This window comes from Streptosporangium sp. NPDC003464 (genome assembly GCF_053588315.1).
The window spans coordinates 1-55,806 of the sequence record NZ_JBSFPS010000015.1 but is presented as its reverse complement, the minus strand read 5'-3'; the positions used below and the strand labels follow the sequence as shown (position 1 = coordinate 55,806).

The following is a 55,806-nucleotide window of genomic DNA, read 5'->3' as shown; positions in this document are numbered from 1 at the left end:
AGTTGGCCGGCTGGGCGACCAGGCACGGGACCGGGCCGTCGAAGGCGACCTGCCCCTTGCCATCAGTGATCTTGAAGGTGGGCGCGTAGCCGTGGTCGATCAGGTAGGTCTGCGTGCCGTTGACCTCCAGCGGCTCGTTGACCTTCAGGACGTAGTCGCGCTCGGGCGCTCCGGGGGCGTCGGTGACCTTGAGCGCGGCCTCGAAGTCCAGGGGCTGCCCGCGCCGCTCGCCCGCGGCGATGTAGCTGGCCTGGAAGTCGTCGACGGTGAAGGAGAACGGCTCCAGCGACTCGGCGTTCACCTGCTGGCCGGGCATGTAGCGGTCGTAGGCCGCGACCGTGTTGGCGAACCCGTCCCCCTCCACGACCAGCACGTTGCCGCGGTAGCCGTACAGCGCGCCCACCCCCACGGCGACCAGCAGGCCGAGCAGCGCGACGTGGAAGAGGAGGTTGCCGGTCTCGCGCAGGTAGCCCTTCTCGGCCGAGACCCAGCCGGGGCCCGTGGTCACCCGGAACCGCCTGGCCCGCAGCCGCGCGGCCGCCTCCTCCACGGTCAGGTCGCCGTCGAAGGAGGCGTACTGGGGCAGCCGGCCCAGGTTGCGCGGTGGCGTGGGCGGCTTCTTGCGCAGCTCGCGCAGGTGGGCCGTGGTGCGCGGGAGCACGCAGCCGATCAGCGACAGGAACAGCAGCAGGTAGATCGCCGCGAACCACGGCGCCCTGAACACGTCGAACAGCCAGAACCGGTCCAGCCACTCGGCGAGCGTCGGGCTGTCGGTGAAGTATTGGGAGACCTTGGCGTCGGAGACGCCGCGCTGCGGCCAGATCGACCCGGGGATCGAGGCCAGGGCGAACAGGAACAGCAGGATCAGCGCGGTCTTCATCGAGGTGAGCGTGCGCCAGAACCAGCGCGCCCACCCCACGGGGCCGAGCCCCACCGGCCGTACGTCGGGTCTGTCCTCGGTCAGAGTCGTGTTCACGCTCGCACTCGCTCGGCTGCTCGTTGGCTCGGGACTTGTTGCGCTCGCCGCCCGCTGCGCCGCGGTCCGCTCGACTTCCTCCATCAGATCACCGGCTCGAATCCGCCGATCCACCCCTGCATCGTCACGATGAGCTGGCCCCAGAGCCCGGTGACGAGCAGCAGGCCGACCGCGACCAGCATGACCCCGCCCACCCGGGTGATCAGCTGCGAGTGGCGGCGGACCGCCTTGAAGGTGTGCAGGGCCTTGCGGTAGGCCAGCCCGGCCGCCAGGAACGGCAGGCCGAGACCGAGGGCGTAGGCGAAGGCCAGCAGCGCGCCGCGGCCGGCGCTGCCCTCGGTGAGGCCGAGGGTGAGCACGACCCCGAGGGTGGGCCCGATGCAGGGGGTCCAGCCGAGGCCGAACACCACGCCGAGCAGCGGCGCCCCGGCGAGGCCGGCGGCCGGGAGCCGGTGGATGCGGAAGTCGCGCTGCAGGCCCGGGACGACCCCCATGAAGGCCAGGCCCAGCACGACGGTGAGCGCGCCCAGCACCCGCGTGATGACGTCGGCGTTGCCGAGCAGCACCGCGCCGAGCCCGCCGAAGAGCGCCCCGCCCGCCACGAACACCGCGGCGAAGCCGAGGATGAACAGCGCGATCCCCGCGACCATGCGTCCCCGCTTGGGGTCGGCGCTCATCCCGGTCACGTAGGACAGGTAGCCGGGCACCAGCGGCAGCACGCAGGGCGACAGGAAGGAGACCAGGCCGGCCGCCACCGCGATCGGCAGCGCGAGGGCGAGCGATCCGCTCGCCACCGTGTTCACCAGATCAGCGCCCATCGGGGGTCCACCGCCGCTCCGCGGTCACTTCTCATCGCCGATCTTGGTGACGGCGCTGAGCAGGTCGTTGTATTTGACCGCGCCGAGCGCCCGGGCGGCGATCCGGCCCTGACGGTCGATGATCAGCGTCGAGGGGATCGCCGCCGGGGGGACCGTGCCCTGGAAGGAGAGCGCGACCTTGCCGGGCTGGTCGAAGATGCTGGGATAGCCGGACTGCTGGCTGCGCTCGAAGGCGAGCGCGTCGGCCTTGCGGTCCTTGAAGTCGATGCCGAGGAACTCCACGCCGGTGGCCTTGGTCTTGGCGGCGATGTCCTTGAGCACCGGGGCCTCGGCCCGGCAGGGCGCGCACCAGGAGGCCCAGAAGTTCAGCACCACGACCTTGCCCTTGTGCGTGGCCAGGTTCACCGAGCCCCCGTCGAGGGTCTCCCCCTCGACGGCGGGGGCGGCCTTGCGGTCGGCGGCCTCGAACAGGGTGATCTTGCCGTCGCCGGCGACGAAACGGGTGTCCCCGGTCTGCGGCTGCGTTCCCTGGTTACCGGCGCATCCGGCCACGGTCAGCAGCAGCACGGCAGCGGCGAAGGATTGTGCGCGCATCAGAGGAAGGGTCTCCCTGTACTACAACCGGTAGAGCAGTCACTCTACCGGCGAGGTCACGCGCCCGGCACAGTGGGGCGCTTGGCGAGCGCGCCCGCGGGTTCGCTGTAGCCGACGCTGATCAGCCGGTCTCCCTCGAAGGAGAAACTGGTGAGGCTGGCCAGGCCGCACTGCCGGCGGCGGGGGTCGTGCGGCAGCCGCCTGCGCTCGGCCGCGAGCCGGATCATCCAGATCGGGAGCTGGTGGCTGACCATGATCGCCTCATGGCCGCGCGCCGCCTCGCGGGCGGTGTCGATCGCGCCCTTCATCCGCCGGACCACGTCGGTGTAGCGCTCCCCCCAGGAGGGGCGGAGCGGGTTCCACAGGTAGCGGTAGTGACGCGGGCTGCGGAAGACGCCGTCGCCGTTGCCGACCGAGATGCCCTCGAAGATGTTCTCGGCCTCGATGAGCCGGTCGTCGGTCGCGACCTCCAGGTGGAAGGCCGCGGCGAGCGGGGCCGCGGTCTCCTGCGCCCGCTCCAGCGGAGAGGAGAACAGGGCGACGACGTCGCGCCCGGCGACCGACTTGGCGACCGTCTCGGCCATCTGCCTGCCGGTCTCCGACAGGTGGTAGCCGGGCAGCCTGCCGTACAGGACGTTAGCGGGGTTGTGCACCTCACCGTGGCGCAGGAGGTGAACGACGGTGGTCTCAGCCATGGTGTCGCAAGCCTACCGACTGGTAGTGGTGGATAGCGCGTATGGAGGGGCGGTTCTGGCCGTGCCATGAGGGGCGGTTAGGGTCGTAGACGATCGGATCCGGGGCCCGTGCTCGAAAGGACGCCTTTGAGCCTGTTCGCGCTGGTCCTCGTCCTGTCCTCGGCCGTGGCCCACGCGAGCTGGAACCTGCTGAGCAAGCAGGCGGCCGGGGCCGACTCGATCGTCTTCATCTGGCTGGTGGCCGCCGCCTCCACGGTGCTCTGGAGCCCGGTCGCGCTCGGCTATCTGGCCTTCACCGGCGACCGCCTCTCCTGGGCGGGCGCCGGGGTGGTCGCCGTGAGCACCGCGCTGCACCTGGGCTACTTCCTGCTGCTCCAGCGCGGTTACCGCCACGGCGACCTGTCGGTGGTCTACCCGATCGCACGCGGCACCGGACCGCTGCTGGCCAGCCTCGTCGCCGTGCTGCTGCTGGGCGAGCAGCCGGGCCCGAGCGGAATCGCGGGGATCCTGCTGATCGGCGTGGGCGTCCTGCTGCTCGGCACGGTCCGCAGGCCCAGCCGCGAGGATCTGGCCGGGATCGGGTTCGGGCTGGTCACCGGGGTGTTCATCGCGGCCTACACCGTCTGGGACAAGCAGGTCGTCAGCGCCTTCGCGGTCGCGCCGATCCTGCTCAACTACGGCGGCGAGCTCGGCCGGGCCCTCGTCCTGGCCCCATCGGCGCTGGCCGCCCGCCGCCGGGGCCTGATCCCGCCGGTCTGGCGCGAGCACCGGACGCGCGTGCTGGGCGCGGCCGTGCTGGTGCCGCTCTCCTACCTGCTGGTGCTGGTCGCGTTCACGTTCTCACCGGTCAGCGTGGTCGCCCCGGTGCGGGAGATCGGGGTGCTCGTCGCGGTGGTGCTCGGTGGCAGGCTGCTGGCCGAGGGCGACCTGCCCCGCCGGCTGCTCGCCGCCGCCGTCATCGTCGGCGGCGTGGTGACGATCGCCCTCAGCCAGCGCTGACGGTCGTCCTCAGCCGACGGTGACATCGCCCCAGCCGGCGGTGACGGTCGCCCTCAGCCGGCGGCCCGCCCGTCGACCGGCTCGACCGGCTCGACCGGCTCAGCCGGCTGGTGAGGCAGGGAGGCGATCCTGAGCGCCTCGACCGCGGCCCGGATCGCCGGGCGCCGGGCCGCGTCGCTCCGCCAGAGCGTGTAGATCTTGCGGACCGGGCGCGGCAGGATCGGGACGACCCGCACCCCGGCGGGGACGGAGTCGCGGCCCAGCCGGGGGATGATGGCGCACCCCTGCTCGGCCGCGACCAGGGCGAGCTGGGTCGGATACTCGTCCGCCATGCAGGCGATGTCCGGCTCCAGGCCGGCCGAGCGCAGCGTGTGGACCAGCCAGTCGTGGCAGACCGTGCCGGGCGAGGAGCTGATCCACCGCTCCCCCGACAGCTCGGCCAGCTCGATCTCGGAGCGGCCGGCCAGCGGATGGGCCTCGGGCAGCATCACGTCGGCGATGTCGTCGAAGAGCGTCGCGCGCGACAGCCCCTCAGGGACGGCCATCGGCCGGTTCGTCCAGTCCTGGACCACCGCGAGGTCGAGCTCGCCCCTGGCCACCTCGCGGATCTGCCGCTCGGGCTCCCGTTCGATGAGCTGGAGCCGGAGGTCGGGATGGCGCTCCCGCAGGTGGACCAGGGCCGCGGGCACCAGCCCCCGGGCCGCCGTGGGGAAGGCCCCGATGCTCAGCCGCCCCACGACCTCCCCGCGCAGCGCCTCGAAGTCGGCTTCGGCGGTCTCCACCAGCGCGAGGATGCGCTCGGCGTGGTCGGCCAGGAGCCCGGCCGCGTCGGTCAGCCGCACCCCGCGGCCGTTGCGCTCCAGCAGTGTCGCGCCGGTCTCCCGCTCCAGTTTGGCGAGCTGCTGCGACACCGCGGACGGGGTCACCATGAGCGCGTCGGCCGCCGCCCCGACCGATCCGTAGACGGACACGGCGTGCAGGGCCTTGAGACGGTTGAGATCCAACATGTAAGCGATTCTAAACGACTGAGATAAGAAAGTCTCGCTTGTGCTGAATTATCGTTATAAATAAGGATGAGTGGATGCGAACCAGGCATCTCTTCCTGGCCATCGGCCTCGCCGCCGTGTGGGGCTTCAACTTCGTGGTCATGGAGGCGGGGCTCCGGCACTTCCCGCCGCTGCTGTACGTGGCGCTGCGCTTCACCCTGGCCGCCTTCCCCGCGCTGCTGTTCGTCGGCGGCCCGCGGGTGCCCTGGCGGTGGGTCCTCATCGCCGGGGCCACACTCGGCGTCACGCAGTACGGCCTGCTCCTGCTGGGCATGCGGGCGGGCATGCCCGCCGGCCTCACCTCGCTCGTCGTCCAGGTGCAGGCGGTCTTCACCGTGGTCCTCGCCGTGGCCCTGCTCAAGGAGCGGATCACCGCCCGCCGCGTCACCGGCATGTGCGTCGCGTTCGCGGGACTGGCCCTGATCGCCCTGGACCTGGGCGGTGGCGGCCCGGTCGGCGCGTTCGTCCTGGTCGTCGGTGCCGCGCTGGGCTGGGGCGCGGGCAACATCGCGGTCAGGAAGGCGTCCCCTCCGGACTCGCTCCGCTTCATGGTCTGGCTGAGCGCGGTGGCGGCCGTCCCCATGCTGGGGCTGTCCCTGCTGGTGGAGGGGGTCCCCCACCTGGAGTTCTCGATGGAGGGCACCCTGTCGGTGCTCTACGTGGCACTGATCTCCACCCTCGGCGGCTTCGGCGTCTGGGGCTACCTGCTCAAGCGCTACGACGCCTCCGTGGTCGCCCCCTACAGCCTGCTCGTCCCCGTCTTCGGCATGTCCTCGGCGTTCCTGGTCACCGGCGAGTCGATCTCCCCGGCGGAGCTCGCCGCCGCGGCCCTCATCATCTCCGGCGTCCTGTACGCCGGCAGCCGCCCCCGCGGCACGTCCCGCGCCGTCCCCTCCCACTCCGGAACGGCCGCGCGTCCCCACGATCACGACGGGCCGCAGGCCCCGCCGGACCGCCCCAGGACGGACGCGGCGGCCCGCTGACCGCACACGTTCCCGGCCGGGCGCGCCCGTCCGGCATCGGGACCCGTACGGTCCCGGCCCGGGCCGCGCCACGGGGCCGGCCCGAAGTGGTCACCCGCTTTCCCCGGAAAGTGGCCGTATGGCGGCAGGCCACCTGTCCCTAGGCTGTGGCGCCTGAACGCGTCACAGCCGGCCGGCAGGACGCTCCCACCACGCCGGGGAGCGAGCCGGCCTCGCGGACCTCCGGGCCGCGCGATCCAGGGGGAGACCACATGATCGACGTCCGCAGGCTCCTGCCCTCCGACAGGGCCGTCTGGGAAGACCTGTTCCGCGCCTACATCGACTTCTACCAGCGGGTCGAGCCGGCGGAGATGTACGACCGGGCGTGGCGGGAGTTCCAGGCGGACACGCGCCTGCACGCCCTCGGGGCGACGCTGGACGGCGAGCTCGTCGGCATCACGCATTTCCTCGTCCATGCCAGCACCTCGGCCCCCGACACCGACGTCTGCTACCTGCAGGACCTGTTCACCGATCCGGCCGCGCGCGGCAGGGGTGTGGCCCGCGCACTGATCGCGGCCGTGACCGACCGGGCCCGGATCCGCGGCTGCAGCCGCGTCTACTGGAACACCCACGAGTCGAACAGCACGGCGCGGCGCCTGTACGACAAGGTCGCCGAGAACCGCGGCTTCATCAGATACCAGATCGAGCTGCCGCGCTGAGGCCCGCCCCGCCGGCCGCGGAGCGGGGGCGCTACCGGTCCGTCTCGGCGGCCACCCGGCCGGCCAGCCGTTCGTAGCGCTGCCTGGCGGCCTGGGAGGTGCCCAGGCCGAGACCGAAGGCGATCTCCTGCCAGGTGAGGCCACGGCCCCGCGCCATCAGCAGGAGCCCGGCCTCCAACTGGTCCATCTCCGCGCGCGCCAGCGGGATGAGGGTCAGGGCGGCGGTGATGTCGGCGCCGTCCACCTCCGGCTCGGACTCCTCCCGCACCGCGCTGCCCCCCGCGAGGAAGGACACGAGCCTGATGGCCTCGTGCGGGCCGAGGACGTCGGGATGGACCTGCCGGGAGCGCTGCGCCTCGGTGGCCGCGTGCCGCTCGGCGATGCGCATCAGGGAGGCGTACACCCGATGCGCCCGCGCCTGAGCGGGGTCGGGCCGGGTGAAGGGGTCGGATGTCTGATCGGATTCGGCGTTCATACGCCCAGCATGATTGCCCAATATTGTGTTGTCAACAACTTGAAGCAAACAGAATGTTCAAGTGCAGATCGCGACTCACCCCTTGAGAAGAGGGCACACCCCTGCCGTCGGCGGCGGAAGCAGGAGAGAATGAACTGAGGGCAACGGAGATGATCTGAATGAACACACCCGGTGACGGAGACGATGTCACGGTGACCGACGTGAGTAGCGCTCTTGACTACTGGCCGTCCCCACCCCCGTGGGGATGGACCGCCGACGACCTCGACCGCCTCCCGGCAGAGGGGCCGAACGGCGAGCCCGACTTCTTCAAGCACGTCGAACTGATCGATGGAGCTCTCGTCTTCATGTCCCCCCAGAAGCGCTTCCACCAGCGCATGATCCGCCGGCTCACCGAGGCGCTCGACATCCAGACGCCGGAGCGACTGTCAGCGGTTGATCAGATGGACGTCAAGCTCGGCCACCGGATGCGGCCCTGTCCTGACGTCGTCATCGTCGACACGGCGGCGGCCGACGACGACGACCGGACCTTCTACACCCCTGACGAGGTCCACCTCGTCGTCGAGGTGGTCTCCCCCGAGTCCGAGGACCGGGACCGCAAGACCAAGCCGTTCCGCTACGCCGAGGCCGGGATCGCGCACTTCTGGCGGGTCGAGAACAACGACGGCAGCCCCGTCGTCTACGTCTACGAGCTCGACCCCGCCACCGGCGCCTACGGCCTGACCGGCATCCACCACGGACGGCTGACCGTCCCGGTCCCCTTCCCCCTCGACATCGACCTGGACAAGCTGCCCCGCTAGGAGGCCTGGGCGGCGGCCTTGGCGGCGAGCGGGAGTGCCTCGGCGATGCGGGACAGTGCCTCGTCGTCGTGGGCGGCCGACAGGAACCACGCCTCGTAGGCCGACGGGGGCAGGTAGACGCCCTGGTCGAGCATGGCGTGGAAGAACGCCCGGTAGGCGGCGGTGTTCTGCCTCTGGGCTCCGGCGAAGTCGGTGACCTGCTCGTCGGTGAAGAAGACGGAGAACAGGCTGCCGGCGCGCTGCAGGCGGTGCGGCACCCCGGCGGCGGCCAGGGCGTCGGCGGCGGCGCGGCCGATGACCAGGGCGGCGGCGTCGACCCGGTCGTAGACCTCGTCGTCGCAGGCGCGCAGCGTGGCCAGGCCCGCGGCGCAGGCCAGCGGGTTACCGGACAGGGTGCCGGCCTGGTAGACCGGGCCCTCGGGGGCGAGGTTGGCCATCACGTCGGCGCGGCCGCCGAACGCGGCGGCGGGCAGACCGCCGCCCATGACCTTGCCGAAGGTCATCAGGTCGGCGTCCACCGGGTCCAGCCCGTACCATCCGGCCTCCGACACCCGGAAACCGGTGAGCACCTCGTCGATGATCAGCAGGGCACCGTGCGCGGTGCAGAGCTCGCGGAGCTTGGCGTTGAACCCGTCGAGCGGCGGGACGACGCCCATGTTGGCCGGGCACGCCTCGGTGATCACACACGCGATCTCGGCGCCGAAGGTCTGGAACGCCTCCGTCACCGCCTCGATCGAGTTGTAGGGCAGCACCACCGTGTCGGCGGCCGAGGCGCCGGTCACGCCGGGGGTGTCGGGCAGGCCGAAGGTGACCAGGCCGGACCCCGCCGAGGCGAGCAGGGCGTCGACGTGGCCGTGGTAGCAGCCGGCGAACTTGACGACCTTGGACCGGCCGGTGAAGCCGCGGGCCAGCCGTACCGCGGACATGGTGGCCTCGGTGCCCGAGCTGACCAGGCGGACCTTCTCCACCGGCTCCACCCGGGCGACGATCTCCTCGGCCAGCTCGACCTCGCCGGGCGTCGCCGTGCCGAACGAGGTGCCCGCCGCGAGGGCCTCCTGCAACGCCTCGACCACGGCCGGGTGGCGGTGCCCGAGGATCATCGGCCCCCAGGAGCAGACCAGGTCCACGTAACGGTTGCCGTCGACGTCGGTGATGTAGGGGCCCTGGCCGGAGGCCATGAAGCGGGGTGTGCCGCCGACGGCTCCGAAGGCGCGGACCGGGGAGTTGACACCTCCCGGGACGATCTCACGGGCGCGGGCGAACAGTTCCTCGGAGTTCTCAGTACGGCTCACGCCCTCCAGGGTAGCCACCGGGGGGAGAGCCCCCGCCAGGGCCGGTGAGCCGGCCGGCGGGCACGGGCCGGCGACGTCGGGACATCTGCCCCGGGACAGCGGGACATGGGGTGCGGGATCCTTCGGTCATGGCAGTGACGACACCCCCTGCCCGGCGCCCGGCCAACCGGCCGCCCGGCGTCCACGTGATACTCAACCGCGTCCTGGTCTACGGCGCGCTGGCGGCGGTCACCGGCGGGATCTACTCCGGGCTGACCTGGCTGGCCGGCACGCTGTCCGGCGGCCGGGACCCGGTGGCCGGGCTGGTCGCGGCGCTGGCCGCGGGCGCGGTCTTCCACCCGGCGCGGCTGCGCCTGCAGCGGGCGGTGGACCGGCTGTTCCGGGTCGAGCGCGACCCCTACCGGGTCGCCGACCGGCTGAGCCGCACCCTTCAGGAGACCGTCGACCCCGCCCAGGGGCTGGCCACCGCCGCGGCACTGGTCCGCCGGGCGCTCCACGCCGACGGCGTCGCCGTCGAGGTCCACGGCGGGCACGCCGCGACCGTCCACGACGGCGAGCTGGGCGAGCGGCCGGTTGAGACCCCGCTGGTCTGGCACGGGGAGCCGGTGGGGCGGCTGCTCAGCAGCGGTCCCGACACCGCGCCGGACCTGCTGGAGGTGCTGGCCCGGCACCTGGCCGAGCTGGCGCACGCCGTACGGCTCACCGCCGACCTGCGGCGCTCCAGGGAGCGCATCCTCACCACCCGGGAAGAGGAGCGGCGCAGGCTCCGCCGCGACCTGCACGACGGGCTGGGGCCGACGCTGGCCAGCCTGGCGATGACCGTGGACGAGGCCAGACTCCGGCTGGATCGGGATCCCGAGGCCGTGGAGCGGCTGCTGATCCGGGTGCGCGACCAGCTCGGCATCGCGATCATCGATGTCAGGGACCTGGTGTACGGCCTGCGCCCGCCCGCGCTGGACGACCTCGGGTTGACCGGCTCGCTGCGCTCGCTGGCCGACGCGCCGGGGCCACGGGTGGACGTCGCGGTGACCGGCCCGCTGGGCGAGCTGCCCCCGGCGGTGGAGACGGCCGCCTACCGGATCGCCCAGGAGGCGCTCACCAACGTCCGCCGCCACGCCCAGGCCACCACCGCCCTGGTACGGGCCGAGCTGCTCCCGGCCGGGGCGGAGCACGCCGGGGGGGCCGAGGCCGGGGACGGGGCGGAGGACAAGGGGCCACGCCTGCCAAGGGAGCTGCGCCTGTCGGTCGCCGACGACGGCATCGGACTGCCCGGACGGATCCGCGGCGGCGTGGGCCTGGCGTCCATGCGCGAGCGGGCGGCGGAGGCGGGCGGATCGTGCACGGTCAGGCCACGTCCCGGCGGCGGCACAGAGGTCGTCGTCCGCCTCCCCCTCGGAACGGAGACGCCATGACCTCCCCCTCGGACGCGGACACGGCGGTCTCCCCCGGAGGCGTGGGGATCGCGGGTGGGGGGCGGCGGACGGCGCTGGCCGTCCTCGTCTGGACCGGCGCGGTGCTGGCGCCGGTGGGCAACCTCCTGGCGGTCCGGATGGTGGAGCTGAGCGCCTCGACCTGGACCGACCGCTTCGTCACCATGGATCCGACCGTCATCCTCTTCCCCGCCGCCGGCGCGTTCCTCATCACGCGCCGGCCCCGGCTGCCCGTCCCGTGGATGCTGTGGGCCAGCGGGATCGTCGGCAGCCTCTACTACCTGGCCTACAGCGGCGCCCACTGGCGCTACCTCACCGACCCCGGGGGGATCACCCCCTACCTCATGTGGCTGGGCCTGTGGCTGTGGCTGTGGTACGTGCCGGTGTACATCTCGCTGCTGCCGCTGCTGTTCCCCGACGGCCGGCTGCCCTCCCGGCGCTGGCGGCCGGTCCTGTACGCCAACCTGATCCTCATGGCCGGGCACTCCCTGTTCCTGGGACTGGCCCCGGACCCGGGGTTCGAGAGCCAGCTCCCGATCGCGAACCCGTTCGGCGTCGAGGCGCTGCGTGACATCTCACCGGCGGTGGAGGCGTGGATCGGCGGCCCGATGATGGCGCTCACCGCGCTCGGCGTGCTGTCGCTGGCCTTCCGCTACCGGGCGGGCGACGCCGAGCTCCGGCGCCAGATCGGCTGGTACACCGGCGCGCTGGCGGTGGTCCTGGTCTCCTGGATCCTCCGGGTGGTGACCGGCTCCTGGCTGCTGGCCACCCTGGAGACCGTCTTCATCGCCGTGGTCCCCCTGTCGATCATCGCGGCGGTGCTGCGCTACCGCCTCTACGGCATCGACGTCGTGGCCAACCGGACGCTGGTCTACAGCTGCCTGGTCGCGATCACCGGAGGGGTCTACTTCGGGCTGATCTGGCTGGCCAACGCCCTGGCCAGCGACCTGGGCCCGGTCGCGGGGGCGGTCGCGGCACTGGCCGTGGGCGGCATCTTCCACCCTGCGCGGCTGCGCCTGCAGCGGGCGGTGGACCGGGTGTTCGCCGTCGAGCGCGACCCCTACCGGGTCGCCGACCTGCTGGGCCGTACCGGGCAGGGGGCGCGGGACCCGGCGGCGGCGCTCGGCGAGGCCGTGGCGGTGATCCGCGAGGCGCTGGGCGCGAGCGGGGTCCGCGTCGAGGTCCGCACCGGGCAGGGCGGGGCGGCGCGCGTGTTCACCGACGGGGAACTGCGGCCGCAGACCCAGGAGATGCCGCTGCTCTGGCACGCCGAGCGGGTGGGAACCCTGCTGGTGGCGGGGGTCCGGCCGGGCCGCGAGCCGATGGCGGTGCTGGCCCGGCACCTGGCCGAGCTGGCGCACGCCGTACGGCTCACCGCCGACCTGCACCGCTCCCGGGAGCGCATCCTCACCACCCGCGACGAGGAGCGCCGCAGGCTGGGCCGGGAGCTGCACGACGGACTCGGCCCGGCGCTGACCAGCGTCACGCTCACCATCGACGAGGCGCGCAGGCGGCTGGAGGCCGACCCGCGGGCCGTCGAGAAGCTGCTGGTCCGGGTCCGCGAGGAGATGACCGCGACGATCGCGTCGGTCCGCGAGCTGGTGTACGGCCTGCGCCCGCCCGCGCTGGACGACCTGGGCCTGGAGGGCGCGCTGCGGGCCTGCGCCGGGGAGGGCGCGGTGACGGTCGACGGCCCGCTGGACGACCTGCCCGCCGCCGTCGAGGTCGCCGCCTACCGCATCACCCAGGAGGCGCTCACCAACGCCCGCCGCCACGCCGGGCCGGCCACGATCCTCCTCCGGCTGCGCAGGCTCCCGGGCGAGCTGCGGGTGGAGGTGACCGACGACGGGATCGGCCTGCCCGAGAATCCGGCCGCGGGCGTCGGGCTGACCTCGATGCGCGAGCGGGCGGCCGAGGTGGGAGGCTGCTGCGTGATCGGCCGCAGGCCGGGCGGCGGCACGGAGGTGACCGCCAGACTGCCGACGGAGGGGGCCGGATGATCACCGTGCTGATCGTGGACGACCACCCGGTCTTCCGGCGGGGCCTGCGCGGTCTGCTGGCGGCCATGGACATCGAGGTCGTCGGGGAGGCCGGCGGCGGGCAGGAGGCGGTGGCGCTGGCCGCCGAGCTCCAGCCGGACGTGGTCGTGATGGACCTGCAGATGCCCGGCGGCAACGGCGTCGAGGCGACCCGGACGATCACCAGGACCAGTCCGCGGATCGGGGTGCTGGTGCTGACCATGTTCCGGGACGACGACTCGGTGTTCGCCGCCATGCGCGCCGGTGCGCGCGGTTACCTGCTCAAGGAGGCCGGCGCCGAGGAGATCGGCCGCGCCGTGCGCGCCGTCGCCGCGGGCGAGGCCATCTACGGCCCCGAGATCGCCCGCCGGGTCCTGGCCTACTTCACCGGCATGCCCGACCCGTCGCGCACCGCCTTCCCCGAGCTCACCGAGCGGGAGCGGGAGGTGCTCCAGTTGGTCGCCCAGGGCAGGGGGAACAGCGAGATCGCCGGGATCCTCTTCCTGTCCGGCAAGACCGTGCGCAACCACATCTCCAACATCTTCATGAAGCTGCAGGTGGCCGACCGCGCCCAGGCCATCGTCCGGGCCCGCGAGGCCGGCCTGGGCGGCTCCCCCCGGCCTGGCCCGTCAACGGGCGTGGGCGACGGGGCTCAGCAAGGCGGAACCCACTGAGGCGGGCTTCACCGGAGCAGGGCCGACCGGAGCAGGGCCGACCGGAGCGGGGCCGGCCGGGGCGGCGCTCACTCGCAGACGTCGGCGAGCGTGTCGAGGACGCGGAGCGGGTCGGGCAGCGGACGGCCGTCCGGAGGGCGCAGCCATGACGTCGCCCCGCCGGCCGGCAGGGTCGAGGGCGGGGCGAGGACGTAGCTGTCGCGGCAGTGCCAGCGCAGGCCGGGCATCTCGTCGATGGTCGCCGGGCCGAAGTCGAGGGGGCAGGACCACCATTCGTCCTCGTCCTCGGCGATGTTGCGGGTGGCCACATAGAAAAGGACCCGGTCGCCGTTGGCGGCGACCGGGCCCGTTGCGGATCCGGCGGAGTCCATGCTCGCGAGGGCGGTGAGCCCGGCGGCGGCCGGTACGTCGAACACGTCGAAGACACGGCCCGTGGGGAGGATCACGTTCGCCTCCGGGTCGCGCTGCCACCAGTGGCTGAGCAGGGCCGGGTCGGCCGTGGCCTGCATCTGCCAGGCCCGCGAGAGCGGGTGCGCGCCCGGGTCGGGACAGCCGACGCGGTCACAGGAGCAGGCGCGGGGACCGCCCTGCAGCGGCCGCGCGCCGGGACAGCTCGCCCAGCCCAGGGCGGCGTACTCCAGCACGGAGCCGATCATCTGCTTCGGATGAGCACGTCGCCTGCCACGACGAGTCAGCGGTACCCCCACCATTGTGTCCTCCGTCGTCCGCCCGCCCGGATGCCCTCGGATGCGATGGCGTAGCCACGTTCTGGTCAGCAAGGGAAGTCAGACAGCCAGGGCTCACACCACCTGGGACACATCCGCACCGGTATCCGCACTCTAACGCACAGACCACCCGAGCAAGCGGCAAACCCCCAGTTCTCGCTATGTGCCGCTGGTCTCAGTGGAGCTTCTTGGCCACCTCGGTCGCCCAGTAGGTGAGGATCATGTCGGCGCCGGCCCGGCGGATCGCGATCAGTGACTCCATGATCACCCGGTCCCGGTCGATCCAGCCGTTCGCCGCCGCGGCCTCGACCATGGCGTACTCCCCGCTGACCTGGTAGGCGGCCACCGGCACGTCGACCGCGTCGCGCACCTGGCGCAGGATGTCGAGGTAGGCCAGCGCGGGCTTGACCATCACGCCGTCGGCACCCTCGTCGAGGTCCAGCCGCACCTCGCGCAGCGCCTCGCCGACCGGCCCGGCCGCGTCCTGCTGGTAGGCGTTGCGGTCGCCGAACTGCGGCGCGCACTCGGCCGCCTCCCGGAACGGCCCGTAGAAGGCCGAGGCGTACTTCGCCGAGTAGGCCAGGATCGGGATCTGCTCGAAGCCGTCGCCGTCCAGCGCCGCGCGGATCGCGGCGACCTGGCCGTCCATCATCCCGCTGGGCGCGATGACCTGCGATCCGGCGCGGGCCTGGGAGACCGCGGCGGCGGCGTAGCGCTCCAGGGTGGCGTCGTTGTCGACCTCGCCGTCAGGCGTCAGGATGCCGCAGTGCCCGTGGTCGGTGAACTCGTCCAGGCAGGTGTCGGTCATCACGACCATCGCGTCGCCCACGTCGGCGACCAGGTCGGCGACGGCCTGCTGGACGATCCCGTCCGGGTCGTCGGCGGCCGACCCGCGGGCGTCCTTCACCGCGGGGACGCCGAACAGGATCAGCGCGCCGACCCCCGCCTCGGCCGCCTCGTGGGCGGCCTTGCGCAGTGAGTCACGGGTGTGCTGGAACACCCCGGGCATCGAGCCGATCGGGTTCGGCTCGTCGATGCCCTCCTTGACGAACATCGGCAGCACCAGCTCCGCCGGGTGCAGCCTGGTGCCGGCGACCATCCGGCGCATCGTCGCCGTACGGCGGAGCCTGCGCGGACGCGCTACGGGGAACTGGGCGGTCATGGTCTCTCCCTCTCCCCCGGCCATAGGGGATCAGGAACCGGGGGACCGTGTTCGGATGTGGCTCGCTGAGCTCACGGGAACCGTCACGGACGCCTCGTCCGGCGGGCGTCCGCGACGGTTCCAGATTACTTGGCGCGGCGCCGGGCTCCCCGCCGGGTCTGTGAGGGCCTGCGGGGGACGTCTCCGGCCGCGAGCGCGGCCTGCCGCTGCTTCGCACCATACTCGGCCAGCGCGGCCGCGAGGGCGGAAGCCGATGGCTTGTCGGCCATCACATCGACGCGGAGCCCGAACTCCTCGGCCGTCTTGGCGGTCTGCGGCCCGATCACCGCGATGACCGTGACGTTGTGCGGCTTGCCCGCGATGCCCACCAGGTTGCGCACGGTGCTCGACGAGGTGAACAGCACCGCGTCGAACCCGCCGCCCTTGATGGCCTCCCGGATCGGCGCCGGCGGCGGCGCCGCGCGGACGGTCCGGTAGGCGGTCACGTCGTCGCACTCCCAGCCGAGCTCGGTCAGCCCGGCGACCAGCGTCTCGGTCGCGATGTCGGCCCGGGGCAGCAGCACCCGGTTGATCGGGTCGAGCATCGAGTCGTAGGGCGGCCACTCGGCCAGCAGGCCCTCCGACGACTGCTCGCCCGAGGGCATCAGGTCCGGCTTGACGCCGAACTGCACCAGCGCGCGGGAGGTCGCCTCGCCCACGGCCGCGACCTTGAGCCCGGCGAACGCGCGGGCGTCCAGGCCGTACTCCTCGAACTTCTCGCGCACGGCCTTGACCGCGTTCGCGCTGGTGAAGGCCACCCATTCGTAGCGGCCGGTGACCAGGCCCTTGATCGCCCGGTCCATCTGCTGCGGGGTGCGCGGCGGCTCGACGGAGATCGTGGGGACCTCCTCCGGCACCGCGCCGTAGGAGTGCAGCTGCTCGACCAGCGCGGCCGACTGCTCCTTGGTCCGGGGCACGAGCACCCGCCAGCCGAACAGCGGCTTGGTCTCGAACCACGACAGCCGGTCGCGCATGGCGACGGCCTCGCCGACCACGATCAGCGCGGGCTCGGTCATCCCGGCGTGCTTGAGGTCGGGCGCCATCCGGCCGAGCGTGGTCACCACGGTGTACTGCTCGGTGGTGGTGCCCGCGCTGCTGATCGCGACCGGCGTCGAGTCGGGGCGGCCCGCGGCGATCAGCGCCTTGCCGATCGCGACCGCCGCCGAGACGCCGTTGTAGATCACCAGGGTGCCCGCACCCATGGCGTGGGCGGACCAGTCGTCGACCTGGGCCGCGTCCACGACCCGGAACTCCGGCACCGCCACCGCGGCGGGGATGCCCGCGTAGGTGAGCACCGCCGTCGCCGGGGGCACGCCCGGCACGATCTCGAAGTCCACCTCCGCCTTGGTGCAGGCCGCGACCTCCTCGGTGATCGAGGAGAAGAACATCGGATCGCCGGCGCAGAGCCGTACGACGCCGCGCCCGCCCTTGGCCTCCGCCACGGCCCTCAGCGAGACCGCGCCCTCCTCGGCCGCGTCGACGACTTCGACGTTCTCTCTGCAGTGGCGGAGCAACGCTCCGTACGCCTCCTGATCGAGCACGACGACATCGGCCTTCGACAGCAGGTCGGCGCCACGGAGTGTGAGCAGGCCCTCGTCACCGGGGCCCGCCCCCACGAAGGCGACGAACCCGGCCGGGCGCTCGAAGGTGGTACTTCCGGAGCTCAATGTGCTTGCTCCCCTATCAACGTGCCGGCCCCTTCAGCGATCATCTGGGCAGCGAGGTCGCGGCCCAGATCCAGCGGCGCCGAAAGGGTCCCGGCGGTGGACTTGCGCACCGCCTGCCTGCCGTCGACGGCGACGACAGCGGCGGTCAGAATCAGATTTTGCCCGTCATCGGCCGAATACGCACCCACGGGAGCGGCGCACCCCGCCTCCAGGGCGTTGAGCACCGCGCGTTCGGCGGTCACCGCGGCGCGGGTGCGGGCGTCGTCGAGCACGCTCAGGAACTCGACGAGGTCGGCCCGGTCGGCCCGGCACTCCACGGCCAGCGCGCCCTGGCCGGGGGCCGGGAGCATCTCCTCCACGTCGAAGACCTGGGAGATCTCGGCCTCGCGGCCCAGCCGTCCGAGCCCGGCGGCGGCCAGCACGACACCCTGCAGCTCACCGGAGGTGACCTTGCCGATCCGGGTGTCGGCGTTGCCGCGGATCGGGACGTAGTCGAGGTCGGGCCGGAGCAGCCTGAGCTGGGCGACCCGGCGCGGGGACCCCGTGCCGACCTTCGCGCCGGGCGGCAGGTCGGCCAGCTTGACCGCGGCGACCAGGGCGTCCCTGGGGTCGTCGCGCGGCGGGATCGCCGCGATGACCACGCGCGGGTCCTGCGTGGTGGGGAGGTCCTTCAGCGAGTGGACCGCGAAGTCGATCTCGCCCTCGATCAGCTTGTCGCGCAGCGCGCTGACGAAGACACCCGTCCCGCCGAGCTGGGTGAGGTTGGCCTTGGTGACGTCGCCGAAGGTGGTGACGCCGACGAGCTCGACGGCCCGGCCGGTCAGCTCGGTGAGCCGGTCGGCGACCAGCCCCGACTGGGTCGTCGCCATGAGGCTGCGCCTGGTGCCCAGCCTGAGCGGCGAGGAGACGTCGCTCACCTGCCCACCCCCTTCTTGGTCGTCCTGGTTGTCTCGGTGTCCGCCCTCTCGATGCTTCTCACCGCGCGCGGGACCTTCGGGTCCAGGTCGAACAGCTCACGCAACGCCTCCGCATAATGATCGCCTGCCGGAGACTCCGCGAGCTGTTTGACACGCACGGTGGGCTCATGGAGCAGTTTGTCGACCACGCGCCGGATCGTCTGCGTGACCTCGTCGCGGACCCGCCCGTCGAGCTCCGGGAGCCGCGCGGTGAGCCGTCCGAGCTCCGCCTCGACCACGTCCGCGGCCTTGGTCCGCAGCGCGACCACGGTCGGGGTCACCCGCGCGGCGCGCTCGGCCGACAGGTATGCCTCCACCTCGGCGGCGACGATCCGGCGCACGGCGGTGACCGCCTCGGCGCGCCCGCCGTCGTCGGTGTCCGCGTCGGCCGCGCCGTCCTGCATCGACTCCAGGTCGACGAGGGTGACGCCGGGCAGCCGCCGTACGGCGGGGTCCACGTCGTGGGGCAGCGCGAGGTCCAGCAGGAACATCTCCCGGGCCGCCACCATGTCGGCGGTGATGACCACGTCGGTGGCGCCGGTGCACGAGATGACGAGGTCGGCCTCGGCCAGCTCGCGGGTCAGGTCGCCGAACTCGGCGGCCCGGCCGCCCACCGTCTGGGCCAGCCGTACGGCGCGCTCGTGGGTCCGGTTGACCACCACGATGTCGGTGACGCCGGCCCGCTGCAGGGTCGCGGCCGACAGGGCGCTCATCGAGCCGGCGCCGACCACCAGGGCGCGCCTGCCCTGGATCGGGCCGAGTGTGCGCTCGGCGAGGGTGAGCCCCACGCCCACGAGGGAGGCGCCCGCCCGGTCGATCCCGGTCTCGGTGTGGGAACGCTTGCCCACCCGCAGCGCCTGCTGGACCAGCTCGTTGAGCGTCGGGCCCAGCGTGCCCTGTTCCTGGGCGAGCTTGAGGGCCGTGCGGACCTGGCCGAGGATCTGTCCCTCGCCCAGGACCATCGAGTCGAGGCCCGACCCCATCGAGAACAGGTGCTCGACGGCCCGGTCCTCGTAGTGCACGTAGAGGTGGGCCGAGAGCTGCTCCATGGGGACGCCCGAGTGGACGGACAGCAGCTCGGAGATCGCGGTCACCGCGGCGTGGAAGCGGTCCACGGTGGCGTAGACCTCGACCCGGTTGCAGGTCGAGACGACCATGGCCTCGGCCACGCAGGCATCCCGCTGGACGGCGTGGAGCAGCTTGACCAGTGCGTCACCGGAGACGGAGACCCGCTCCAGCAGGGCCACCGGAGCGGTCCGGTGGCTGAGGCCGACGACGAGAACGCTCATCGGCCTTCCCCGCCTCTCCCCGGACGCGGACGTGCCCGGTCTCCCGCGTCATTTCGAGAGACGCGGCGACCCTGGGCCCGCACCTCGTGCTCGCTCACAGGTCCACCGCCTCAGGCCACTCCTCGGCCATCGCAGGCCCCCCAGTCATCCGATCCGTTTTGCGCTGCTCGTGGAACGCAAGGATCTGCAATTCAATAGATAGGTCGACTTTACGGATATCGACGCCTTCTGGCACGGAAAGTACGACGGGGGCGAAGTTCAGGATGCTGGTGACCCCAGCGGCGATGACCCGGTCGGCCACCTGCTGGGCCGCCGCCGCCGGCGTCGCGAGCACCACGATCGACACTCCCCGCCGCTTTATCACGGCTTCCAGCTCGTCGATGTGCTCCACATTCAATCCGGCGATATGGTCGCCCACCACTTCGGGGTCGGCGTCGAGGAGAGCGGCGACCCGGAATCCACGCGAGACGAACCCGCCGTAGTTGGCAAGTGCACGACCGAGGTTACCCACTCCGACGATGGCAACGGCCCAGTCCTGGGTCAGACCCAGCTCGCGGGAGATCTGGTAGATGAGGTATTCGACGTCGTAGCCGACCCCGCGGGTGCCGTAGGAGCCCAGGTGGGACAGGTCCTTGCGGAGCTTGGCCGAGTTGACCCCGGCCGCCACGGCAAGATCCTCCGAGCTCACGGTCGCCAGACCCCGCTCGGCCATGCCGTTCAGCGCGCGCAGGTAGAGCGGCAGCCGGGCGACGGTCGCCTCGGGGATGCCACGTTCACGGGCTTGGGACAGACGGCGGATCACGTGCCGGAGCTCCAGGGGGACAGGCGGCCGGCGCGGCCCGGACGCGACGGATGACGAGGTGAGGCCACTGTCATTCAGGTTAGTCCCTTTGTGAACCGGTGCACAAAGTGGGGGCCGGCGGCGCCGCCGCGGCGCTGACGGTGCGTGTCCTCCCCGTCGCTCCTCCGACTACGGAGAGATCACTCTCCCGGTGCCAGCAGCGTAACTTGCCGCGCTCTCGATGGCTTTCTCCCTGATTGCGGAAGGGGAGATCGCCGGTACATGCCCGCGACTCGGCTACCGTGACGGGCATGGCACCGCAGGACCACCGCATCACATTGCTCGGCAAGCCCGGCTGTCACCTGTGCGACGACGCTCGGACGGTGATCGAGCGGGTCGCCACGGAGCTGGGCGTCCCCTGGGAGGAGCGCGACATCACCGCCTCCGAGGAGGACCAGGCCCGATACTGGGAGATGATCCCGGTCACCCTCGTCGACGGCGTCCAGCACGACTTCTGGCGCGTCGACGAGAACCGCCTGCGCGCCGCGCTCAGAGCCTGAAGGCCGTCGGGAGCGGCATCACCTTCGCGGCGTTCACGTTGAGCTCGATCACGTTGGTGGCCAGCACCATGTTCTGCCGCTCGCTGACGAAACGCTCCACGTGCGGCTGGCGCTGGTGGTCGGAGTAGGCGACCTCGTCGCGGTAGAGCTCGTAGATGATGCGCTGGAGCGGGGCCGACTTCACCGAGTGACACACGTAGATGAGCGTGTCGGGCTCGGAGTGGCGGACGGCCTCAAGCGTCTCCTCGGCCAGCCGGTCGAACCGCTCCCCGCTGCCGTCGATCAGGGTGAACACGGTCAGCAGGCCGAAGATGCTGGGGGACGGGCGGGAGGAGCCGCCCGGCTGCTCGGCCGCGGCGCCCGGATAGCCGGGCCCGGCCGCCTGCGGGCCGCCGCGCCCCAGGTCGGGGCCCTGGCCGTAACCGGGGGCGCCGCCGAGGCCGCGGTCCGGGGTCTGGCCGTAACCGGCCGTGCCGTGTCCGGGGGCGCCCTGACCGTATCCGGAGGATGTGCCGAACGCCTGGTCGGCGGGCATCGGCTGGAGGCTGCCGCCCTGCTGGGTGCCGTAGGCCGCGTCGGGTCTGGCGAACTCCCCGGTGCTGGGACCGGCGGCCCTGCCGGCTCCGCCCGGCCCGCCGGGGCCCGTGTGCCTGCCGTACTCGTTGGCCGGGATGTCGTACTCGCCGGTCGCCTGGCCGGCCGGCGCCATCCCGAACTGGCCGGTCACCGGGGGCGGCTGGGTGTATTCGCCGCCCCCGGGCCGGCCGGGGGACGGCATGCCGTACTCGCCGGCCATGAAGGTGCCGGTGGCGGGGCCACCGAACGGATCGCCCTGGGCGGGAGGCTGCTGCATGCGTGCCGCGTAGTCGACCTCCTGCTCACCCGCGCGGTATTCGGCCACCAGGTCGCCGAGGCCCGAGCGCCGGGACGGCTCCTCGGGCAGCGCCCGGCGGCGGCCGGCGACCTGCACGTCCCGGGGCGGATCGGTGGCCGCGCGGCGGCCGGCCGGCCGGCGCTCCTCCCAGCCGTCGTCCGGCTCGTCGTCCTCGTCGTCCTCGTCCTCGTAGGGCGCGAGCGGGCGGAGCACGACGTACCAGACCGCGGCGGCGGTGACGCACAGCAGGAGCGCGGTGAACATCCCCGGGACCGTGAAGCTCACGGCTCCGAGCAGGGCCAGGCCCGTCGGGCCGAGCGCCAGGAGCGCGTGCATGTTGTCGGCGTCGTAGTCGTCGCCCCCGCGCCAGCGCAGGACCGCGAACGCGATGCCGGCCAGCAGGACGAGCGCGACGGCCAGGTGGACGGCCCCGAGCAGGTAGGTCGGCGGCAACCCCCAGTAGTTCCTGCCGGGCAGCGTCTTGGAGAACGCCGTGTCCAGCCGGAGCGGGTCGACCATCATGATCACCGCGGCGACGACGGTGAACGCGGTCCCCAGCAGCCAGGAGGCGAACCTGGCGCTGGACTTGCGCGCCAGGAGCTGGACCACTCCGACGGCCAGCCAGAGCGGGGCGAGCAGTGAGCCGGTCAGCTGGTAAATCCGGAATGTGGCCGACCCAAATCCCACTAAATGACCGGTACCGATCACTCCGAGTGACAGGCAGAGCGCCGCCGTCGTAATGCTCCAGGCGATCAGCCAGCCTTTGGGCTCCTCGCGGAGACGGCCGACGAGGGCGACTGTGGCAATGGCGGCGAGCAGCGCACCGGCAAAGGCGATGACAGCGACGAGGACTTCCATGGTGTCTCCAATGCTGCCGGACATTACCCCCTAACCGGTAGCCGAACTGGTAGTCGGCTCCTCGGTCCGGCCAGAAACTACCGGCCCCACACCGTATCGACCGATTACCCCTAGTCACGACGTTACGAAGTGGATTGTGGAATTTCCTGTTCATTTCTAGAGTGAGCGAGCACGCCGCACCCCCTCCCCCACAGGGATACCGGATGCCAGACACGTGGCCATTCGCCGGGCCTGTCCCCACCGCTTCCGGGGCGGCCCAGCCTGTCCGCAGAAATGAGCTCGCCGCCCGCGAGGACGCCTCGGAGGATCTCCGGAGGCTCGTTCTGCGTGCCAAAACGGGAGACACGGACGCGTTTGGCACGCTCTACGACCGCTATCTCGACCTCGTCTACCGCTACATCTACTTCCGGGTCGGATCCCACCCGCTGGCCGAGGACCTCACGAGCGAGACCTTCCTGCGCGCGCTCCGCCGGATCGCCGACTTCACCTGGCAGGGACGCGACTTCGGGGCCTGGCTCGTGACGATCGCCAGGAACCTGATCACCGACCACTTCAAATCCGGCAGGTACCGGCTTGAGGTCTCGACGGCCGAGGTGATCGACACCCCGCTCGACGGCCCGCACATCCCGGAGAACGCCGTCGTCACCGCAATGATCAGCAATCGGGTGCTCAGCGCCGTCCGCGATCTCGGCCCCGAGCAGCAGGAGTGCGTGGTCCTGCGCTTCCTGCACGGCATGTCGCTGGCGGAGACCGCGCTCATCATGGGCAAGAAGAGCGGGGCGATCAAGGCACTGCAGTTCCGGGCGATCCGGGCGCTCGCCCGCGCACTCCCCTCGGACCTCAGCTGACCTTGGCCGCCATGCCGGATTCCGATGGCGACGTACCGCGTAACCTGGCGCGCCGAGCCCTCGTTAGGCAAGTGACAACGATGGATCGTGAGCTGGGGGCGGCAGGGAGCGTTCATGGGTAAGTGGCTGCCCGGGATCTCACGGAGATCGCAGGCGCGCATCCAGAACCGCGTGACGAGGCTCGGCTCCCGGATGGGAGGCGGTCCCCGTCCGGAGTTCCGCTCCGCGCTCCGCGACCGCCTCATGGACGCCTCCGGCCAGGACGGCCCGCCCGCCGAACGGCCCGCCCCGGCACGGCCGAGGCCGCGCCCGGGTCCGCTGGCCCGGTTCCTGAGCCTGGGCCTGGCGGCCACGATGGTCCTGGCGGGCCTGGCGACCTACCGGTCGATGCCGGGAGACACGCTCTACCCGCTCAAGCGCGCCGCCGAGAGCACGCTGTTCCACCTGAGCACCGACGACGCCGAACGGGCGGGCCGCTCCTTCGACTACGCCGAGACCCGCGCCCACGAGGTCGAGGAGCTCCTCGGCGCCACCCGGCGCCAGAGCGACCTCATCGAGGAGACCCTCCAGGCCATGGAGGACACCACCCGCTCCGCGGTCACCTCCCTGACCCGGGTGCGGCGCCGCGACGCGAAAAGCGACGCCAGGAGCACGGGCCGGCTCAAGCGCTTCGTCCAGAAGCAGCGCAACCAGATCGAGGGGATGCTCCCCAAGATGGACGTCGAGGAACGGCGCAGGGCCAACGGCTATCTCAACTACATCGAGGGCCTGGCCCCGCCCGGATGAAGACCCTCGCACATGCGAGACATCACCTTCCGCTAACGCGATGTACACCGATTTCACCCACCTGTGCCAGTTAAGCTGAGGTGCTATGAAGCGGCTGATACGACGGCGGGGCGGACCGGAGATAGCCGGAGAGGTGGCGGCCGCGGCAGCGGTCGCGATGCCGATGGCCGATCCCGACCCGACCGCCGCCGCTTTCTTCGACGTCGACAACACCATGATGCGCGGGGCCTCCATCTACCACTTCGCGCGGGGCCTGGCCTCGCGGGGGCTGTTCACCACCAAGGACCTGGTCAAGTTCGCGCTCGGCCAGGCGGTGTTCCGGGTCCGCGGCGACGAGAACCCCGAGCACATCGCCCAGGCCAGGGAGACCGCGCTGGCGTTCGTGGCGGGCAGCAGGGTCGAAGACATCGTCCGCCTGGGCGAGGAGATCTTCGACGAGGCCATGGCCGACCGGATCTGGCCGGGCACCCGCGCCCTCGCGCAGAGCCACCTGGACGCCGGTCAGCGCGTCTGGCTGGTCACCGCGACCCCGGTGGAGCTCGCCCGCGTGATCGCCCAGCGCCTCGGCCTGACCGGCGCGCTCGGCACCGTCTCCGAGACCGTCGATGGCGTCTACACCGGCCGCCTGGTCGGCGACCTGCTCCACGGCCCCGCCAAGGCCGAGGCGGTCCGGGCGCTGGCCCGCCGGGAGGGCCTCGATCTGTCACGCTGCTCGGCCTACAGCGACTCGGCCAACGACCTGCCGCTGCTCTCCCTGGTCGGCAACGCCGTCGCGATCAACCCCGACGGCGAGCTGCGTGACCACGCCCGGGAGAACAAGTGGGACATCAAGGACTTCCGCACCGGGCGTAAGGCCACCATGGTCGCCCTGCCCATCGCCGCGGGCGCCGGAGCCGTCGCCGGTGGCGTGGCCGCCGCCGTCGCCCTGCGCCGCCTCTACCGCGCCAAGTGAGCCCGGCGGCCACCGCCCGGCACTCCAGGTGAACCCGGCGGCCACCGCCCGACGGCTCCAGACGAGCCCGGCCACCGCCGCCCGAAACCCAAGTGCCCCCGGCCACCGCCGCCCGACGGCTCCAGACGAGCCCGGCGGCCACCGCCCGAGGGCTCCAGGCGAGCCCGGCCACCGCCGCCCCGCGGCCCTCCGGTTGACCGTCCAGCGTCCCGGGTGACCGCCCACGGCCCGGTTGACCGTCCAGCGTCCCGGGTGACCGCCCACGGCCCGGATGACCGTCCAGCGTCCCGGGTGGGCGCTCGGCGCCACAACAGACCGGCACCCCAGAACGGATGAGCGCCGCCCCTACCGCTCCGGGCGGGCCCCCGTACGGCGGGCGGCCCGGTCGAACAGATCCGCCAGGGCCTGGTTGACGGCCTCCGGCCGTTCGAGGCCGATCATGTGGCCGGCCCCGGGGAGCACGGCCAGCTCGGCGCCGGGGATCGCCTCGGCGATACGGCGGCTGTGGGCGGGCGGGATGAGCCGGTCACGGCCGCCGACCATGACCAGCGTCTCCACCGAGCCGAGCGCGGCCAGCGCCGCGTATTTGTCGTGGACGAGGAAGTCACGGAAGAAGCCGACCATCACCTCGGTGGGGGTGGCCGCGGCCATGTCGTTGACGAAGCGCACGTGCCCGCGTGGCGCCCGCGGACCGAAGGCGATGTAGCGGGTCACCGGCAGGTTGGTACGTGACTTGAGGGCGGCGCTGCGGTCGATGAGCGTGGCGCGGGTCAGCATGCGCTCGAACACGACGGGTGTGACGCGCGGGACGAGCCGCCCGATCGGGCCGGGGAGCCCGAACGTGCTGCCGGCCAGCAGGCCGGAGGAGGTGCTCAGCAGCGCCACCCCGGCCACGCGCGCGGCGAGGGCGCCGGGGTGGCGTCCGGCGAACGCCATGACCGTCATCCCGCCCATCGAGTGGCCGACGAGCACCACCGGCAACCCTCCGGGCACGGCCTGCTCGACCACGGCGGCCAGGTCGTCGCCGAGCCGGTCGACCGTGCACGCGTCGAGCGTCCCGGCCGAGGAGTCCCCGTGCCCGCGCTGGTCGTAGAAGACCAGCGTGGCCCTGCCCGCCAGTGCCTCCCGCTGGAAGTGCCAGCAGTGCCGGTTCATCACCCAGCCGTGCGCGAAGACCACGGCGAACTCGGGCGAATCGGCCTCCTCGACGTCCACCGCGAGCCGTACCCCGTCGTCGGTGGTGACGGTGACCTGCCTGCCGCGGTGCCCGCCGAGGGCCGTCTCCGCGTGCGCCCTGCGCCGCCGTGCGGCGATCCCCAGCGCCGCTCCCACAGCGAGCCCGGTGACGACGGCCCTTCTCCCGGTACGGCGTGCGCCCATGACCACTCCCGCGCGTTCGGAGGCTCGATGTCGAGGACACCATAGCCACCCGGGGCGCCCACTGTTAGACGCGGGGGCTAATAAAAAACCGGCGACCGGTCAGCGCGGTGAGCGTGCACGGCGGGCGGGGAACGGCGCCGGCGGTCAGAAGAGCCGGGGGCGGAAGAAGGACGGGGCCGGGGTCAGAAGAAGGGCGGGAAGGCGTGGCCGCGCTGGAGGCGGAGCTCGTTCAGCTGCTGCTGGATGACCTCGCGGACCTGGTCGGTGAGGTTGAAGACCAGCATGGGGTCGTCCGCCTCCGCGGGATCGAACTGGTCGGTGCGGATGGGCTCGCCGAAACCGATCAGCCACTTGGACGGCAGCGGCACCAGGCCGAGGGGCCCCAGCCAGGGGAACAGCGGGGTGACCGGCAGGTAGGGCAGGCCCAGGGCCCTGGCCAGGAAACGCAGGTCACCGATCTTGGGATAGATCTCCTCGGCGCCCACGATGGAGCAGGGGATGATCGGGACCCCGGCGCGGATGGCGGAGGCGACGAAGCCTCCGCGGCCGAAGCGCTGCAGCTTGTAACGCTCGGAGAACGGCTTGCCGACGCCCTTGAAGCCCTCGGGGAAGACGCCGACGAGCTCGCCCTTGCGCAGCAGGCGGTCGGCGTCGTCACGGCAGGCCAGGGTGTGGCCGGTCTTGCGGGACAGGTGGCCGAGCAGCGGGAGCTGGTAGACCAGGTCGGCGCCGAGGAGACGGACCGCGCGGCGCTCGGGATGGTCGTCGTGGAGCGCCACCTGGAGCATGAGCCCGTCCAGCGGGAGGGTGCCCGAGTGGTTGGCCACCACGAGGGCGCCGGAGTCGCCCGGCACGTTGTGCATGCCGACGGTCTCGACGCGGAACCAGTGGCGGTAGAGCGGGCGGATCAGCTCCAGCAGCACCTTGTCGGTGAGCTCGGGGTCGAAGCCGAACTCGTCGACCTCGTAGTCGCCCGTGACACGGCGGCGCAGGAAGGCGAACAGCTCGGCGAGGCCGCGGTCGTCGCCGTCGTCCGGCGGCGGCTCCTCCGTGCCGGACGGCGGGTCCCCCGCGCCGGACGACGGCCCGGGGCCGGCGGGCGGCGGCGCGTGCGTGGAGCGCCCCCGGGTGATGGGGATCACCTCGGCGTCATCTGTCTCAGCGGGTTCGCCTGCCATCCGAGTCACCCTGCCATCACCCGGGACAGCGCGTCCACCATGGCCGCGGGGAGCCCGCCGGCCAGATCCCGGGCGCGGACGAAGTCCTCGAAGGCGGCGGCGGTCGAGAACTTGGGCTTCCAGCCGAGGCGGGCGGCCAGCCGGGCGGTGTCGACCACGCGGCCGTGGCACATCAGGCGGAGTTGCTCGGGGGAGAAGTCGACCAGTCCCGCGCCGCGGGCGAGGTCGCCCAGGAGACGGAAGGCGGGAGAGGGCACGGGCAGCGCGAGCAGGCCCGCCCTGCGGGCGCACTGCGACAGCAGGAGCACGCCGTCCCCGGCCACGTTGAACGTGCCGGGGTGGTCCTCCATCGCCATCCGCCTGAGCACCTCGACCGCGTCGTCCTCGTGGACGAACTGCAGCCGGGGGTCGAAGCCGAACACGGTCGGCACCACGGACTGGGTGAAGTAACGGGTCAGCGGCGAATCGACGCCGGGCCCCATGAAGTTGGCGAACCTGAGCGTCGACACGGTCACGTCACGGCGCCGCCGGGCGAAGCCGCGGACGTAGCCCTCGACCTCCGCGGCGTCCTTGGCGTATCCGTGGGCCGGCGGCTCCCCCGGCTCCGCGTCCTCGGTGAAGACCGCGGGATCGCGGGGGGACGAGCCGTAGACCGCCGTGGTGGAGCGGACGACGACACGGCGGACCGTCGCGGACCGCTGACAGGCACCGAGCAGTTGCATGGTGCCGATGACGTTGTGCTCCTTCATGAGCATCCGGCCGCCACTCCGGGGAGGGGCGCTCACCAGGCTCATGTGGACCACTGTGTCGATGTCGGCGGCCGCGATCACCTGGGCGATGTCGGGGCTGCGCAGATCGACGCGGACGAACTCCGTCCGGCCGAGAGGTACGCCGCCATCACGTGAGAGCGAGGGCGGCGGCACCGTGTCTACTCCGATGACCCGGTCGATGTCCGGGTCAGCCGCGAGAACGCTCGCCACTCGGGCGCCGATGTGGCGCGAGACCCCGGTGACAAGCACGGTGTGGGTCATCGGCGCCTCGCAGATCCGCGTTACTACTTCTTGTTACGCCGCTGAATACGGGTCTTCTTGAGAAGCTTGCGGTGCTTCTTCTTCGCCATGCGCTTACGGCGCTTCTTGATCACAGAGCCCACGGGACCCCCAGGTAGCTGGTAGCCGAGATTGTCAATCCGGTGCGCGAACAACACACCGGCTCAACAGACTACCGGCGATCCATGGTAGATCGCCCCTGGGGGGATCCCGGGTACTGGAACTCACGGCGTGGCGATCACGCCGCTACCTCACTGAAGCATGGGTCCTCCGCCGCCGGTCCGGCCGGCCCGGCCGGGAGACTCCGGCCTGCTGGTCGCCCGCCGTTCCGCGCTGGCCACGCGGCCGGCCGGCTCCTCACCGGTCACCCCGCCCGTCGCCCGGGGCCCGCTCGCTTCAACCCGCCTCGATGTAGGCATCCCTGAGATAGTCGTGCACCGCCTGCTCCGGCACTCGGAAGGATCGACCGACCCGGATGGCCGGCAGCTCGCCCGAATGCACGAGTCGGTACACAGTCATCTTGGACACCCTCATGACCGTGGCCACTTCGGCCACCGTCAGGAACTTCACCTCGCTGAGAGGTCTTTCGCCTGCACCCATCGGACGCCTCTTCCGCACGTGTTTCCGGGTTATCCCCACTGGTGCCATTGCTCACGCACGTGTACTGCCGTCAGCGTAAGTCGGGACTCCGGGTGCGCAAACCCCCTACTTTCTCAGTCTCCGCAGCCCCATGTCAGCGAAATGGAGAAACTCGCTGGCCAGCAGCCGGACCGTGCCCCTCGCCTCGATCTTGGAACGGACCAACTGTCTCTTATTAGAGTCGCCCACAATCATCAAAAAGTTGGCAAACGGTCGGCGAGCACCACGGAATGCAGGCGCGAAAAGCCCGTATAGGGATGGCCCATTTTGCGCAACCCCCGTCTCAGAGGGCTCGCACGACCCTCTCGACCAGATGGCGTGTCAGCGGATCGTAATATCTTGGTAGCACGTTGTCATCGAGCGGGACGGTCACGGCGATCTTGCCTTCCGCCTCCCCGACGAAGAGCGCGGGGTCGTTGCTGTCGGCGAAGCCGACGGTGAGGACGCCCGCCTCGCCGGCCGCGCCGGCCCAGCCGTGGTCGGCGATCACCAGATCGGGGCGGTCGGCGCCGAGCTCGTCGAGCATGGCCCGCATCGGGGCCGCGTCGTGGGTGTGCACGAAGGCGCCCCGGTCGGCCAGCATGGCGACGTCGTCCATGTAGCGGATCTCACGCTTGCGGCCGAACCCGGCGCTCCAGTAGGACCAGCCCTCGGCCGGGCCCAGCAGGGTCGCGCCGTGCTCGCGCGCCAGCCTGGCCAGGGCCATGTGGATGGTGAGCAGGCCGGTGGGGTGGCCGGTGGCGAAGAGGATCCGGGGAGCGCCGGTCCGGAGCACGCCGGCGATCGTGTCGCCCATCGCCTCGATCGCGCCGATCGTGCGGTCCGGGTCGATGGTGTCCTGGCCCTCGTAGTGGTCCGGGTCGGCCACCACCCCGGCGGACTTGGCCATCAGCGCCAGCACGTCGCGGTAGGACCAGTGGCCCTCCGGCGTCAGCCCGAACATGTGGTGCGGGTCCCGGTTGGCCAGCGACCTGTAGTGATCGAGGTTGTTCTCCCGGCTCGTCGCCACGTCACCGGCGATCCGAGTGCGGATCAGGTGCTCGCGGAGGTCGTCTCGTGTCAGCGGCGACACCGTGCGTCGTGGTCCGGGCGCTGTCAAACTGTGACCTCCTCCGTCACTCGCTCCGCACTCTCCGTCCGGCCGGTGGGCGTGTCCGCCGGCGTCACGGGAGGGGATCCAGCCCGTGGAAGGGGAACACGGCCTTCCTGGTCGCCATGATGGCCCGGTCGATCGGGTCTGCTGGATCATAACCAGCGGAGAAATCACTAAATTCCGGATCTCTGCCATCGGTCAGCGACAGCGGCGGCGTCTGTCTGGTCCGCTCCCTGACCAGCCGCCGCCACGCCTGCGGGGTGGCGGTCGCCGGGGCGAGGGGGTGTCCGGAGACCTCGGCGATCAGATGGGTCCACGCCCGGGGCACCACCTGCACCAGCTCGTATCCCCCGCCGCCGGTCACGACCCACCGGCCGCCCGCCGTCTCGTGGGCCAGCGCGTGCAGCGCGGCGTAGGCGGTGCGCTGGCCGTCCAGGCTGAGCATCATGTGGGCCAGCGGGTCCAGCGCGTGGCTGTCGCAGCCGTGCTGGGTGACCAGGATCTCCGGGGCGAACTCCCGCAGCAGCGGCGGCACCACCGCGTGGAAGGCCCTCAGCCAGCCGCTGTCGCCGCAGCCGGCCGGCAGCGCCACGTTGACCGCGCTGCCCTCCGCCCCGGTCTCCTCGGGGAAGCCCGTGCCCGGGAAGAGGGTGCGGGGGCTCTCGTGCAGGCTGACGGTGAGGACCCTGGGGTCGTCGTGGAACAGCGCCTGGACGCCGTCCCCGTGATGGACGTCCACGTCCACGTAGGCGACCCTGGAGGCCCCCTGCGCCAGCAGCCAGCCGATCGCCACCGCGGGGTCGTTGTACACGCAGAACCCGCTCGCGGTGGCGGCCATGGCGTGGTGCAGCCCGCCCGCGATGTTCACCGCGTGCTCGGCCTCACCCGTCCACACCGCGCGGGCCGCGGCCAGGCTCGCGCCGGTGATCAGCGCGGAGGCCTCGTGCACCCCGGTGAAGGCGGGGTTGTCCTCGCTGCCGAGCCCGTGGGCCATGTCGGGCCGCCCGGTCGCGGAGACCCGCTTGACGGCCTCGATGTAGTCACGCTTGTGGACCAGCGCCAGCTCGTCGTCGGTGGCGGGGGCGCAGCCGGCCACCTCGACCGCGTCCAGCACGCCGAGCTCCCTGGCCAGTGCCATGGTCAGCTCGACCCGCACGGGCGCGAGCGGGTGGCCGGGGCCGAAGTCGTAGGAGGTGAGCGCGTCGTCCCAGACGACCCGAACGGACCGGCTCATGCGCCCTCCCTGTCTGATCGCGACGCTACGCGTCGCGGCGCGCTCGCTGGTCGATCTCCCACCCCGGCCGACGTTACCGCACCGATGAGCGGACGGGTTTACACGGCTGTCGCGGAGGAGAAGGCGGTTTTCATCTGAGCGAAATATCCAGTCTTATTCCGATTAATCACACGGCTTCACGGAGATCCGTCCCCTTCACGGAAGTACGGCTCCGCGGAAGTACGGCTCCGCGGAAGTACGGCGTGTTGTACCTCTCGCGGAAGTACGGCGTGCCGTACCTCCGGATGCCGGGCCGGTCAGGCCGGCACCACCCGGCGCAGCCCCCGGACCGCGGGCACCAGCAGCAGAGCGGTGCAGCCGGCGACCGCGACGGCCGCGGACACGATCAGCAGCTCCGGCGCCCCGACCACCCCCGCCACCGGCCCGGCGAGCACCTGGCCGATCGGGACGAAGAGGGTCGATCCGGCGACCTCGTAGGCGGTGACGCGGTTGAGCGCCTCCGGCGGCACCTGGGTCTGCACGCTCGTGGCCCACATGACCGACCAGAACGCCCAGCCCGCGCCGCCGATCACGTGCGCGGCCATCAGGACCGCCAGCGGCGCCCCGGCGGCGATGGACAGCGGCTCCAGCCCGAAGCCGAACAGGCCGATCGCCCCGGCCATCAGCGGCCGGACCGGGCGCATCCGCATCGCGATCAGGCCGCCGACGATGGTGCCCGCCCCGGAGGCGGACATGACCAGGCCGTAGGCGGCCTCGTCGAGCCGCCCGGTGATGAGCACCGAGCCCAGCGGGATCATCGGGCCGAACAGGGTGACGCCGAAGACCGCCCAGACCAGGATCACCGACCACATCCAGGTCCTGGAGCGGAACTCCCGCCAGCCGCCGCGCAGGTTGCGCCACATCGAGTCCTCGGCCGCGGTCGCCGCGACCGCCGGCAGGCGGAGCAGGAGCAGGCAGGTCGCGCTGATCGCGAACCCGGCCGCGTCGATCGCGAAGACGACCCCCACCCCGGAGAACCCGACGATGGCGCCCGCGACGCCCGGTCCGGCCAGCATCATGACCGACTCGGAGACGCGCAGGGTGGCGTTGGCCCGCTGCACGTCGGCGGCCACCCGCGGGACCGTGCTGGATACGCCGGGCTGGTACATCGCCGCGGCGACGCCGTTGACCGCGGAGACGGCCAGGATCTGCCAGAGCTGCGGCCGGTCGAAGATGAACAGCGCCGCGCCGGCCCCCTGGGTCATCACCCGGACGGTGTCGGCGCCGATCATCATGCGCCGCGGCGTGAACCGGTCGGCGAACACCCCGCCGAACAGGATGAGCACCGCGAAGGGCGCCATCCACGCGGCCAGCGCCAGCCCGACGCCGGTGGTGCCGTAGCCGAGCCCGCCCACGCCGACCGCCGTCGCGAACGGGATCATCGCGGCCCCGAGCATGGAGACGGACCGCGCGGTGAAGAACAGCGCGAAACTCCGTGACCAGACCGCAGGCCCCGCCTGTCCCCGCCGATCACCGGTCTGTACGGCCTGCGCCACGATCGCCTCATTCCCGCCGGAGTCCTGCGGGAATTATGCATTATTAAGGAAAGTTTCCTAAAAGACGGGTGATCAGCCGCCGGCGAGCTGGCGGCTCCGGTCCCTGGCGGCCTCGATGGCGGCCAGGAAGGCTGCGCGGACGCTGTGCCTCTCCAGCTCGGCGATGGCCGCGATGGTGGTGCCCCCCGGGGAGGTGACGGCCTCGCGCAGGATCACCGGGTGCTCCCCGGAGTCGCGGAGCATGATGGCCGCGCCGACGATCGACTGGGTGACCATGTCGAGGGCCGCGGTGCGGGGCATGCCGAGCAGGATGCCCGCGTCGACCATGGCCTCGACGAGATAGAAGAAGTAGGCCGGGCCGCTGCCGGACAGGGCGGTGGCGGCGTCCTGCTGCGTCTCGGGGATGCGCAGCACCTTGCCGACCGGCTTGAGCAGGTCCTCGGCCCGCCTGAGGTGCTCCTCCGAGGCGTGGGCGCCCGCCGAGATCACGCTCATCGCCTCGTCCACCAGGACCGGCGTGTTGGACATGACCCGGACCACCGGGATGTCGGCGCCGAGCCGCGACTCCACGAACGAGGTGGTGATGCCCGCCGCCGCCGAGATCACCAGCCGGTCGGCCGGGACGTGCGCCGCGATCTCGGCCAGCAGGGACCCCATGTCCTGCGGCTTGACCGCGAGGATGATCGTGTCGGCACCCTTGGCGGCCTCGGCGTTGGAGACCACCTGCACGCCGTAACGCTCCCTGAGGGCCGCGGCCCGCTCGGCACGCCGCGCGGTCGCCATCACGTCACCCGGCTTGAACCCGGCCCGGAGCAGCCCCGACAGCAGCGCCTCGCCCATCTTTCCGGTTCCCAGAATCGCGATCATGTCAGCGCACCTTGCCTGAGGAGAAGTGGTTGACCAGCCTATGGGATCCACCCACGCGGACCCCGGCAGCCGCCCATGGTGGCGGTCCGGAGGCCGAGCTGGAGGCCCTGTGCAGGTCCGTCCCAGTCCCCGAGGCCGCATGGCGCTGGGTGGAGAACGCCCAGTACAAGCTCACCGAGAAAGGGCAGCACCGTTCCGCCGGACCGATCGACCTGCTGCTGTGCGCGACGGCCGTGCACCACGGGTTGACCGTGCCGCACATCGACGACGACTCCGTCACCGTCTCGATGGTCATGACCGAGGTCCTGCAGCGCGACGTCCGGATGCACTGAACCAGGCCGGGGCCCGGTCCGTTGTAAGGGTATGCGTATGATCGCGACCTCTCTTCTGGCCGGAAGCCTGCTGCTGGCCGTGGGCTGCGGCGCCGAACACAGCGCCGGCGCCGTCACCGGTGCCGCGACCACCGGCGCGGCCCCTTCCAGGCCGGTGGCCCACACGGTGGCTCCCCGGGTCGAGCCCTCACAGGGCCCCCGGGCGACCAGGCCCCAGGGCCACACCGTCAACCCCCGCAAGGTGCGGTGGCTGACGGCGAAGCCGTCCAAGGACGGCCGGAGCCTGCGGATCACCTGGTGGTCCGGGGTGGAGCCGTGCACCGTGCTCGACCGCGTGAGCGTCAAGGAGACCTCCAAGCGGGTGACCGTCACCCTCTGGGAGGGCCCGAGCGCCAAGGCCCAGAACATGGCCTGCATCGCCATCGCCGTCCAGAAGGTGACGACCGTCAAGCTCAAGGCCCCCCTCGGCGACCGCAAGGTCGTCGACGGCGCCAGGTCCTGAGCGGCGCCGGGCCCCGGGCCCAGTGCGGCTCCCGCCGCGCGGCGGGAGCCGTGGCGGGGGTCAGCGGCAGGTGACGCCGGCCTTCATCCGGCAGCCCGAGGGAAGCTTGGGCCGCTCATCGGTCCAGCCCATCTTGTCGATGACCCTGTAGATCATCACGGTGCCCTTCGGGACCCCGCCTTCCGCGGCCGTCGTGACCATTCTCAGGGCCATGCCCTCACCGGTCCGAGGATCGAGGAGGATTTCCTGCTTGGTCGGCACCCCGCGGGTGCCCACTTGGGCACGGCTCGCGCCGAGGCCGACGGCGACGGCGGGGCGGCCCAGCGGATCGTTGTCCTCCCGTGCCGTCCCGGCCTCGGGCTCTTCCGCGTACAGGCGCAGCAACGCCGCCCGGAGTCCGGGAGGGGCCGGCATGACCGCCAGATCGAACATGGCCTGCTGGAGGAATGTCTCCCCGGGATGTGTGACGCCCCGCTTCTGCAAGTCCTTGCGGTAGCCCTCAAGGCGCTCCCGCAGCCGCACCGGGTCGGTCGGGAGGGCGTCCAGCTCGGCGACGGTGAGGCCGGCCATGCCGATGTCGGTGACCTTGTCCATGATCCGGTACTGACGGCGCGACGGCTTGTCGGTGAGGACGGGACAGCCGGGAGAGGAGTCCTCGCACGCGAACGGGTTCCAGCGCCTGGGCGAGCCCTGCTTCCGCCAGATCTTCTCGTCCTCCGGTGTGTCCGGCCCGGTGCCGGACGACTCCTTCGCCTCGACGTACAGGTCTCCCGGCTCCCGCGGGCTCCACTGGACCGTGTTCTTTCTGAACGCGATCCAGTAGCGCGCGGATTCCTTGCCGACCGGATAGCGGCTGACGTTGGTCCCCTGGACGCGCCAGTAGGCGCCGCTCCCGGGTGAGAGCTTCTCCACCCTGTCGGCGAGTTCCAGGAGCAGGTGCTCACCGGTCTTCGGCGTCCCCAGCGCCGGGGGTGACGCCGGGGCCATGAGGGTCGCGGCCAGCGCGACTGCGGTGATGACGGCGGTGGTGGCCATGGAGGCTCCAATGATCAGTGTCCAGGTGGGGTGACGGCGGCGCCGTACCTCGTGGGCGGTCAGGCGGGCGCGGGCGCGGGCAACGGCCTCGGGTGTCGGCGGCGGCGCGTCCGGCAGGGCGGACGCCAGCAGGGTGATCTCATCCATCGGCGGCCTCCAGCGGGTTGACGTCGCCCAGTGCCCTGCGGAGCTGCTTGCGGGCGCGGTTCAGCCGGGACGCCACGGTCCCGTAGGGAATGTCCAGCGCGGCCGCCACCTCGGCGTGGGCGAGCCCGCCGAGCGCGACGAGCAGGACGACGTCGCGGTCGCGCTTGGCCAGGCCGGCCAGCGCCCCCGCGAGCCGACCGGTCACCTGCCCGGCGACGACCCTGACGGCCACGGCGTTCTCGTGGCTGTCCACATGACCTGCCGCCTCGATACGGCTGAGCGCCTTCCAGCGGCGTACCTCGCTCCGCCGGTGTCTGGCCAGCAGGTTGGTGGCGATGCCGTACAGCCAGGGCCGGACGCCGCCCCGCTCGGCGTCGAAGCGGTCGCGGTCGCGGAAGGCCACGAGGAAGGTCTCGGCCGCGATGTCGTCGGCGGCGTCGGTGTCCAGGCGCCGGGCGACGTAGCGGTGGATCTCGGCGAAGTGGGCGTCGAAGACCCGGTCGAAGTCGTCGCGCGGCGACCACTCGCCGGCCCCGGGCCCGGGCCCGAGCCCGAGATCGGGGGAGCCGATCACGTCTCGGCCCCCGGACCGGGATCAGTGGGAGCGATCATGCGTGCTCCTTCGTTGGAGACAGGGAACGCCTCCTGTTTCCCGGAAGGCGGGAATGCTTTCACGCCCCACAGGGTTGAGCGACATAGACTCAAGTCGTTTGACAAACCTCGTGCGAGGTTCCACTATGAGTCTGACCGACTCAACTTTGACTACAAGGACGTACTCATGGCACGTGCGGTAGGTATCGACCTGGGGACGACCAACTCCGTCGTCTCGATCCTCGAGGGCGGTGAGCCCACCGTCATCGCCAACGCGCAGGGCTCGCGGACCACGCCGTCCGTGGTCGCCTTCGCCAAGAACGGCGAGGTCCTCGTCGGTGAGGTCGCCAAGCGGCAGGCCGTCACCAACGTGGACCGCACGATCCGCTCGGTCAAGCGCGAGATGGGCACCAACTGGTCCGTCGAGATCGACGGCAAGAAGTTCTCCCCGCAGCAGATCAGCGCCTTCGTCCTGCAGAAGCTCAAGCAGGACGCCGAGGCCTACCTGGGCGAGAAGATCACCGACGCGGTGATCACCGTCCCGGCCTACTTCAACGACGCCCAGCGCCAGGCGACGCAGGAAGCCGGCACCATCGCCGGCCTCAACGTCCTGCGCATCATCAACGAGCCCACCGCGGCGGCGCTCGCCTACGGCCTGGACAAGGAGAAGGACGAGACCATCCTCGTCTTCGACCTCGGCGGCGGCACCTTCGACGTGTCCCTGCTCGACGTCGGCCAGGAGGACGGCCACGGCTTCGTCGAGGTCAAGGCCACCAGCGGCGACAACCACCTCGGTGGTGACGACTGGGACCAGCGCGTCGTCGACGAGCTCGCGACCCGGTTCAAGAACGCCCACGGCGTGGACCTGACCAAGGACAAGATGGCCCTCCAGCGCCTGCGCGAGGCGGCGGAGAAGGCCAAGATCGAGCTCTCCAGCCAGTCGGAGACCTCCGTCAACCTCCCCTACATCACCGCCTCGGCCGAGGGCCCCCTCCACCTGGAGGAGAAGCTCACCCGCGCCGAGTTCCAGCGGATCACCGCCGACCTGCTCGAGCGGACCAAGGGCCCGTTCAACCAGGTCATCAAGGACGCCGGCATCAAGGTCTCCGACATCGCCCACGTGGTGCTCGTCGGCGGCTCGACCCGCATGCCCGCGGTCGCCGAGCTCGTCAAGGAGCTGACCGGCGGCAAGGAGCCCAACAAGGGCGTCAACCCGGACGAGGTCGTGGCCATCGGCGCCGCCCTCCAGGCCGGTGTGCTCAAGGGTGAGGTCAAGGACGTCCTGCTGCTCGACGTGACCCCGCTGTCGCTGGGCATCGAGACCAAGGGCGGCATCTTCACCAAGATCATTGAGCGCAACACCACGATCCCGACCAAGCGCTCGGAGGTCTTCACCACGGCCGAGGACAACCAGCCGTCGGTGCAGATCCAGGTCTACCAGGGCGAGCGCGAGATCGCCGCCTACAACAAGAAGCTGGCCACCTTCGAGCTGACCGGCATCGCCCCGGCGCCGCGCGGCATCCCGCAGATCGAGGTCACCTTCGACATCGACGCCAACGGCATCGTCAACGTCTCCGCCAAGGACCTCGGCACCGGCAAGGAGCAGACGATGACGATCACCGGCGGCTCCGCGCTGCCGAAGGACGACATCGAGCGCATGATGCGCGAGGCCGAGTCCTACGCCGAAGAGGACAAGAAGCGCCGCGAGGACGCCGAGACGCGCAACAACGCCGACTCGCTCGTCTACCAGACCGAGAAGTTCCTCGGCGAGAACGCCGAGAAGGTCCCGGACGACATCAAGACCGAGGTCAACGAGGCGCTCGCCGAGCTCAAGAAGACGCTTGAGGGCACCGACTCGGCCGAGATCCGCACCGCGGCCGAGAAGCTCGCCACCGTCAGCCAGAAGATGGGCTCGGCGATCTACGCCCAGTCCCAGGGCTCCGAGGCTCAGGCCGGCGCCGACGACGCGGCCGGCCAGAAGGCCGACGAGGACGTGGTCGAGGCCGAGATCGTGGACGACGAGCCGAAGCGCGAAGACGGCAAGAAGTGACGGCGGGAGAGCCGAGGGGAGCGCGAGCGTGAACACGCGTGAGAACGGTTCCGCGGAGGAGCCGGTGATCCGCGACAACCGCAAGATCGACCCGGAGACGGGCGAGGTCCGTGAGGCGGTCAAGGAGCAGGCCGGACAGCCTGCTCCGGCCGCCGACCTCGCCTCGGTCGAGCTGGCCACCCAGCTCGCCGAGCGCACCGCGGACCTGCAGCGCCTCCAGGCGGAGTATTCCAACTACCGCAAGCGGGTCGAGCGGGACCGGACCGCGGTCAAGGAGCAGGCGGTGGCCGGCGTGCTGGCCGAGCTGCTGCCGGTCCTCGACGACATCGGCCGGGCCCGTGACCACGGAGAGCTCACCGGCGGCTTCGCCAAGGTGAGCGAGTCGCTGGAGGCGGCCACCGGGAAGCTGGGACTGAGTGCCTTCGGCACCAAGGGCGAGCCTTTCGACCCGACGGTGCACGAGGCGCTCCTGCACAGCTACTCCCCCGACGTCACCGAGCCGACCTGCGTGGAGATCCTGCAGTCCGGTTACCGGATCGGCGAGCGTGTGCTCCGCCCGGCGCGGGTCGCGGTCGCCGAGCCCGAAGAGTCCACCTCGAACGACAACTGACACCCCCTCTTTGAGAAGGAACGGAAGATGAGCACCAAGGACTACCTGGAGAAGGACTACTACGCCGTCCTTGGTGTGCCCAAGACCGCCACCGCCGAAGAGATCAAGAAGGCATACCGGAAGCTGGCCAGGCAGTACCACCCGGATGCCAACCAGGGCAGCACGGAGACCGAGGCCAAGTTCAAGGAGGTCTCCGAGGCCTACGACATCCTGTCCGACACCAAGCGCCGCAAGGAGTACGACGAGGCGCGGACGCTGTTCGGATCTGGACTCGGCGGTTACGCGGGAGCCGGGGGGGCTTCCCGCGGGGGCGGGTTCCCCTTCGACCTGGGGGACCTGTTCGGCGGCACCAACCAGCAGCAGGGCGGCGCCGGGGAGCGCATCGGCGACATCTTCGGCGGCCTGTTCAACCGGGGCTCCGCCGGCCGCGCCGGCGGGACGACCAGCACCAGGGCACGGCGCGGCCAGGACATCGAGTCGGAGGTCACGCTCTCGTTCGGCGAGGCCGTGGACGGCGCCACCGTCTCGCTCCGGCTCACCAGCTCCTCGGCGTGCACGGCGTGCAGCGGCACCGGCGCCAAGGCCGGGACCACCCCGCGGGTCTGCCCGACCTGCGAGGGCACCGGCGCGGCCAGCCGTAACCTGGGCAACTTCGCCTTCTCCGAGCCGTGCCGCGACTGCAAGGGCCGCGGCCTGCTGGTGGACGACCCGTGCCCGGTGTGCGAGGGGAGCGGGCGGGGCAGGAGCACCCGCACGATCCAGGCGCGCATCCCGGCCGGGGTCGGCGACGGTCAGCGCATCAAGCTCAAGGGCAAGGGCGCGCCCGGCGAGAACGGCGGGCCGGCCGGTGACCTGTACGTCCAGATCCATGTCAAGTCGCACCCGGTCTTCGGCCGGACCGGCGAGAACCTGACGATCACCGTGCCGGTCACCTTCACCGAGGCGGCGCTCGGCGCCGAGATCAAGGTGCCGATCCTCAAGGGAATGCCGGTCACCCTGCGCATCCCCGAGGGGACCCCGAACGGCCGCACCTTCCGAGTGCGGGGCAGGGGCGTGCCCCGCAAGGACGGCACCAAGGGCGACCTGCTCGCCACGGTCGAGGTCCTGGTGCCCCAGCAGCTCGAGGACAAGGCGCGCAACGCTCTGGAGGAGTTCCGCGACGCCACGGCGGGCGGTGACCCGCGGGCCGACCTCATCCAACAGGCCAGAAGCGAGTAGCCATGGAAGCCAACTACTTCGATCTGTCGGACGACACCCCCGTCTACGTGATCTCGGTGGCCGCGCAGCTGTCGGGTCTGCATCCGCAGACCCTTCGGCAGTACGACCGCCTCGGCCTGGTCAGTCCGGGCCGCACGTCAGGACGCGGGCGGCTCTACTCCACCCGTGACATCGTGATGCTCCGCGAGGTCCAGCGGCTCTCCCAGGAGGAGGGCATCAACCTCGCGGGCATCAAACGCATCCTGGCGCTGGAGACCGAGGCCCTGCGCCTGCGCGACGAGAACCACCGGCTGCGCGCGGAGATGACCATGATCCGCGCACTGATCCAGTACCAACTGCCACCCGCCTGAGTCACGGAGGCTCGGGGGGCGAGCCGCGACGCTCAGCGTCGCAACCGACACGCGAGGGCGCGTCGGTGACCTTCACCTGCGGAGCGCGGGGGCCAGGCGGACCCGCGACCGGTGAGGGCACCGGTCATCGGCGCCTCAGCCGCCGAACGGAGTGAGGGCAGACAACCATGGACTACAAGCTCACCCAGAAGAGCCAGGAGGCGGTCTCCTCCGCCATCAGGCGCGCCGCCGCCGAGGGCAACCCGGAGGTCGCCCCGGCTCACCTGTTCACCTCGCTGCTCGGCCAGACCGGCGGCACCGCCATACCCCTGCTGGAGGCCGTCGGCGCCGACTGGAAGCAGCTGCGCACCGAGGCCGAGCGGCAGCTCGCCGCCCTGCCCAAGGCGCAGGGCGCCACGGTCAGCGCCCCGTCGAGCTCACGGCAGCTGCTCACCGCGCTGAACACCGCCGCCCAGCGCGCCCGCCGGCTGGAGGACGAATACGTCTCCACCGAGCACCTGCTGGTCGGCCTCGCCACCGACGGCGGCCCGATCGCCGAGCTGCTCAAGTCCCGCGGCGCCACCCCCAACGCCCTGCTCGACGCCTTCGAGAAAGTGCGCGGGCACGCCCGGGTGACCAGCGAGACTCCCGAGGACACCTACCAGGCGCTGGAGAAATACGGCGTCGACCTGACCGAGCGGGCCAGGGCCGGCAAGCTGGACCCGGTGATCGGCCGTGACTCGGAGATCCGCAGGGTCATCCAGGTGCTCAGCCGGCGGACCAAGAACAACCCGGTGCTCATCGGGGAGCCCGGGGTCGGCAAGACCGCCGTGGTGGAGGGCCTGGCCCAGCGGATCGTCGCCGGCGACGTCCCCTCCAGCCTGCGCGACAAGCGCCTCGTCGCGCTGGACCTGGGCGCGATGGTCGCCGGGGCGAAATACCGCGGCGAGTTCGAAGAGCGCCTCAAGGCCGTGCTCAGCGAGATCAAGGAGAGCAACGGCCAGGTCGTCACCTTCATCGACGAGCTGCACACCATGGTCGGCGCGGGTGCCGCCGAGGGCGCGATGGACGCGGGCAACATGCTCAAGCCCATGCTGGCCCGGGGCGAGCTGCGGATGATCGGCGCGACGACGCTCGACGAATACCGCGAGCGCATCGAGAAGGACCCCGCGCTGGAGCGGCGCTTCCAGCAGGTCTACGTGGGCGAGCCCACGGTCGAGGACACCATCGCGATCCTGCGCGGCCTCAAGGGCCGCTACGAGGCGCACCACCAGGTCCAGATCGCCGACAGCGCGCTGGTGGCCGCCGCCGCCCTCTCCGACCGCTACATCACCTCCCGGTTCCTGCCGGACAAGGCGATCGACCTCATCGACGAGGCCGCCTCCCGGCTCCGCATGGAGATCGACTCCCGCCCGGTGGAGATCGACCAGCTCCAGCGGAACGTCGACCGGATGAAGATGGAGGAGCTCGCGCTCGCCAAGGAGACCGACGAGGGCAGCATCCAGCGGCTGGAGCGGCTCCGCAAGGAGCTCGCCGACCGGCAGGAGGAGCTCAACGCGCTGGTCGGGCGCTGGGAGCGGGAGAAGGCCGGGCTCAACCGGGTCGGCGACCTGAAGAAGAAGCTCGACGAGGTGCGCGGCGCCGCCGAGCGGGCGCAGCGCGACGGCGACTTCGAGGCCGCCTCCCGGCTGATGTACGCCGAGGTGCCCAAGCTGGAGGCCGAGCTGGCCGAGGCCAGCGCGGCCGCCCAGCCGGAGGACCCGATGGTCAAGGAGGAGGTCGGCCCGGACGACATCGCCCAGGTCATCTCCTCCTGGACCGGCATCCCCTCGGGACGCCTGCTGGAGGGAGAGACCGCCAAGCTGCTCCGCATGGAGGAGGAGCTGGGCAGGCGCCTGATCGGCCAGAAGGAGGCCGTCCAGGCGGTCTCCGACGCCGTACGGCGGGCACGCGCGGGCATCTCCGACCCGGACCGGCCGACCGGCAGCTTCCTGTTCCTCGGTCCCACCGGCGTCGGCAAGACCGAGCTGGCCAAGTCGCTGGCCGACTTCCTGTTCGACGACGAGCGGGCGATGGTCCGCATCGACATGAGCGAATACGGCGAGAAGCACAGCGTGGCGCGCCTGGTCGGGGCCCCGCCCGGCTACATCGGCTACGAGGAGGGCGGCCAGCTCACCGAGGCCGTGCGGCGCAGGCCGTACACCGTGGTGCTGCTGGACGAGGTCGAGAAGGCCCACCCCGAGGTCTTCGACATCCTGCTCCAGGTGCTCGACGACGGGCGGCTCACCGACGGGCAGGGCCGGACCGTCGACTTCCGCAACGTCATCCTGATCCTCACCTCCAACATCGGCTCGCAGTACCTCGTGGACCCGGCGCTGGAGAACGGGGCCAAGCGCGAGGCCGTGATGAACGCGGTCAGGAGTTCCTTCAAGCCGGAGTTCCTCAACCGGCTCGACGAGGTGATCCTGTTCGACGCGCTCGGCGTGGAGGAGCTGTCCAGGATCGTGGACCTCCAGGTGACGCACCTGGCCAGGCGGCTGGCCGACCGGCGGCTCACGCTGACGGTGACCCCGGCCGCGCGCGACTGGCTGGCGCTGACGGGCTACGACCCGCTGTACGGCGCCCGGCCGCTGCGCCGCCTCGTCCAGTCGTCGATCGGCGACAAGCTGGCCAAGGAGGTGCTCTCCGGCGAGGTCCAGGACGGCGACGAGGTCCTGGTCGACCTCGACAAGGCGAACGACACCCTGGAGATCGGCCCGGTGAGGGCCTGACCGCACCGTCCGGGTAAGGGCTTGACCAGCATTGGGTTAAGCCCACCCCTCGGCAGACCCCCGATGTTACCTTCGGCAGTCGTCGGACTACCGAAAACAACAGGGGGACGTGAATGTCCAACACATCACGGCGCATCCGGGGGATCCTCGCGGTGGCGGCGCTCACGGCCGGGGTGAGCTGGTCGGGGGCCGCTCCCGCGTCGGCCGGCGACGTGTCCTGCCAGGGACGGGACACGGTGGAGCTGCTGGAGACACCGGGGTCGGTGGCGGCCGTCTGCGACGAGACCGGCGACGTCAGGGCGGCCACGGGCGTCGGCCGGATGACGGTCCCGGCTGACGGCGAAGTGCCGATGGCCATGGAGCGGCTCGCACGGCTCGCCGGTCTGCCCGGTCTCTCCCATGCCTCGGCGGTGACCAGCTTCGCCGACACGGCCGGTGTCGCGGCGGGCGCCGGCATGCCCGCGCTGCCCTCCGGGATGCCCGGCTTCGCGGGCCACGCCCCGGCCGGCACCCTGGCCGCCGCGCCGGACCTGCCCGGCCTGCCGGGCACCCCGGGCACCGACCTTGTCAGGTTCCCGGCCCCGGCGGTCCCCTCGGTCCCCGAGGTCCCGGGCCTGACGGACCCGTCCGGCGCGCTGTCCGGCACGACTGTGCCGCTGCCCGTGCCGCTGCAGCGCCCGGTCTCGGTGAAGGGCGTGGCGGAGGAGCTCCCCGCCGCCGTCGAGCCCGAGGTGAAGGTCCCGGACCTGCCGGAGACCGCCCCGGTCGAGGTCACCCCGCCGAAGGTCACCGAGGAGACCGCTGAGCTCCCGGTCCTGGACCGCGTGCTCCCGGACCTCGGGCTCCGCTAGACACCGGCAGGACCGTCCGAACAGGACCGCGTCCGGGCAGGGCCGTCCGAGCAGGGCCGTCCGAGCAGGATCGTCCGAGCAGGGTCCCGCCCAGCGGGTCGCCGCCCGTGGGGGCCCGGTACGGCCCGTGCGGCGACGTCCCGGGGACCGGTGCCGCACGGGGTGCGGCACCGGTGGAACGGTCCGTCCCGGTGAGCCGGTGTGGCCCGCCGGATCAGTGGGAGGCGTCGAGGAGGGCGTCGAGCTCGTCCTCGGGGAGGCCGAGATCCACCCGGATCCGGTAGCGGGTGCGGAGCAGCGCGGTGTGCTCCCCGCTGCCCCTCGCCGCCCCCTGGGCCCCCTCGGTGGCCCAGCGATGGGCCTCACGCAGGTCCCCGTAGGCGACCAGGGTCTCGGCGACCGTGAGCGCGGTGGCCGGGGTGACCCCGCCGTCGGCCCGGATCGCCTCGATCACCTCCCGCCCCTCGTCCGCCTGCTCAAGCTCGAAGAGGGTGTCGGCGATCTCGGCCCGGGGGTCGATGCTCACCTCGCCGCCGTCGTCCACCGCCCGCTGGAGGCAGTCGAGAGCGCGGGCGGGCTGTCCGGCCTGCCGCCACTCCTCTGCGGCGATCATCAGGATCTCCGCCCGCGAGATGTCGCCGGACACGTATGCCTCTACCAGCGCTTCCAGCCGCCGGGCGAGGTCTCCATGATCATCGGCCAGAAGTGCCCGCTCAAGCAACCGATCAAGTTGCTCATGTGTCACATGCGCCACATCGCGAGAGTACCGAGCGGCGCTCGACTACGTCCGCACAACGGCAGGTATTCCTTACGCAACCCCTCGTAAACGATTGACTACAGTACGCGTGTTACCGCAGGAAAACGGGCATATGGCAGGCGACTCCTGCCAGCGGGACGCTACTGTTCGAAGGAGCTGCGATGGGCATGTCCAAGCAGACCACCTTCACGCTGACGTTCTTGGTCGGTCTCTCCGTGCTCGTCCCGGGTTCGGCCGGATACCTCTCCGCCAGGATGGACGCCGTCCAGCGGACCTACCGCGATCTCGTGTCCCTGGAGAGCCGGCTCCGCGAGGAGCGGCTTCTCGCACCGGTCCAGGACGTGCCCCAGATCCAGACGATCGCCGTGCCGGCGATGCCCTGCGAGGTCCTGCCGCCGTCCCATCCGAGGCGGCGGAAGGCGCCCATGCCCGCCGCGCTCATCCCCGTCCCGGTGGAGGCCCTGCCCGCCGAGCCGCCGCCCGCCGGGCCGACGTCCGCCGAGCCCCGGCCGACCGAGGGGCTGAGGTTCGAGCCCCTGCCGCCCGAGCCGAGACCGGCCGGCCCCGAGGCGGCCGAGCCCCGCGGGAGCGAGACCTGGGGCCGGCCCCCCTCCGCCGAGCAGCGGCGCGGGCGCGGCCGGCGGGAGCCCCAGGAGCAGTTGGTCATCTCCGAGCAGAGCATGTCCGAGGAGCGGAGCCCGCTCGAAGACCGGCGCGTGTCCGGCGAGGGAGCACCGCCGCTGTCCGGCCCCTTCCGGCGGATCCCCACGGGGACCGGGCCCGATCAGGCCGAGCTGCCGGCGAACTGACGGTTGAGGTAGCCCCGGACCAGCCGCTTGGCCTCGGCCACGATCTCCGGGGCCCCGGCGGGGTCACGCCGGAAGGCCAGCTTGAGCACCGCGTCCCCGGCCTCGACCGCCACGAGGATGGCCAGGTCGAGCTCCTCGCTGTCGGCCAGGCCGTACTCCTTGAGGAGGAGCCCGCGCAGCCGGCCCGCGATCACCGTGTTGTTGTCGGAGACCCCGTCGAGCAGGTTGAGGTCGACCACGTCGCCGAAGTGCAGGGACCGGAAGCCCGGAACGGTCCTGTGCATCTCCACGTATTCGTCGATGATCGCGTCGACCGCGTCCCACCAGCCGGCGTAGTCCTCCCACAGGAAGCGCCTGCCGACGCGGGAGATGAAGCGTTCCACGTGCCGCCGGGTCACCGCCTGGGTGATGGCCCGTTTGTCGGGGAAGAACTGGTAGACCGAGCCGATCGCGACCCCGGCGCGCTCGGCGATGCGGGTGGTGGACAGCGCGTCGTAGCCGACCTCGTCCAGCAGGTCGGCACAGGCGTCGAGCATCCTCTCGACGCGCCGCGCGCTCCGCCGCTGGGTGGGCTGACGCCGTAGTGGGGCCTCGTCGGGCTCCTCCGCAGACAGGGGGGACACCCCACCATCTTGCCCGCCGGACCCCCTCCAGGTCAGTCTCTCTTCGGCAATCACGGGATTTCTCCCGGACCGGAGAGCCTGGCCAGGCGGCGCAGGACGGCCGGGGAGAGCCGCGAGAGCGCGTAGCCGATCTTCCCTTCGGCGTTCACGGCGACGACCGGCTGGTCGCGGTGGACCGCCCGCAGGATGTGCGCGGCCACCCGCTCCGGCCGGTATCCGCGCATGGCCAGCGCCCTCTCCGCCCTCGCGGCCGTGACCGCCCGGGCCTGCGGCGCTCGGCCGCCCACGTAGGTCGTGCTGCCGGCGATCGCGGTGGACACGAAGCCGGGGCAGATCGCGGTGACCCCGATCCCCTGGCCGGCCAGCTCCGCCCGGAGGCAGTCGCTGAGCATCTTCACCGCCGCCTTCGACGTCGAGTAGGCGGGCAGCGTCCTGCTGGGGGCGAAGGCGGCGAGCGAGGCGATGTTGACGATGTGGCCGCCCTCGCCGCGCTCGACCATCTGGGCTGCGAACAGCCGGCAGCCGTGGATGACGCCCCACAGGTTGACGTCGAGGGTCCGCCGCCAGTCCTCGAGCGAGTGGGCGAGGAACGGGCCGGCGACCGCGATCCCGGCGTTGTTGACCACGATGTCGGGCACTCCATGCTCGTCCCGGACGAGCCGGGCGAACCGCTCCATCTCCGCGGCGTCCGCGACGTCCACCCGGTAGGCGTGCGCCGTACGCCAGGTCCTGGAGATGCCGTCGGCGGTGCGCCGGGCGGCGGCGAGGTCGATGTCGGAGCAGATCACCTCCGCCCCGTGCGAGGCGAAGGCCCGCGCGGTGGCCCGCCCGATCCCGGCGCCCGCCCCGGTGACCACCACCAGCCGGTCCTCGAACGGCCCGGCGGCTCCCGCCGGCCCGTCGTCGTACGGCCCGGTGACCACCAGCCCGTCGTCGTACGGCGCATGGCCGCCCACCGGCCCGTCGTCGTACGGCGCGTGGTCGCCCACCCGGGCCCGGCGCAGTTCCCTGGACGGCGGCGCGCCCTCGACGTGCTCGGCGAACTCGGCGATCATCCTGGCGATCGTCTCGGGACGGCTGCGCTGCGCCCAGTGGCCCGCGGTGATCCGCCGGTGCCACATCCGCGGCGCCCACGGGCGCAGGGCGGCCAGGAGCGCGGGCGAGACGAAGGCGTCCCTGGTGGCCTCGATGAGCTGGATCGGCGTCTCGACGACCGGCTCGGCGCGGGGCGCGCGGCCGGCGGTGAACATGTTCGCCCGGTACAGGCCGAGGCCGTTCGCACCGTCCTTGCCGAGGGTGTCCGCCGGATGGCCGGGGCGTGGGGCGATCCCCTCGGAGACCCGCATGACCCGTGTCAGGACGCGCGGCAGCACGGTGCGCCAGGCCAGCTCGGGGGCCACCGGGGCCTGGAACGCCCCGATGTACCAGGACCTCAGCAGTTGCCCGGCGACGTCCCGGCGCCGGCCGTGCCGCATGAAGTGGGCGGCCTGCTCCAGGCCGGGCCCGCCGAAGGAGGTGAAGGAGGCGATCCTCTCCTTGATCCCCGGCCGGCCGATCAGGTCCCAGCCCTGGATGGAGCCCCAGTCGTGCCCCACGAGGTGCACGGCCGGCCTGTCCAGCGCGTCGAGGACGGCCGCCATGTCGGCGGCCAGGTGGTCGTAGGTGTAGTCCGCGCCGTCGCGCGGGGCACCGGAGCGCCCGGCGCCCCGGACGTCGTAGCGGGCCACGTGGAAGCGGTCCCGCAGCAGGGCGGCGACCTCGTCCCAGACCCGGTGCGTGTCGGGGTAGCCGTGCACCAGCAGGACCGTGGGAGCGGCCGGGTCTCCCTCCTCGAACAGCGCCAGCCGCACGTCACCGGACTCGACCCACCGCATCACGGCCTCCTGTTGGACGGACTGTCCAAACAGTAACCGGACAGGAGGGGATCTTCCTAACCGGGCTTGGCGGCCAGGCCGGTGCAGCCGCGCAGCGCCTTCCAGCCGGCGACGGCCTGCTGCCGGCCCGCCCCGGTGAGCGGGACCGGCACCCCGCCCTGGATGGTGGCCGGGGTCCACTGGTCCTTGAGCACCTTGCGGCCGTTGATCGTCAGGGTGAGTACGCCGGTCCGGCCGGTCTCCGGGCCCCAGTTGTAGAAGACGAAGTTGCCCATGCCGTAGTTGACGTAGCTGTTCTTCAGGTAACCGCCGCCGAGCAGGATGTGCGCGTGGCCGCCCACGATGACGTCGGCCCCGGCCGCGACCAGCTTGGGGGCCAGGCTGCGCTGGGCCTCGTTCGGGCACTTCTGCAGCTCGGTGCCCCAGTGCAGGTGGACGATCACCGTGTCGGAGTTCTTGCGCGCCTTGCGGACCTCCTGGATCAGCCGCGCCTCGTTCTTGGCCGAGGCCAGGCCGCCCTTGTCGCCGGAGGCCGTCCACGCCTGGACGAACTCGGAGTCCAGCACCTGGGTCGCGCCGATGACGGCGACGCGGTTGCCGTTCACGGTCGTCCGCCACGGCCGGTATGCCTGGGCCTCGTCCGCGCCCACGCCCACGACGGGGAACTTCGCGCGCCTGATCGCCGCCAGCGAGTCGGACAGCCCGCTGTCCATGTAGTCCATGCCGTGGTTGTTGGCCATGGAGGCGACGTCGACGCCGGCGGCCTTCAGCGCGGTCAGCGCGGAGGCGGGGGCCCGGAAGGTGAACTGCTTGCCGGGGGCGCGGGTGCCACCCGTGGTGATCGCGGTCTCCAGGTTGACCATCGCGAGGTCGGAACGGCTGAGCACCTTGGCGATCGGGCCGAGCGCGGTCCGCGGGTTGGCCCGCAGCCGGGACAGCAGCACCCCCTCGAAGTGCACGTCGCCCCCGAAGGAGATGGTGTAGGGCTCGCGCTCGGGCGTGGGCGCGGCCTCACCCGAGGCGGTGGGCTTCTCCGCGACGTCCGGCTCCGGCGTCGGCGCGGCGGCGCCGACCGCCGTGCACGCCGCCAGGAGCAGGCAGGAGAGGGCGACAGCGGTGGCCACAGCGAGGCGGCGCGGAATATACGTGTCCATCGGTATCCGAGGATGCCATCTGATCGTCCCTAAGCGGCACAACCCGGCCGTTGGAGATCTGATTCTCCCAAACTTGGATGACTCATTTACTTGAATGATTCCGGTTTGCCCCATAATGTGGGGCCATGGGAGATGAGGACCGGCTCCGTGAGGCAGGCCTGCGGGTGACCGCGGCCCGCCTGGCGATCATGCAGACCGTGCGGGAGGGCGACCACCTGGATGTGGACGCCGTCCACCGTGGCGTGCGGGACCGGGTCGGCCATGTCTCCCTGCAGGCCGTCTACGACTCCCTGCACGCACTGCACCGCGGCGGCCTGCTCCGGCGGATCGAACCCGCCGGCAGTCCCGCCCGATACGAGACGCGGGTCGGTGACAACCATCACCACCTCGTCTGCCGGCAGTGCGGAAAGGTCACGGACGTCGACTGTGCCGTGGGACACGCTCCCTGCCTCGCCCCCGCGTCGGACGCCGGATACATGGTCGACGAGGCGGACGTCATCTACTGGGGCGTGTGTCCTGAATGCCGTTCCGAAGACGCTCGATGAAGAGAACCCCCGGAGGACCGCGTATGAGCACCAGGCCCATCACCACGACCGATGCGGGAATCCCCGCTCCGAGTGACGAGCACTCGCAGTCGGTCGGCCCGAACGGGCCCCTGCTTCTGCAGGACCACTACCTGATCCAGAAGATGGCGCACTTCAACCGGGAGCGCGTGCCCGAGCGGGTGGTCCACGCCAAGGGCGGCGGCGCGCACGGCATCCTTCAGATCACCGAGGACGTCAGCCAGTTCACCAAGGCCGGCCTGTTCCAGAAGGGCAAGGAGACCCCCCTCTTCCTGCGCTTCTCCTCGGTTGCCGGCGAGCTGGGCAGCCCCGACACCCAGCGTGACCCGCGCGGCTTCGCGATCAAGTTCTACACCGAAGAGGGCAACTACGACATCGTCGGCAACAACACGCCGATCTTCTTCATCCGCGACCCGCAGAAGTTCTCCGACTTCATCCACAGCCAGAAGCGCCGCGCCGACACCAACCTGCGCGACCACAACATGCAGTGGGACTTCTGGACGCTCTCCCCGGAGACCGCCCACCAGGTCACCTTCCTGATGACCGACCGCGGCACCCCGGCGTCCTGGCGTCACGTGCACGGCTTCGGCTCGCACACCTTCCTGTGGTACAACGCGGCCGGCGAGAAGTTCTGGATCAAGTACCACTTCAAGACCGACCAGGGCATCAAGAACTTCACCGACGCCGAGGCCGGCGCGGTCATCGCGCAGGACGCGGACTACCACATCCGTGACCTGCACACTGCGATCAAGAACGGCGACCACCCGTCCTGGACCGTGAACGTCCAGGTCATGCCGTTCGAGGACGCCGCCGACTACCGGTTCAACCCCTTCGACCTGACCAAGGTGTGGCCGCACTCCGACTACCCCGAGATCACGATCGGCAAGTTCGTCCTGAACCGGAACCCGGAGAACTACTTCGCCGAGGTGGAGCAGGCCGGCTTCGAGCCCGCCAACCTGGTGCCGGGCATCGGCCCGTCCCCGGACAAGATGCTCCAGGGCCGGCTGTTCTCCTACCCCGACGCCCACCGCTACCGCATCGGCGCCAACTACCTGCAACTGCCGATCAACCGGCCGCTGTCGCCCGTCCACAGCTACAACAAGGACGGCCAGATGGCCTTCGTCAACCCCGCCGACCCGGTCTACGCGCCGAACACGGTGGGCGGCCCCGCCGCCGACCCGGCGCTGTACGAGGGTGAGAACTACCAGGTGAGCGGCGAGATCATCCGCTCCGCCTACACCCTGCACCGCGAGGACGACGACTACGTCCAGCCCCGCGCCCTGTGGGAGAACGTCCTGTCCGAGACCGACCGCGCCCACCTGGTGAGCAACGTCGTCGGCCACGCCTCCGCCCCGGAGGTCACGGCCGAGATGAAGAAGCGCGTCGTGGAGTACTGGACCAACATCCACAAGGACCTGGGCCAGGGCGTCGCCCAGGGTCTGGGCATCAGCAGCTAACCCGTCCCCGCCCTCGCCGTACCGCCCGCGCCTCGCCGGGGTGCGGGCCGTACGGCCTCGGAGGACCCGCGCGCCCGCGCGGGTCCTCCCGCTTTTCCGGGCGTCCGCGCGGAGACTTCTCCAAGCGTCCGTGCGGAGACCTTCCCCGGCATCCGCGCCGAGACTTCCCCGGGGCGTCCGCGCGGAGACCTCCCCGGGCGTCCGCGCGGGACCCGTCTGCCCGGTGATCCGCGCGGGACCGGTGCGGGGCTTCCCTCGCCCCCCACCGGAGGCCATCATGAGTTCATTCGTCGAACTCAGGAGTGCCGATGAGAACCGCGCACCGGACCTGTCCCCTCTGCGAGGCCGTCTGCGGTCTGCGGCTCACACTCGACGACACCGGGCACGTCACATCGGTCAAGGGCGACCCGGACGACCCGTTCTCCCAGGGGTTCATCTGTCCCAAGGGCGCGAGCCTGGGCCGCCTGGACGAGGATCCCGACCGGCTCCGCGTCCCGATGATCCGCACCGGCGACCAGTGGCACGAGGCCACCTGGGAGGAGGCCTTCCGCGCGGTCGACCGGGGTCTCCGGGGCGTCATCGACGCCCACGGCCGCCAGTCGCTGGCCGTCTACCTGGGCAACCCGAACGCCCACTCCATGGCCGGCGCCCTGTACGGCCCGCCGCTGATCCGCGCGCTCGGCACCCGCAACGTCTTCTCCGCCAGCACCGCCGACCAGATGCCCAAACACGTCGCCTGCGGCCTCATGCTCGGCGACCCGCTGGCCATCGCGGTGCCCGACCTGGACCGGACCGGCTACCTGCTGATGCTCGGCGCCAACCCGCTGGAGTCCAACGGCTCGCTCTGCACCGCCCCCGACTTCCCCGGCCGCCTCAAGGCGCTGCGCAGGCGCGGCGGCAAACTCGTGGTCGTCGACCCGCGCCGCACCAGGACCGCCGCCCTCGCCGACGAGCACCTGTTCGTCCGGCCCGGCACCGACGCCCACCTGCTGCTCGGCATCGTCCACACGCTCTTCGCCGAGGGCCTCACCGCACCCGAGGTCGAGGTCGAGGGTCTGGAGGAGGTGCGGCGGCTGGCGGCGGAGTTCACCCCGGAGGCCATGGCCCAGGTGTGCGGGGTGCCCGCCGGGGAGATCGCGCGGCTGGCCCGCGAGCTGGCCGCGGCCCCCGCGGCCGCGGTCTACGCCCGCATCGGGACCTGCACCGCGGAGTTCGGCACCGTCGCGCAGTGGCTGGTCGACGTGGTCAACATCCTGACCGGCAACTTCGACCGGCCCGGCGGGGTGATGTTCGCCAGGACCGCCGTGGAGAACGGCCGCAGGCGCAGGCCGTACGCCACGGGACGCTGGCACAGCCGCGTCCGCGGGCTGCCGGAGGCGAACGGCGAGCTGCCGGTGGCCACCCTCGCCGACGAGATCGAGACCCCGGGCGAGGGGCAGGTCAGGGCACTGGTGACGGTGGCGGGCAACCCGGTGCTGTCGGCGCCGGGCGGCCCCCGGCTCGACCGGGCCTTCGGCGACCTGGAGTTCATGGTCTGCGTGGACCCCTACCTGAACGAGACGACCAGGCACGCGCACGTCATCCTGCCGCCGCCGCGCGTGCTGCAGACGCCGCACTACGACCTCTCGCTGCTGTTCGTCGCGGTGCGCAACTACGCCAGGTTCTCCCCGCCGGTCCTGCCGCTGGAGCCGGGGCGGCCGTCGGAGGCCGAGATCCTGGCGCGGCTGACGATGATCGCTTCGGGGCAGGGGGCGGAGGCCGACCCGGCCGCGCTCGACGAGCTGATCCTCGACCAGCTGCTCCGCAAGGCCGCCGGGACGCCCGGCTCGCCGTTCGAGGGCTGCGAGGTGGCGGAACTGCGCGCCACGCTGGAGGGGAGCACCGGGGCCGAGCGGCGGCTGGACGCCATGCTGAAGCTCGGCCCCTACGGCCTGTCGCTGGCCGAGCTGCTCGCCAACCCGCACGGCATCGACCTGGGCCCGCTCCGGCCCCGGCTGGCGGAGGTGCTGTGCACCGCCTCGGGCCGGGTGGAGCTGGCGCCCCCGCAGTTGGTGGCCGACCTCGCGCGGCTGCGCGACCGGCCGGCCGCGCCGCCCACGGAGATGGTGCTGATCGGCCGCCGTCACCTGCGCTCCAACAACAGCTGGCTGCACAACGTGGGACCGCTGGTCGGCGGGAGCAACCGCTGCACCCTGCAGATCAACCCCGGCGACGTGACCCGGCTCGGGCTCGGCGAGCACGCGCTCGTGCGCTCGGCGGGCGGCCAGCTCGTCGTGCCGCTGGAACCCACCGACACGATCATGCCGGGGGTGGTGAGCCTGCCCCACGGCTGGGGGCACGCCGGGAGCGCGCAACTGGTCGCGGCCGAGCACGCGGGGGTCAACGCGAACACGCTGACGGACGGGTCTGTGATCGACGTCCCTTCGGGGAACGCCGTGTTCAACGGGGTGCCGGTCACGCTCAGTCCCGCGTGATCACATGATCGTTCGGTAAAGGGGGATCGGCGCGCATTAGGCTTGCGCGGGTGACCACCCCTCCAGAACAGGACCGCCTGCACGCTCAGCTCGCCTTCGCCATGGAGATCGACAAGCTCAGACGCATCGTCCGCCGCAACACCCTGATGGACGGGTCGCGGCGGGAGAACGACGCCGAGCATTCGTGGTACGTGGGGATGCTGGCGATGATCCTGGCCGAGCACGCCCCGCCGGACACCGACCTGGACAAGGTCGTCGCGATGTTGCTCGTCCACGACATCGTCGAGATCGACGCCGGAGACACCTTCATCTACGACGCCCACGCCGTCGAGGCCCAGCTCGGCATCGAGCGCAAGGCCGCCGACCGGATCTTCGGGCTGCTCCCCGAGGACCAGGCGGCGCGGCTGCGCGCGCTCTGGGACGAGTTCGAGGAGCGCAAGACCCCCGAGGCCAGGTTCGCCAAGGCCCTCGACAGGATCGCGCCGATCATGGCCAACCACCACAACGAGGGCGGCACCTGGTCGCTCTACAAGGTGACGGCCGAGCAGGTGCTGGAGAAGGTGAAGATCATCGAGGAGGGATCGGCGACGCTGGGGGCCTATGCCACCGAGATCATCGAGCTGTCCATCAGCCGGGGACATTTGGCGCGTGCATAACCTGGTTCCCGGGTAGGTCCCTATGGGTTGAGAAGGGGGCGATCGTGAAGGAAACCGTCAAAACGAAACGCCGCAGCTTCAGGCACCTGGTGCCCCCGGTCGACCTCGCCGGCCGTCTCGAACGGTCGACCAGGATGGACCGGCCGATCCGGATAGCGGCCAAGGCCGTACGCCGGCGGATCGGCCCTGGATGGCTGCGCGACCTGCTGCACGGGGTCCCCACCGGCAAGCCCCTCCACCCGCCGCTCGTCACCTTCACCCTGGGCTGCTGGGCGGCGACCGCGGTGCTCGACCTGACCCGCTCCGAGCCGCGCGCGGCGCGGACGGTGCTCGCCACCGGCCTCGCGACGGCCCTGCCCTCCGTCGCGGCCGGGATCACCGACTGGTCCGCCCTCCACCGGGAGCAGCAGCGGGTCGGATTCGTGCACGCGATCGCCAACCTGACCGCCTTCGGGCTCTACGCCGGCTCGCTGGCGCTGCGGCTGTCCGGGGACGAGCGGAAGGGCCGGATGCTGGCGTTCGCGGCGCTGGGCGCGGCCGGGCTGGGCGGCCAGCTCGGCGGTCACCTGGCCTACCGGCAGGCGGCCGGGGCCAACCACGCCGAGTCGGTCGCCCATCTGGTCCCGCTGGGCTGGCACGACCTGTGCGAGCTCAGGGACCTGCCGGACGGGCGTCCGGTGGCCAGACGGCTGGGCTACATCGACCTGTTCGTGCTGCGGGTCGGCGACGGGGTCACCGTGCTCGCCGACGGCTGCTCCCACCTGGCCGGGCCGCTGCACCAGGGGCGCCTGATCTCCGAAGAGGGCACCGCCTGCGTGGTGTGCCCGTGGCACGGGAGCACCTTCCGACTGTCGGACGGGACCGTCGCGCACGGCCCCGCCACGGCCCCGCAGCCGTCCTTCGAGACCCGGATCCGGCGCGACGGCGTGCTCCAGGTCCGCCCGGCCCTGACCTGAGGGGCGCTCCGGGCCGGGGCGGCCGACGCCGGTCTCCGCCGGACGACATGGCCCGCCGGACGCCCCGCCGCCGGACGCCC

53 protein-coding genes and 1 pseudogene (1 of these 54 only partly in view) are annotated in these 55,806 nt (G+C 71.7%); 25 read left to right on the top strand and 29 right to left on the bottom strand.

The window, feature by feature from the left end; genetic code table 11:
• The 4 genes from resB to ACWDS7_RS05935 all read right to left on the bottom strand — a co-directional run.
• A protein-coding gene (gene resB, locus ACWDS7_RS05950) for a cytochrome c biogenesis protein ResB (RefSeq protein ID WP_451928323.1) crosses the window boundary here: on the bottom strand, positions 1-976 show its 5' portion. Its footprint begins 644 nt before the window's first position; 976 of the gene's 1,620 nt are visible here — the first part of the coding sequence; its start codon is at positions 974-976; its stop codon lies beyond the left edge, outside the window.
• Positions 977-1,059: 83 nt separating this feature from the next.
• Positions 1,060-1,794, bottom strand: a complete 735-nt coding sequence (locus tag ACWDS7_RS05945; protein WP_451928322.1) for a cytochrome c biogenesis CcdA family protein — start codon at positions 1,792-1,794, stop codon at positions 1,060-1,062.
• A gap of 24 nt (positions 1,795-1,818) precedes the next feature.
• A complete protein-coding gene (locus ACWDS7_RS05940; RefSeq protein WP_306860455.1) occupies positions 1,819-2,388 on the bottom strand; it encodes a TlpA family protein disulfide reductase in 570 nt (189 codons plus the stop codon).
• A gap of 56 nt (positions 2,389-2,444) precedes the next feature.
• Complete coding sequence (locus tag ACWDS7_RS05935; RefSeq protein ID WP_451928321.1) at positions 2,445-3,083, bottom strand: histidine phosphatase family protein; 639 nt, start codon at positions 3,081-3,083, stop codon at positions 2,445-2,447.
• Positions 3,084-3,209: 126 nt separating this feature from the next.
• Between ACWDS7_RS05935 and ACWDS7_RS05930 the strand changes: the two genes are divergently transcribed.
• Complete coding sequence (locus ACWDS7_RS05930) at positions 3,210-4,082, top strand: EamA family transporter (protein ID WP_451928320.1); 873 nt, start codon at positions 3,210-3,212, stop codon at positions 4,080-4,082.
• A 53-nt stretch (positions 4,083-4,135) separates the two neighbouring features.
• Here ACWDS7_RS05930 and ACWDS7_RS05925 read toward each other — a convergent pair whose 3' ends face one another.
• Complete coding sequence (locus tag ACWDS7_RS05925; RefSeq protein WP_451928319.1) at positions 4,136-5,089, bottom strand: LysR family transcriptional regulator; 954 nt, start codon at positions 5,087-5,089, stop codon at positions 4,136-4,138.
• A 74-nt stretch (positions 5,090-5,163) separates the two neighbouring features.
• Here ACWDS7_RS05925 and ACWDS7_RS05920 point away from each other — a divergent pair, with 74 nt between their 5' ends.
• Positions 5,164-6,111 (top strand): EamA family transporter, encoded by a 948-nt coding sequence (locus tag ACWDS7_RS05920; RefSeq protein ID WP_451928318.1) that lies wholly within the window; start codon positions 5,164-5,166, stop codon positions 6,109-6,111.
• Between the two features lie 251 nt (positions 6,112-6,362).
• Positions 6,363-6,809: a GNAT family N-acetyltransferase gene (locus ACWDS7_RS05915; RefSeq protein WP_451928317.1), complete on the top strand. Its 447-nt coding sequence runs from the start codon at positions 6,363-6,365 to the stop codon at positions 6,807-6,809.
• A 31-nt stretch (positions 6,810-6,840) separates the two neighbouring features.
• On the opposite strand, the gene ACWDS7_RS05910 is transcribed toward ACWDS7_RS05915, so the two are convergent.
• On the bottom strand, positions 6,841-7,284 hold the full coding sequence (locus ACWDS7_RS05910) for a DNA-binding protein (RefSeq protein ID WP_451928316.1): 444 nt from the start codon (positions 7,282-7,284) through the stop codon (positions 6,841-6,843).
• Between the two features lie 191 nt (positions 7,285-7,475).
• Between ACWDS7_RS05910 and ACWDS7_RS05905 the strand changes: the two genes are divergently transcribed.
• Positions 7,476-8,081 (top strand): Uma2 family endonuclease, encoded by a 606-nt coding sequence (locus ACWDS7_RS05905; protein WP_451928315.1) that lies wholly within the window; start codon positions 7,476-7,478, stop codon positions 8,079-8,081.
• On the opposite strand, the gene hemL is transcribed toward ACWDS7_RS05905, so the two are convergent.
• Entirely contained in the window at positions 8,078-9,373 is a 1,296-nt protein-coding gene (gene hemL / locus ACWDS7_RS05900; RefSeq protein WP_306860471.1) for a glutamate-1-semialdehyde 2,1-aminomutase, read from the bottom strand. The two genes, ACWDS7_RS05905 and hemL, sit on opposite strands and share 4 nt — an antisense overlap.
• Before the next feature lie 128 nt (positions 9,374-9,501).
• Between hemL and ACWDS7_RS05895 the strand changes: the two genes are divergently transcribed.
• The 3 genes from ACWDS7_RS05895 to ACWDS7_RS05885 are packed head-to-tail and all read left to right on the top strand — an operon-like array spanning position 9,502 to position 13,495.
• Positions 9,502-10,785, top strand: coding sequence for a sensor histidine kinase (locus ACWDS7_RS05895; protein WP_451928314.1), 1,284 nt, complete (start codon positions 9,502-9,504; stop codon positions 10,783-10,785).
• Positions 10,782-12,803: a sensor histidine kinase gene (locus tag ACWDS7_RS05890; RefSeq protein ID WP_451928313.1), complete on the top strand. Its 2,022-nt coding sequence runs from the start codon at positions 10,782-10,784 to the stop codon at positions 12,801-12,803. The genes ACWDS7_RS05895 and ACWDS7_RS05890 overlap by 4 nt, the downstream gene beginning before the upstream one ends.
• The gene (locus ACWDS7_RS05885; RefSeq protein WP_451928312.1) at positions 12,800-13,495 is read left to right on the top strand and encodes a response regulator; all 696 of its coding nucleotides are present in this window, start codon (positions 12,800-12,802) and stop codon (positions 13,493-13,495) included. The genes ACWDS7_RS05890 and ACWDS7_RS05885 overlap by 4 nt, the downstream gene beginning before the upstream one ends.
• Positions 13,496-13,563: 68 nt before the next feature.
• Here ACWDS7_RS05885 and ACWDS7_RS05880 read toward each other — a convergent pair whose 3' ends face one another.
• From ACWDS7_RS05880 to ACWDS7_RS05855, 6 genes are all read right to left on the bottom strand, one after another.
• Positions 13,564-14,205 carry a bifunctional DNA primase/polymerase gene (locus tag ACWDS7_RS05880; protein ID WP_451928311.1) on the bottom strand — a complete coding sequence of 214 codons (642 nt, stop codon included), beginning with the start codon at positions 14,203-14,205 and terminating at the stop codon, positions 13,564-13,566.
• A gap of 190 nt (positions 14,206-14,395) precedes the next feature.
• Complete coding sequence (hemB, locus tag ACWDS7_RS05875) at positions 14,396-15,382, bottom strand: porphobilinogen synthase (protein WP_306860488.1); 987 nt, start codon at positions 15,380-15,382, stop codon at positions 14,396-14,398.
• A 125-nt stretch (positions 15,383-15,507) separates the two neighbouring features.
• The gene (locus ACWDS7_RS05870; protein WP_306860490.1) at positions 15,508-17,088 is read right to left on the bottom strand and encodes a bifunctional uroporphyrinogen-III C-methyltransferase/uroporphyrinogen-III synthase; all 1,581 of its coding nucleotides are present in this window, start codon (positions 17,086-17,088) and stop codon (positions 15,508-15,510) included.
• Complete coding sequence (gene hemC / locus ACWDS7_RS05865) at positions 17,085-17,957, bottom strand: hydroxymethylbilane synthase (RefSeq protein ID WP_451928330.1); 873 nt, start codon at positions 17,955-17,957, stop codon at positions 17,085-17,087. Before hemC ends, ACWDS7_RS05870 begins: the two co-directional genes overlap by 4 nt.
• Before the next feature lie 44 nt (positions 17,958-18,001).
• On the bottom strand, positions 18,002-19,333 hold the full coding sequence (locus ACWDS7_RS05860) for a glutamyl-tRNA reductase (RefSeq protein ID WP_306860493.1): 1,332 nt from the start codon (positions 19,331-19,333) through the stop codon (positions 18,002-18,004).
• Between the two features lie 94 nt (positions 19,334-19,427).
• Positions 19,428-20,135, bottom strand: coding sequence for a redox-sensing transcriptional repressor Rex (locus ACWDS7_RS05855; RefSeq protein ID WP_451928310.1), 708 nt, complete (start codon positions 20,133-20,135; stop codon positions 19,428-19,430).
• 290 nt (positions 20,136-20,425) lie between these two features.
• Here ACWDS7_RS05855 and ACWDS7_RS05850 point away from each other — a divergent pair, with 290 nt between their 5' ends.
• On the top strand, positions 20,426-20,674 hold the full coding sequence (locus ACWDS7_RS05850; protein ID WP_306860498.1) for a glutaredoxin family protein: 249 nt from the start codon (positions 20,426-20,428) through the stop codon (positions 20,672-20,674).
• Here the strand turns inward: ACWDS7_RS05850 and ACWDS7_RS05845 are convergent.
• Positions 20,664-22,406 carry a putative quinol monooxygenase gene (locus ACWDS7_RS05845; protein WP_451928309.1) on the bottom strand — a complete coding sequence of 581 codons (1,743 nt, stop codon included), beginning with the start codon at positions 22,404-22,406 and terminating at the stop codon, positions 20,664-20,666. The two genes, ACWDS7_RS05850 and ACWDS7_RS05845, sit on opposite strands and share 11 nt — an antisense overlap.
• Before the next feature lie 203 nt (positions 22,407-22,609).
• Between ACWDS7_RS05845 and ACWDS7_RS05840 the strand changes: the two genes are divergently transcribed.
• From ACWDS7_RS05840 to ACWDS7_RS05830, 3 genes are all read left to right on the top strand, one after another.
• Positions 22,610-23,254, top strand: a complete 645-nt coding sequence (locus ACWDS7_RS05840) for a sigma-70 family RNA polymerase sigma factor (RefSeq protein ID WP_451928308.1) — start codon at positions 22,610-22,612, stop codon at positions 23,252-23,254.
• A 114-nt stretch (positions 23,255-23,368) separates the two neighbouring features.
• The gene (locus ACWDS7_RS05835; protein ID WP_306860503.1) at positions 23,369-24,040 is read left to right on the top strand and encodes a DUF5667 domain-containing protein; all 672 of its coding nucleotides are present in this window, start codon (positions 23,369-23,371) and stop codon (positions 24,038-24,040) included.
• Between the two features lie 85 nt (positions 24,041-24,125).
• Complete coding sequence (locus ACWDS7_RS05830; protein ID WP_306860505.1) at positions 24,126-24,992, top strand: HAD family hydrolase; 867 nt, start codon at positions 24,126-24,128, stop codon at positions 24,990-24,992.
• 345 nt (positions 24,993-25,337) lie between these two features.
• Here the strand turns inward: ACWDS7_RS05830 and ACWDS7_RS05825 are convergent, their stop codons facing one another.
• The 9 genes from ACWDS7_RS05825 to proC form a co-directional block, all read right to left on the bottom strand.
• Complete coding sequence (locus ACWDS7_RS05825) at positions 25,338-26,372, bottom strand: alpha/beta fold hydrolase (protein WP_451928307.1); 1,035 nt, start codon at positions 26,370-26,372, stop codon at positions 25,338-25,340.
• A gap of 182 nt (positions 26,373-26,554) precedes the next feature.
• A complete protein-coding gene (locus ACWDS7_RS05820) occupies positions 26,555-27,550 on the bottom strand; it encodes a lysophospholipid acyltransferase family protein (RefSeq protein WP_451928306.1) in 996 nt (331 codons plus the stop codon).
• A 5-nt stretch (positions 27,551-27,555) separates the two neighbouring features.
• A complete protein-coding gene (locus ACWDS7_RS05815; protein WP_451928305.1) occupies positions 27,556-28,581 on the bottom strand; it encodes an NAD-dependent epimerase/dehydratase family protein in 1,026 nt (341 codons plus the stop codon).
• 23 nt (positions 28,582-28,604) lie between these two features.
• Positions 28,605-28,703 carry a 30S ribosomal protein bS22 gene (locus ACWDS7_RS05810; RefSeq protein ID WP_018654693.1) on the bottom strand — a complete coding sequence of 33 codons (99 nt, stop codon included), beginning with the start codon at positions 28,701-28,703 and terminating at the stop codon, positions 28,605-28,607.
• Between the two features lie 292 nt (positions 28,704-28,995).
• Positions 28,996-29,199 (bottom strand): helix-turn-helix domain-containing protein, encoded by a 204-nt coding sequence (locus ACWDS7_RS05805; protein WP_012887307.1) that lies wholly within the window; start codon positions 29,197-29,199, stop codon positions 28,996-28,998.
• 322 nt (positions 29,200-29,521) lie between these two features.
• On the bottom strand, positions 29,522-30,310 hold the full coding sequence (locus tag ACWDS7_RS05800; RefSeq protein WP_451928329.1) for a phosphatase: 789 nt from the start codon (positions 30,308-30,310) through the stop codon (positions 29,522-29,524).
• Between the two features lie 91 nt (positions 30,311-30,401).
• Positions 30,402-31,565, bottom strand: coding sequence for an acetoin utilization protein AcuC (locus ACWDS7_RS05795; RefSeq protein WP_306860522.1), 1,164 nt, complete (start codon positions 31,563-31,565; stop codon positions 30,402-30,404).
• A 296-nt stretch (positions 31,566-31,861) separates the two neighbouring features.
• Positions 31,862-33,100: an MFS transporter gene (locus ACWDS7_RS05790; protein WP_451928304.1), complete on the bottom strand. Its 1,239-nt coding sequence runs from the start codon at positions 33,098-33,100 to the stop codon at positions 31,862-31,864.
• 72 nt (positions 33,101-33,172) lie between these two features.
• Entirely contained in the window at positions 33,173-33,967 is a 795-nt protein-coding gene (gene proC, locus ACWDS7_RS05785; RefSeq protein WP_451928303.1) for a pyrroline-5-carboxylate reductase, read from the bottom strand.
• 29 nt (positions 33,968-33,996) lie between these two features.
• Here proC and ACWDS7_RS05780 point away from each other — a divergent pair, with 29 nt between their 5' ends.
• Together ACWDS7_RS05780 and ACWDS7_RS05775 are read left to right on the top strand one after the other, a co-directional pair.
• On the top strand, positions 33,997-34,299 hold the full coding sequence (locus tag ACWDS7_RS05780; protein WP_451928302.1) for a hypothetical protein: 303 nt from the start codon (positions 33,997-33,999) through the stop codon (positions 34,297-34,299).
• Positions 34,300-34,336: 37 nt separating this feature from the next.
• Positions 34,337-34,801 carry a hypothetical protein gene (locus ACWDS7_RS05775; protein ID WP_451928301.1) on the top strand — a complete coding sequence of 155 codons (465 nt, stop codon included), beginning with the start codon at positions 34,337-34,339 and terminating at the stop codon, positions 34,799-34,801.
• A 60-nt stretch (positions 34,802-34,861) separates the two neighbouring features.
• Here the strand turns inward: ACWDS7_RS05775 and ACWDS7_RS05770 are convergent, their stop codons facing one another.
• Positions 34,862-35,983 (bottom strand): hypothetical protein, encoded by a 1,122-nt coding sequence (locus tag ACWDS7_RS05770; protein WP_451928300.1) that lies wholly within the window; start codon positions 35,981-35,983, stop codon positions 34,862-34,864.
• Entirely contained in the window at positions 35,976-36,557 is a 582-nt protein-coding gene (locus ACWDS7_RS05765; RefSeq protein ID WP_451928299.1) for an RNA polymerase sigma factor, read from the bottom strand. Before ACWDS7_RS05765 ends, ACWDS7_RS05770 begins: the two co-directional genes overlap by 8 nt.
• A 204-nt stretch (positions 36,558-36,761) precedes the next feature.
• Between ACWDS7_RS05765 and dnaK the strand changes: the two genes are divergently transcribed.
• The 6 genes and pseudogenes from dnaK to ACWDS7_RS05735 all read left to right on the top strand — a co-directional run bounded on the left by dnaK (position 36,762) and on the right by ACWDS7_RS05735 (position 44,403).
• Positions 36,762-38,624: a molecular chaperone DnaK gene (gene dnaK, locus ACWDS7_RS05760; protein ID WP_451928298.1), complete on the top strand. Its 1,863-nt coding sequence runs from the start codon at positions 36,762-36,764 to the stop codon at positions 38,622-38,624.
• A gap of 28 nt (positions 38,625-38,652) precedes the next feature.
• Positions 38,653-39,234 carry a nucleotide exchange factor GrpE gene (gene grpE, locus ACWDS7_RS05755; RefSeq protein WP_451928297.1) on the top strand — a complete coding sequence of 194 codons (582 nt, stop codon included), beginning with the start codon at positions 38,653-38,655 and terminating at the stop codon, positions 39,232-39,234.
• 27 nt (positions 39,235-39,261) lie between these two features.
• Positions 39,262-40,452 carry a molecular chaperone DnaJ gene (gene dnaJ, locus ACWDS7_RS05750; RefSeq protein ID WP_451928296.1) on the top strand — a complete coding sequence of 397 codons (1,191 nt, stop codon included), beginning with the start codon at positions 39,262-39,264 and terminating at the stop codon, positions 40,450-40,452.
• A 2-nt stretch (positions 40,453-40,454) separates the two neighbouring features.
• Positions 40,455-40,707: pseudogene (locus ACWDS7_RS05745) on the top strand (heat shock protein transcriptional repressor HspR); the annotation flags it as partial.
• Positions 40,708-40,969: 262 nt separating this feature from the next.
• Positions 40,970-43,552 (top strand): ATP-dependent chaperone ClpB, encoded by a 2,583-nt coding sequence (gene clpB / locus ACWDS7_RS05740; protein ID WP_451928295.1) that lies wholly within the window; start codon positions 40,970-40,972, stop codon positions 43,550-43,552.
• Between the two features lie 113 nt (positions 43,553-43,665).
• On the top strand, positions 43,666-44,403 hold the full coding sequence (locus ACWDS7_RS05735) for a hypothetical protein (RefSeq protein WP_451928294.1): 738 nt from the start codon (positions 43,666-43,668) through the stop codon (positions 44,401-44,403).
• A gap of 214 nt (positions 44,404-44,617) precedes the next feature.
• Here ACWDS7_RS05735 and ACWDS7_RS05730 read toward each other — a convergent pair whose 3' ends face one another.
• A complete protein-coding gene (locus ACWDS7_RS05730) occupies positions 44,618-45,148 on the bottom strand; it encodes a hypothetical protein (RefSeq protein WP_306860548.1) in 531 nt (176 codons plus the stop codon).
• Positions 45,149-45,327: 179 nt separating this feature from the next.
• On the opposite strand from ACWDS7_RS05730, the gene ACWDS7_RS05725 reads away from it, so the two are divergent.
• The gene (locus ACWDS7_RS05725; protein WP_451928293.1) at positions 45,328-45,969 is read left to right on the top strand and encodes a hypothetical protein; all 642 of its coding nucleotides are present in this window, start codon (positions 45,328-45,330) and stop codon (positions 45,967-45,969) included.
• On the opposite strand, the gene ACWDS7_RS05720 is transcribed toward ACWDS7_RS05725, so the two are convergent.
• The 3 genes from ACWDS7_RS05720 to ACWDS7_RS05710 are packed head-to-tail and all read right to left on the bottom strand — an operon-like array spanning position 45,945 to position 49,620.
• Positions 45,945-46,592, bottom strand: a complete 648-nt coding sequence (locus tag ACWDS7_RS05720; protein ID WP_306860550.1) for a TetR family transcriptional regulator — start codon at positions 46,590-46,592, stop codon at positions 45,945-45,947. The genes ACWDS7_RS05725 and ACWDS7_RS05720 overlap by 25 nt on opposite strands.
• Before the next feature lie 50 nt (positions 46,593-46,642).
• Complete coding sequence (locus ACWDS7_RS05715; RefSeq protein ID WP_451928292.1) at positions 46,643-48,466, bottom strand: SDR family oxidoreductase; 1,824 nt, start codon at positions 48,464-48,466, stop codon at positions 46,643-46,645.
• Between the two features lie 56 nt (positions 48,467-48,522).
• On the bottom strand, positions 48,523-49,620 hold the full coding sequence (locus ACWDS7_RS05710; RefSeq protein WP_451928291.1) for a CapA family protein: 1,098 nt from the start codon (positions 49,618-49,620) through the stop codon (positions 48,523-48,525).
• 125 nt (positions 49,621-49,745) lie between these two features.
• On the opposite strand from ACWDS7_RS05710, the gene ACWDS7_RS05705 reads away from it, so the two are divergent.
• The 5 genes from ACWDS7_RS05705 (at position 49,746) to ACWDS7_RS05685 (ending at position 55,726) form a co-directional block, all read left to right on the top strand.
• A complete protein-coding gene (locus ACWDS7_RS05705) occupies positions 49,746-50,165 on the top strand; it encodes a Fur family transcriptional regulator (protein ID WP_306860554.1) in 420 nt (139 codons plus the stop codon).
• A gap of 23 nt (positions 50,166-50,188) precedes the next feature.
• Positions 50,189-51,640: a catalase gene (locus tag ACWDS7_RS05700; RefSeq protein ID WP_451928290.1), complete on the top strand. Its 1,452-nt coding sequence runs from the start codon at positions 50,189-50,191 to the stop codon at positions 51,638-51,640.
• A gap of 308 nt (positions 51,641-51,948) precedes the next feature.
• Positions 51,949-54,114, top strand: a complete 2,166-nt coding sequence (locus ACWDS7_RS05695; protein WP_451928289.1) for a molybdopterin-dependent oxidoreductase — start codon at positions 51,949-51,951, stop codon at positions 54,112-54,114.
• Between the two features lie 101 nt (positions 54,115-54,215).
• The gene (locus ACWDS7_RS05690; protein ID WP_306875415.1) at positions 54,216-54,770 is read left to right on the top strand and encodes an HD domain-containing protein; all 555 of its coding nucleotides are present in this window, start codon (positions 54,216-54,218) and stop codon (positions 54,768-54,770) included.
• Between the two features lie 44 nt (positions 54,771-54,814).
• Positions 54,815-55,726, top strand: coding sequence for a Rieske 2Fe-2S domain-containing protein (locus ACWDS7_RS05685; RefSeq protein WP_451928288.1), 912 nt, complete (start codon positions 54,815-54,817; stop codon positions 55,724-55,726).
• The last annotated feature ends 80 nt before the right edge of the window (positions 55,727-55,806 follow it).

Bases quoted from the DNA above. Each gene is read 5' to 3' on its own strand.
- ACWDS7_RS05945 (WP_451928322.1), bottom strand. From the start codon at position 1,794: ATGGGCGCTGATCTGGTGAACACGGTGGCGAGCGGATCGCTCGCCCTC.
- ACWDS7_RS05940 (WP_306860455.1), bottom strand. From the start codon at position 2,388: ATGCGCGCACAATCCTTCGCCGCTGCCGTGCTGCTGCTGACCGTGGCC.
- ACWDS7_RS05935 (WP_451928321.1), bottom strand. From the start codon at position 3,083: ATGGCTGAGACCACCGTCGTTCACCTCCTGCGCCACGGTGAGGTGCAC.
- ACWDS7_RS05925 (WP_451928319.1), bottom strand. From the start codon at position 5,089: ATGTTGGATCTCAACCGTCTCAAGGCCCTGCACGCCGTGTCCGTCTAC.
- ACWDS7_RS05920 (WP_451928318.1), top strand. From the start codon at position 5,164: ATGCGAACCAGGCATCTCTTCCTGGCCATCGGCCTCGCCGCCGTGTGG.
- ACWDS7_RS05915 (WP_451928317.1), top strand. From the start codon at position 6,363: ATGATCGACGTCCGCAGGCTCCTGCCCTCCGACAGGGCCGTCTGGGAA.
- ACWDS7_RS05910 (WP_451928316.1), bottom strand. From the start codon at position 7,284: ATGAACGCCGAATCCGATCAGACATCCGACCCCTTCACCCGGCCCGAC.
- ACWDS7_RS05895 (WP_451928314.1), top strand. From the start codon at position 9,502: ATGGCAGTGACGACACCCCCTGCCCGGCGCCCGGCCAACCGGCCGCCC.
- ACWDS7_RS05890 (WP_451928313.1), top strand. From the start codon at position 10,782: ATGACCTCCCCCTCGGACGCGGACACGGCGGTCTCCCCCGGAGGCGTG.
- ACWDS7_RS05885 (WP_451928312.1), top strand. From the start codon at position 12,800: ATGATCACCGTGCTGATCGTGGACGACCACCCGGTCTTCCGGCGGGGC.
- ACWDS7_RS05880 (WP_451928311.1), bottom strand. From the start codon at position 14,205: ATGGTGGGGGTACCGCTGACTCGTCGTGGCAGGCGACGTGCTCATCCG.
- hemB (WP_306860488.1), bottom strand. From the start codon at position 15,382: ATGACCGCCCAGTTCCCCGTAGCGCGTCCGCGCAGGCTCCGCCGTACG.
- hemC (WP_451928330.1), bottom strand. From the start codon at position 17,957: ATGGCGACGACCCAGTCGGGGCTGGTCGCCGACCGGCTCACCGAGCTG.
- ACWDS7_RS05860 (WP_306860493.1), bottom strand. From the start codon at position 19,333: ATGAGCGTTCTCGTCGTCGGCCTCAGCCACCGGACCGCTCCGGTGGCC.
- ACWDS7_RS05850 (WP_306860498.1), top strand. From the start codon at position 20,426: ATGGCACCGCAGGACCACCGCATCACATTGCTCGGCAAGCCCGGCTGT.
- ACWDS7_RS05845 (WP_451928309.1), bottom strand. From the start codon at position 22,406: ATGGAAGTCCTCGTCGCTGTCATCGCCTTTGCCGGTGCGCTGCTCGCC.
- ACWDS7_RS05840 (WP_451928308.1), top strand. From the start codon at position 22,610: ATGCCAGACACGTGGCCATTCGCCGGGCCTGTCCCCACCGCTTCCGGG.
- ACWDS7_RS05835 (WP_306860503.1), top strand. From the start codon at position 23,369: ATGGGTAAGTGGCTGCCCGGGATCTCACGGAGATCGCAGGCGCGCATC.
- ACWDS7_RS05830 (WP_306860505.1), top strand. From the start codon at position 24,126: ATGAAGCGGCTGATACGACGGCGGGGCGGACCGGAGATAGCCGGAGAG.
- ACWDS7_RS05825 (WP_451928307.1), bottom strand. From the start codon at position 26,372: ATGGGCGCACGCCGTACCGGGAGAAGGGCCGTCGTCACCGGGCTCGCT.
- ACWDS7_RS05820 (WP_451928306.1), bottom strand. From the start codon at position 27,550: ATGGCAGGCGAACCCGCTGAGACAGATGACGCCGAGGTGATCCCCATC.
- ACWDS7_RS05815 (WP_451928305.1), bottom strand. From the start codon at position 28,581: ATGACCCACACCGTGCTTGTCACCGGGGTCTCGCGCCACATCGGCGCC.
- ACWDS7_RS05805 (WP_012887307.1), bottom strand. From the start codon at position 29,199: ATGGGTGCAGGCGAAAGACCTCTCAGCGAGGTGAAGTTCCTGACGGTG.
- ACWDS7_RS05795 (WP_306860522.1), bottom strand. From the start codon at position 31,565: ATGAGCCGGTCCGTTCGGGTCGTCTGGGACGACGCGCTCACCTCCTAC.
- proC (WP_451928303.1), bottom strand. From the start codon at position 33,967: ATGATCGCGATTCTGGGAACCGGAAAGATGGGCGAGGCGCTGCTGTCG.
- ACWDS7_RS05775 (WP_451928301.1), top strand. From the start codon at position 34,337: ATGATCGCGACCTCTCTTCTGGCCGGAAGCCTGCTGCTGGCCGTGGGC.
- ACWDS7_RS05770 (WP_451928300.1), bottom strand. From the start codon at position 35,983: ATGGATGAGATCACCCTGCTGGCGTCCGCCCTGCCGGACGCGCCGCCG.
- dnaK (WP_451928298.1), top strand. From the start codon at position 36,762: ATGGCACGTGCGGTAGGTATCGACCTGGGGACGACCAACTCCGTCGTC.
- dnaJ (WP_451928296.1), top strand. From the start codon at position 39,262: ATGAGCACCAAGGACTACCTGGAGAAGGACTACTACGCCGTCCTTGGT.
- clpB (WP_451928295.1), top strand. From the start codon at position 40,970: ATGGACTACAAGCTCACCCAGAAGAGCCAGGAGGCGGTCTCCTCCGCC.
- ACWDS7_RS05735 (WP_451928294.1), top strand. From the start codon at position 43,666: ATGTCCAACACATCACGGCGCATCCGGGGGATCCTCGCGGTGGCGGCG.
- ACWDS7_RS05725 (WP_451928293.1), top strand. From the start codon at position 45,328: ATGTCCAAGCAGACCACCTTCACGCTGACGTTCTTGGTCGGTCTCTCC.
- ACWDS7_RS05715 (WP_451928292.1), bottom strand. From the start codon at position 48,466: ATGCGGTGGGTCGAGTCCGGTGACGTGCGGCTGGCGCTGTTCGAGGAG.
- ACWDS7_RS05710 (WP_451928291.1), bottom strand. From the start codon at position 49,620: ATGGACACGTATATTCCGCGCCGCCTCGCTGTGGCCACCGCTGTCGCC.
- ACWDS7_RS05705 (WP_306860554.1), top strand. From the start codon at position 49,746: ATGGGAGATGAGGACCGGCTCCGTGAGGCAGGCCTGCGGGTGACCGCG.
- ACWDS7_RS05700 (WP_451928290.1), top strand. From the start codon at position 50,189: ATGAGCACCAGGCCCATCACCACGACCGATGCGGGAATCCCCGCTCCG.
- ACWDS7_RS05695 (WP_451928289.1), top strand. From the start codon at position 51,949: ATGAGAACCGCGCACCGGACCTGTCCCCTCTGCGAGGCCGTCTGCGGT.
- ACWDS7_RS05690 (WP_306875415.1), top strand. From the start codon at position 54,216: ATGGAGATCGACAAGCTCAGACGCATCGTCCGCCGCAACACCCTGATG.